Genomic DNA, 56554 nt, shown 5'->3' on the forward strand with positions numbered 1-56554 from the left:
GCCGCCAGCACTTCCAGCACCGAAATAAAGGCCGGTTCGGAGAGCGCGTGGGTGTCTTTCCCGACATAGCAGGGTCCGGTGATCCCGTTCTTCGCGCGGTCTTCCGCAATCGCCTGCGCAATCGCCAGAATATGCGACTCATTGAAGTTGTGACGCCCGGCGCTGCCGCGATGGCCAGAGGTGCCAAACTTCACCGCATGTTCGGCGTTGCCCGCTTCCGGCTTCAGTACATAGTACTGCGCGGTCAGCTGAGCGACGTTAATCAAATCACTCTGTTGTGCAGGCTGACCCGCACGCTTATCGATTGCCATTGCCTGATCCTTCTGATGCAAGGTGAATAAAACTAAATCGTGCCGCAGACCTTCTCAATTAATTCCGCAGGGAACTGCATCGACTGCATGATGTGCTCAATCATGCTGCATTTACGGCCGGTATTGGTATTGGTGATGACCCACCACGGCGTACCAGGAACCTGTTTAGGCTTGGTCTGATTGCCGCTTTTCAGCAGGACTCGCGAATCTTCAGCAAAGTAGACACGGGTACGCCCGTGCAGAGACTCGGTGGCCTCAGCAAAGGCTTTGCCATCTAAGGAGTAGAGCGTAGTCAATACCAGCATAAAGCGGTTTACCGCGCGTTTTTGTTCGGCGTATTCATCAGATAACAGCAGCTCGCGCATCGCGCGGACTTTATCTTTCGCCGGATTCGCGGGCTTCACCTCTACGGCAGGCGTCGCTGCCGGGGCCAGGGCGGATTTCGCCACCGGTGCAGCAGGCTGGGAAACGGCGGAAAATTTCAGCATGCGCCGTAAAATGTCGGATGCACTCTCGCCGATATGCTGGGTGTGGCTGGCAATATAGCGATAGAGATCATCATCAACTTCAATTGTTTTCATCTTAATCCAGTACGATATCTTATTCTGAATACAAGTTGTCAGGATTATAAGGACAAATCCTGACCGCGGATAGCGTCAAACCAGGATGGCGGTAAAACTCAGATAGCTCTGGGTCTTGCAGCCGAATGGCAGAATGTCCAACATAATACCCTAACCCGACGGAGCGAAAAAAAGAACTTTGCCATGAAATTAAATAGCCGAGCGCAATCTGCACAAAACCCGCACAATAATTCCCCTGTCGTCCTGGTCCACGGCCTGTTTGGCAGCCTCGACAACCTGGGCATCCTCGCTCGCGACCTGGTCGCCGGCTACGATATTTTGCAGGTCGATATGCGCAACCACGGTCTTTCCCCCCGTTCGCCGGAGATGACCTACCCGGCGATGGCCCAGGATCTGCTCGATACCCTTGACGATCGCCAGATCGAAAAAGCGACCTTTATTGGTCACTCGATGGGCGGTAAAGCGGTGATGGCCCTCAGCGCCCTGGCGCCGGAGCGCATCGCTGGCCTGGTGGCGATTGATATTGCCCCGGTGGACTATCATATACGCCGCCATGATGAAATTTTTACCGCCATTAATGCCGTAACCGCCGCCGGGGCCAGCTCTCGCCAGCAGGCGGCGGCGGTGATGAGAGAGCATCTGCAGGAAGAAGGCGTGATTCAGTTTCTGCTGAAATCCTTCGTGGATGGCCAGTGGCGCTTCAACGTCCCGGTATTGTGGGATCAATACCCGCACATCGTGGGCTGGCAAACCGTGCCCGCCTGGCCCCATCCGGCGCTGTTCATTCCCGGAGGCAACTCCCCCTACGTGACCGATGAATATCGCGCCCCGCTGCTGGCGCAGTTCCCGCAGGCGCGGGCGCACGTCATTGCCGGCGCCGGTCACTGGGTGCATGCGGAGAAACCTGAAGCCGTATTGCGCGCAATTCGCCGCTATCTCGGCTCTTTAGCGGCGTAACTGGCTAAAAACTGCCCGACCGCGCGGCAGAATGCCCGTGGTCGTTGGCGCAGCGGTTCGCCTGATGTATTATGGCGCGCTATCTGTGTCGGCTATAGCCCGGCAACTTGTTTCCCCGAAGTCACTCTGAATCATGGCAAAAGAACAAACGGACCGTACGACATTAGATTTGTTCGCAACCGAGCGTCGCCCGGGTAGACCAAAGACCAATCCGCTTTCGCGCGATGAACAGCTGCGCATAAACAAACGCAATCAGCTCAAACGCGACAAGGTTCGCGGCCTGAAGCGCGTGGAGTTAAAACTTAACGCCGAGGCCGTTGATGCGCTCAATGAGCTGGCGGAAGCCCGCAATATGAACCGCAGCGATTTGATCGAAGAGATGCTGATGCGCCAGCTGGCGACCCTGCACAGCCAGGATAAAGTCTAAAAATCCTCAAAAACACGCTTTCATGTAGCAGAGTGTGCAGTCGGGCGTGATTGCTGTTTCCGCGCCCTCCCCTGTTCTGCTATGATTGCCGTTATCTGCGGGCATTACGCCACTACCACATCATTAAGTTTCAAGAGGTTATTTTACTCATGGCAATCATCGGCATCTTTTTTGGCAGCGACACTGGCAACACCGAAAATATTGCAAAAATGATTCAAAAACAGCTTGGTAAAGATGTTGCTGATGTTCACGACATTGCCAAGAGCAGCAAAGAAGATCTACAAGCCTACGACATTCTGCTGCTCGGTATCCCAACCTGGTACTACGGTGAAGCCCAGTGCGACTGGGATGATTTCTTCCCGACGCTGGAAGAGGTCGATTTCAACGGTAAGCTGGCGGCGCTGTTTGGCTGTGGCGATCAGGAAGATTATGCCGAATACTTCTGTGATGCGCTGGGTACCATTCGCGATATCATCGAACCGCGCGGCGCGACCATCGTTGGCCACTGGCCGACTGCTGGCTACCACTTCGAAGCCTCTAAGGGCCTGGCGGATGACGATCACTTCGTCGGTCTGGCTATCGATGAAGACCGCCAGCCGGAGCTGACCAACGAACGCGTCAGCCAATGGGTTAAACAGATTTCTGACGAGCTGCACCTCGAAGAAATCAAAAACGCCTGATAATTAAGCGGCGTTACCGTTAAGTTTCGCCGTATTAATAGATAGAAGCAATCAAACTAATAGCTACAAGTTTTTAACTTTTAATCACATATCTGTACAATGTCCTCTGATTTAACGAGGTCAGGTGACACAGTTTGTAGCTGATACCTCGTTTTTGACAGCATACAAGGCCCAATACTTGCAGTTTTCATTTAACGATGGCAGTTCTATAATGAGACGCATTGCATCGGGTGATTCTCTGTATTACTTCCGCTGATGGAAGTAGATCGTTTAGCAACAGGACAGATTCCGCATGACTGACAACAATACCGCATTAAAGAAGGCTGGCCTGAAAGTCACACTTCCACGATTAAAAATCCTGGAAGTCCTGCAGGAACCGGATAACCATCACGTCAGTGCGGAAGATTTATACAAGCGCCTGATCGACATGGGTGAAGAAATTGGTCTCGCTACTGTTTATCGCGTACTGAACCAGTTTGATGATGCCGGCATTGTTACCCGCCACAACTTCGAAGGCGGCAAATCTGTCTTCGAACTGACCCAACAGCATCATCACGATCACCTTATCTGCCTCGATTGTGGCAAAGTGATCGAATTCAGCGATGAGTCTATCGAAGCGCGTCAGCGTGAAATTGCCCACCGCCACGGCATCCGTCTGACCAACCACAGTCTGTACCTGTACGGCCACTGTGCAGAAGGCGACTGCCGCGAAGATGAACACGCGCACGACGCGGTGGAAAAATAATTTCCCGTAGTGCAAACAGCAAAAAGCCAACCGGCAGGTTGGCTTTTTTTATGCCCGGAGGCCTACCCTTTTCTTCGTGCGGTATGCTCATCCAGGGCGTGGGCAAACTGTTCCTCATCCCAGTTATTGTCAAGCGCTTCGAGCACCAATGTCTGCTGAGTTTTCGGCACCATTCCCCCTAACGGCGGATCGGTATCAAGATTCGTCGGGAATGAGTAACCCCGGGCAGCCACGGCAATCAGCGCCTGAAAATCTCCCGCGCGATATTGTCCGTGCTGAAGCTGCGGATAGATTTTTTTCAGCACCCGTTCATGGTTCACATCTTCCATCGGCACGCCGAACGCCGAGGAGACCTGCAAAAGATTAGCGGTACGAATCCAGTCAGCGGTCGTGTTGTTCCCGGCGGCATGAAACAGCGCCGGGTTAAAAAACAGCCCGTCGCCTTTTTGCAACGGCAGCTGCACGTAATGCTGGTTAAAGTAGTCGACGAACGCCGGCTGACGGTAGGCCATATAGCCGAGCTCATACTGATGCGAAAACGGCAGCAGGCGCGTCGGCCCCGACGCCAGCGGCATATCGCTATGCGCAACCGCCCCTTGTAGGGTCAAATACTGCGACAGGATCTGCACCGAAATGGGAAACTCTGCAACAAACTCGCTCTGCTGAAAGCCGAGATGATAATCGCGATGGGGCTGCTGCGCCTCTCCGCCAGGACGAACCTGATTAACCTGGGAGGTCATGCTCCACGCGGGCCCCAGCCACGCCTGACAAATTAACCCCAGCATTTCGTTGGCATAGTAGTCACAGAAGGTCCGCGGGCTACGCTCCGCCAGCTTTTGTAACGCATTCCAGATCCGGCCATTATTACCGGCGCGTGAAAAATGATCGGCCTGAACCCGGGTGCGAGACTCATCGGCCATGATGGTCTCGAACACCTCAGAGGCGCGGTCGATGACATCCATATCCTGATAAAGCCCGCGCACCACCAGCACTCCGGGACCGTAAGACAGCCCCTGATGCAGCTCACTTAATACCGCATGCTTATTGGCCGCCGCGGCCTGCGCTAATACATCATGGTCGTAAATCAGGATTTCTTCTGCGACTTCGCTGACCAGCGGATAGTCTTGCCTGTTAACCTGCTGCTGGCAGAAGGTGTTGAAATCCTCAACTGAGGCCCGTTCGGGTCGGATAAAATATTGCGATGTCATGAGCAGCTCCACGGGATAATGGGGACAGAGGGATATTATTTTTTTGTTCAACGTCTCGAAAACGAACGTTGTTAAGAAATAACTTAGCAGCTAGACTCCACATCAAGAACCTCAAAAACACCTCATAAAAACCTCATGTGATCGATGCCAAAATTTACCCAAAAGCAGATAGCCGCTCAGTCAGGACTGAGTCTCGCCACGATCGATCGGGCGCTACATAATCGGGGGCAGGTACACCCGCAAACGCTGCATCGTATTCAGCAGGCGCTGGCCGATCTGGAACTGCTGCAAAAGTCCGGGCTCGCCCAGGGGAGAACGCTCTATTTCGACGTCATCATGCATACCCCGGAACGCTTCAGCGAGCTGGTCAGGGAGGCGCTCAGCAGCCAGTTAGCCAGCTTCAACCCCTTTCGCATTCAACTTCGCTTCCACTGTTACGAAGACATCAGCGAGCGAGAGATGAACGCGCTGCTGAAAAAAAGCGCGCTCAGCAGCCACGGCGTGATTTTAAAGGCCATGAACTCTCCCTCTCTGGTCCCCACCATCGATGCATTGCTCAAACGCCGCGTTCCGGTTGTCACCATCGTGACCGATATTCCGTCCAGCGCCCGTCTGCGCTACATCGGTATGGATAATGTTGATGCGGGCCAAGCCGCGGCATTTTTGATGTCAAAATGGCTGGGCGCCGACAGTACCCAAATTGCAGCCGTCACCGGCAGCAACGACTTCATCGGTGAGCGGGAGCGTATTGCCGGATTTATCTCCGGAATTGAACAGTTTGCCCCGCGCAACAGCGTCAATGTCGTCGCCGGCGGATTGGGAATTGACCATCAGATGTACGCATGTCTGTGCCAGTACCTTGATGCTCATCCGCATACCGAAGCGGTCTATACCGTCGGCGGCGGCAACGCGGGAATTATCCGCGCCTTCGCGGAGCGAAACAGACGCATAAAGACCTTTATCGGCCATGATTTTGACCGGGAAAACCGGGCTCTGATGCAGGCGGGGAAAATCGATGCGCTGATAGAACACAATCTGCAGCTGGATGCGCAAACCGCATTCCGCTCCCTGCTGGCCTTCCATGGTTTTATCTCTGAGGCCGACTCGCTCAAACCCTATTCGCGGATCAACATCATCACCCGGTTCAATATGTATACCTGAAGGAAGATGCGCACTCGGTGAAGAATGCGCATCCACGTCGCCTCAGCGGTATGCTGGCGTGACCCACACCGATCCCTGCTCATGGCTGTCGACAACCGCATCGACAAACGCCACGCCTTTAAGCCCATCATATACCTGCGGTACGGCGGCCCCCGTCACGCTGAGCGCCTGCTGCGCCTCACGGCTATGCAAGGCTGCGGCGAAGCCGCTGTAGAGGTTGCTGAACGCCTCGATATAGCCTTCAGGATGGCCCGGCGGCGTGCGGGTACGCGCTTGCGTTAGCGCATCCAGATCCGCGCGCCCGCGCTTAATGATTTGCGTCACCCCTTCTAACGGAGTGAAAACCAGTTCGTTGGGTTGCTCCTGGAACCAGATCAAACTGCCTTTTTCGCCAAAAACCCGCAGACGCAGCGCGTTGGCGCAGCCGATAGCCACCTGCGAAGACCACAACATCCCACGCGCGCCGCCTTCATAGCGGATCAGCACATGCGCATTATCATCCAGAGCGCGGCCTTCAACAAAAGTGGCTAAATCCGCCAGCACGCTCTGCGCCTTCAGCCCCGTGACGTACCCGGCCAGATGGTAGGCGTGCGTGCCAATATCGCCAATCGACCCGCCGCGGCCGTTTTTCAGCGGGTCGACCCGCCAGGCCGCCTGCTGGTTATTCTTCAGCTCCACGCCGGTGGCCATCCACTCCAGTGGATATTCCACCTGCACGGTGCGTACCTTACCCAGCAGCCCTGCCGCGATCCGCGCACGCGCCTCCACAACCATCGGGTAACCCGAGTAGGTGTAGGTCACGCCGAGGAAACGCCCGGTTCGCGCCACGATCTCCTGCAGCGCCTCCGCCTCCGCCAGGGTGGTGGTGAGCGGCTTTTCGCAAATGACATCAATCCCCGCTTCAAGGCAGGCGCGGGCTATCGGGAAATGGGTAAAATTCGGCGTACAGATAGCGATGATATCAACGCCGTCCTCGCGGGCCGCTTCGGCGGCAATCATGCTCTGATAATCGCTATAGGCGCGATCTTCGGCGATCAAATTGTCGAGAGCAAACGCCCGTCCCCTTTCCGCATCGACGTCAAATGCGCCGGCCACCAGCGCGTAACGGTCGTCAAGCCGTGCGGCAAAGCGATGAATTCCGCCGATATAAGCCCCCTCTCCGCCGCCCACCATTCCTAAGCGAATACGCCGTCCCTGCAAAGTTTGTCTGCTCATTTTGCCCTCTTAAAGTCCGAGAATGCTTCGGTTTACCGAACGATCGGCATAGGATTTACAGAAATCATCAAAGGATTGATCGGTCACCTTTATGATGTGTTCCGCGATAAACTGCGCCCCCTCCCGGGCTCCGTCTTCCGGATTCTTAAAACAGCATTCCCATTCAAGAACCGCCCAGCCGTCAAAGTCATAGCCGGTCAGTTTTGAAAAGATCGCCCCGAAGTCGATCTGCCCGTCTCCCGGCGAACGAAAGCGCCCCGCCCGGCGACTCCACGGCTGATAGCCGCCATAGGCGCCGGTTTTGCCGTCCGGGCGAAACTCGGCATCCTTAACGTGAAATGCTTTAATGCGTTCGTGGTAATGGTCGATGTAGGTCAGGTAATCCATGCCCTGTAAGATCAAGTGGCTCGGGTCATACATGATGTTGCAGCGCCGGTGATTACCCGTTTTTTCCAGGAAACGCTCAAAGGTCAGTCCATCATGAAGATCTTCAGTGGGATGGATTTCGTAACACAGATCGACGCCTTGTTCATCAAAGGCGTTGAGGATCGGCGTCCAGCGGCGGGCCAGCTCGGTAAACCCCTCTTCAATCAACCCTTCCGGCCACTGCGGATAGGGGTAGAGATAGGGCCACAGCAGGGTACCGGAAAAGGTGACATGCTTCGTCAATCCCAGCCGCCGCGAAGCCTTTGCCGCCAGCAGCAGCTGCTCGCTTGCCCACTGCTGGCGCTCCCGTGGATTATTGCGCAGCGCCGGCGGGGCAAAGCTATCGGCAGGCAGATCGAAAGCCGGATGCAGCGCCACCAGCTGTCCCTGCAGATGGCTGGCGAGGTCGGTCAATGCCAGCCCGTGTTCATCGAGGACGCCCAGCACTTCATCGGCATAGATCTGGCTCTCCGCCGCGCGCCCGAGGTTAATCAGGCGCGAATCCCAGCTGGGAATTTCCACCCCTTTAAACCCTTTTGCTGCCGCCCAGCCGGCAATCGCGTTCAGCGAATGAAAAGGCGCTTCATCCCGGGCAAACTGCGCAAGAAAAACGCCAGGACCTTTCATCGTAAGCATAAAAACTCCGTAATAAAACGTGCACTAATAAACCTCATCAGTGCACTTATTGTGCGTTGACTGTCCCGTGATTAATGGGTCATAAATTTCTGATAATTTTCCGGGGTAATAAGCTGGAAGGGGATAAATTCAATATCTTTAACCTTTTCTCCTTTCGATATTTTCTCAGCCATATCGACGGCGCCGAAGGCCTGGGCTTTGGCATCCTGAAATACGGTAACAGTCATCATGCCGGTTTTCATGGCCTGCAGACCATTATTTCCGCCATCGGTCCCGCCCACCAGAATATCTTTACCAACCTTCATACCGTTGCTTTTAATCGCCATCGCCGCGCCGATAGCCATTTCATCCGCGTTGGCCGAAAGAATATCGATTTTTTGGCCGGTTAAGATCCAGTTATTCATCAGATTCATGCCATCTTCGCGCATCCATTTGGCGGTGTCCTCGAGCACCACGTGCATATTTGGGTGTTTGGCAATCACCTCTTTGGCCCCCTGGGTTCTGAAGCGGGTAGCGTCATTATTTAACAGCCCTTTCATAATCGCGACGTTGACGCTTTTGCGATCCTTTACCATGTCAGCGAGATACTGCATCTGCAGACGCCCGGCTTCGATTTCGTCGCTGCCGATATAGCTCACGCCGTCGCCCATTTTCGAATCAGAGGGCATACGGTTGAGATAGATTAGCGGGATCTTCGCCGCCCGGGCCGCCTCGGTAATATTTTTTGTCCCCTGAGTATCGACCGGGTTAACGATAATGACGTCGACCCTGGCATTAATAAAACTTTGCACCTGGCCAAGGGATTTATCGACCGCCCCCTGAGCATCTTCAAATTGCACTTTCATATCGGGATAGGTTTTTTCCCGTTCGGCAATATAACCGCGCAGCCGTGAAAGGAAAACATCATCCATTTGCGCCATCGTTACACCAACCTGAAGAGCCATGGCGGCAGGGCTGGCTAATAATGAGGCAAGGCACAGTAAGGTTATTTTTTTCATGTTCATCTTCCAGATAAATGATTAGCTTTAAATTTGCACCGAAAAATATAAATAAAATTTCCCGGTTCGTTACGTTGAATGGCTATATTCAGCAAAGCGTTCACCGTCCCACCATAGGGAAATAGCCAGCGGCATCAACTCATCCAGATATATTTTGTAGAAAACTGTTAATTCAATCTTACGACCTGCTGGGTATCCGCCGATAATTGTGCGGCGTCTGCCAGGGCTAATGCCGCACAGCCATCGTGAATATTCACCGGTACATCTCCCCCTTGTTTTACCGCACTGATAAACGCCGCCATCTCCAGACGATAGGCGTCGGTATAGCGTTGCATAAAGAAATTAAGCAGTGGGCCACGGACTTCCGTCTCTTGGGCGCCGTAGCGGCGTACGCTGGTCTCACGCTGATTGTCGTTAAGCAGCATGCCGCCCGCGCCAAAGGCTTCGATCCTCTGGTCGTAGCCATACACCGCCTGTCGGCTGCAGTTAATCTGACACTGCTTGCCGGAAGCGGTACGCAGCTGCACCATCACGGTATCGTAGTCGCCCAGCGTCTCCAGTTCAGGTGCAAACAGCCGGCTACCGCTGGCAAAGACTTCCACCGGCTCCTCGCCGAGGATCCAGCGCGCAAGATCGAAATCATGGATCGCCATATCGCGGAATATGCCACCGGAATGTTTGAGGTAGTTCATCGGGGCCAGGCCAGGATCGCGGCTGGTAATCAGCAGCTGATGCAGCTCGCCAATCTCTCCCGCCCGCAGACGCTGGTGAATTTCGCTAAAACCCGGGTCAAAACGGCGGTTAAACCCCAACATGACCCGGGAGGCATTTTCCCCCAGCGCCCGCTGGGCTGCGCGCGCTTTTTGAATATCCAGATCGACCGGCTTTTCACATAATACCGCCTTCCCAGCCTGCGCCGCAGCCAGCATCAGGCTCACGTGGGTATCCGTCGGCGTTCCGATCACCACCGCATCAATAGTCGGGTCGGCGATAGCCTCCAGCGGATCGCCTATCGCTCGTCCGCCATATGCCGCCGTCAGTTTCTGCGCACTTTCAATAAAGGGATCGGCAACCGCCGCCAGCACGGCATCGGGATGGCCTGCTACGTTAGCCGCATGAACATGGCCGATGCGCCCGGCGCCAAGGACAGCAACTTTTATCATGGTATTCTCCACAGGGTCTTCAGGCTTCAAGGTAATGGGTTCATCACCGCATTGATCGCCAGCACTTCAGGGTTGACGACCAGCGACGGTTCCAGACGTTCGTTGAAATAATCGATAATATTCTGCGCCGCCGATACCGACATGCGCATCGCCGCTTCGCCGGTCAACCCGGCGCTGTGTGGCGTCAGGATCAGGCGGTCTTTGTGTTCCAGCAGCACGGAGGCCAGATCCGCCGGTTCGCATTCCAGAACATCCAGCGCCGCCCCGCCGAGACGATTGGCGGCCAATGCGTCGGCCAACCCCTGCTCATCAATGATGCCCCCTCTGGCGGTATTAATGAGCAACGCTCCGGGTTTGAGCTGCGCCAGTTCCGTCCGGCCGATCAGCGGCCGATCGCCTACCCGCGGCAGATGTACAGTGACGGCATCCGCTTCCTGCAGCCCGGCGTCAATATCCCGAACCCGGGCAACACCGAGATCGGCAAACGCGCTATCGGCCACATAAGGATCCCAGGCCACCACCTTCATGCGAAAAGCCTGCGCGAGTCGGGCGACCTCCCTGCCAATACGGCCGAATCCGAGGATAAACAGCGTTCTTTCCGCCAGTTCGACGGCAGAAAAGGTGTTCCGACTGTTCCAGTCTCCTGCACGAATCGCCTGGTCGAAGTAACAGACCCGCTTCGCCAACGCGAGCAGCAGCGCGAGGGTATGCTCCGCCACCGAACGCGAATTCACATCGCCCACCACGGCCAGCGGAATGTGCCGGGCGCTCAGCGCTGCGATATCGACCGAGTCATAACCTACGCCGTGACGTGAGACGATCTTCAACTGCCGGGCATTCGCAATCTCTACGGCAGTCAGCGGCTGGGTACGAATCAATAAGGCATCGGCCTGCGGCAAAAACGGCGCATAGCTGTCAACGCTCACCGGCGAAATCAGTTCGACGGTAAATCCCGGGGCACGACGCAACAGCTCAATTCCTGCGGGATGAATTTTCCCGGCCACCAGAACATGCGGCATCAGTAACCCCCCTTCGGCGAAACGCTCCCGGCCGGCGAGGTATTCCCCTGCAGCTGGTGAAAGCGTTGAACGCTGGCGGCGGCGGCGGAACGCAGCAGCTGTACATCATTAGAGACGGTGACCAGATCGAATCCCCAGCTGACGGCCTTCGCCGCATATTCTGGCGTGCCGTTATGCAAACCGGCTCGCTTCCCGGCGCGGTGGGCCGCCGCGACAATTTGCTGGATTGCCGCGACGATCTCCGGCTCTTGCCGATCGAAGCCGGTGCGGTATTGACGTCCGGTCAGACCGAGGGTTAAATCCGCCGGGCCGATGTAAACGCCATCCAGACCGGGGGTATCGAGAATCGCGTCAAGATTGCGTACGGCTTCTGCGGTCTCAATCATGGCGAAGCAGACGACCTGCTCATCGGCATGCTGGCCGTAATCCTGGCCGGCGGAGAACGTCACGCGCGTTGGGCCAAAGCTGCGGCTGCCGGCAGGCGGATAGCGCACGCAGGAGACCAGCTCGCGCGCCTGCTCCGCGGTGTTAATCATCGGGCAGATAATCCCCCAGGCGCCGGCGTCCAGCGCCTTCATAATCATCCCCGGTTCCAGCCACGGGACGCGTACCATCGGCGCCACGCCGCTGGCGCGCATCGCCTGCAGCATCGGCCTGGCATCGTCATACCCGATAAAACCGTGCTGCAGGTCGATCGTCAGCGCATCGTAACCCTGCTCCGCCATGATTTCGGCACTGAAAGCACTGGCGATACTCAGCCACCCGTTCAGCACCGGTATCCCCGCCGCCCAGCAGGCTTTGATGTTATTCGTTTTCATCGCTGCTCCTTACACCACAATTTGTGCCAGCTTGACATTCATATAGTCGAGGAGACCTTCGCTTCCCCCTTCCCGCCCCATGCCACTGGCTTTAATGCCGCCAAACGGCGCTTCTGCCGCCGCCAGCGCATAGCTGTTGATCCCCACCATGCCGGATTCGAAACGCGCGACGGTTTCACGCATTCTGGCCGGATCACGAGTGAAGGCGTAGGCGGAAAGCGCAAAACCGCTATTGTTGACCCGCGCCCACAGGTCATCGTCATCGCCAAAAGAGGTGATGGCGGCAATCGGGCCAAAGTTTTCTTCGGCCAGCGCCCGCGCTTCATCCGGCAGGTCGGCAATAACCGTCGGTTCGAAGAAATAGCCGCCATTGCGCTCGATACGCCGTCCACCGGTCACCACCCGGCCGCCTTTACGCCTGGCATCCTCGACGATGCTTGCCATCTCCTCCAGACGGCGGGGATGAATCAGCGGCCCCATTTGCGTATCCGGCTCCAGCCCGTAGCCGACCTTCAGTCTGCTGGCGCGCGCGGCAAAGCCGTCGACAAATGCGGCATAGCAGCTCTCATGAACATAGAAACGATCGCAGGTCACACACACCTGACCGCTGTTGGCAAATTTGGTGGCTACCGAGAGATCCAGCGCCTTATCGATGTCGGCATCCGGCCAGACGATCACCGGTGCGTTCCCCCCCAGCTCCATGCTCAGGCGTTTGATTGTGGCAGCGGAGTCGCGGATCATCTGCTGCCCCAGCCGGGTCGACCCGGTGAGCGAGATCTTCTTCACCAGCGGCGAACTGACCAGCGGCTCGTAGGTGGCAGAGGTCGGCCCGATCACCAGATTCGCCACGCCGGCGGGCAGACCCGCCCGACGTAAGCATTCAAAAATCATCATCGCCGAACCGGGGACTTCACTGGAGGGACGTAGCACCACGGCACAGCCGGCCGCCAGGGCAGGAGCCAGTTTGCGTGCCACCAGCACCACGGGGAAATTCCAGGCGGTAAATGCGGCGACGATCCCCACCGGTTCATGGTGTACCTCCAGACGCCCGCCCGGCACGCGGCTTTCGATAATGCGGCCGTAGATACGCCGCGCCTCTTCGGCGTACCAGACAAACTGATCGACCGACAGCTCCCATTCACGTTTCGCCTGGGCCAACGGTTTACCGCTTTCCCGGGAGATCGTCAGCGCCGCCTCCGGCGCCATCGCCACCATTTCTCGCGCCACGGCCTGCAGGATATCGGCACGTTGCCAGGCAAGAGTTTCCCGCCAAAGCGCCAGCCCCTGCCCGGCACTACGCAGCGCATCCTGAGTATCGCTTTCTGCCGCCGCCGTAATCTGGCCGATAATCTGCCCATTACCCGGATCGCATACCTCGATCGATTCCGGACCGCTCCCCCGACGCCACTCTCCCGCAATAAACTGCCCATAATCGTCGTACATTGTTGTCATTCCTCCGCCTGCTTCACTGCCTTAAAATCACCATTAATTGCAAACATAGATTATAAGCAATGAAAATTGCAATGATGAATTTCATAGTCAGAACAAGGAAGAAAAAGTGCTTTTAGTCAATAAAAATCAGTAAGATAAAAAACGTTTTCGCAACATTTATTTCAAAATAAACAAAAATGAAAATTTATTTTTACGATAGATATCACAAATTTCACCCAAGTTTTTTCCCTGTTGCCGAACGATCGGATAGAAATAATTGCAGATGAGCTTTTACTCACAATTTTTATTGCAGTAAGGTGCAGGCACAACGGTGTACTGTTCAGGAAGGCGAACGAAATGAGTGAAAAGAAACACAACCCGGTGCCGGATAACACGATCCCTCATCGCAATTATGAGCAGGTCGTGAATGAAATCACCCGGCGCTATCCGCAGCTGTCGGAGCGCTTTCAGCAGGCCGCGCGTTACATTACGCAAAATCCAAATACCGTGGCGCTGGAGTCGATTAACGCCATTGCCGCGAAATGCGGCATGCACCCTTCCGTGCTGGTCCGTTTTGCTCAGGCGTTTGGCTATAGCGGATTTAAACAGATGCAAAGCGTCTTCCAGACCCGGCTGGCCACGGCGGCACCGGGATATAATGAGCGGATTACCGCTCTGGAAAACGATCTGAAAAAAAACCAGCAACAGGGCAATCTGGGCTTTTTGCAAAGCCTGGTGATCCGTGACATCGCAACCCTGCAGGAGCTATTAAGCAATGTCAGCGAGCAGGACCTGGATGTTACCGCCAAATTGTTAAAAGAGGCGGATACGATTTTTATCGCCGGCCAGTTACGTTCAGAACCGGTAGCGCAGCTGCTGCGTTATCTGCTCACCATGCTGAATCGCCGGGTTTGCCTGCTGGACTCCTCCGGGGGCCTGGCCCAACAGATAGCCAGCAATATGCGTGAAGGCGACGTACTGCTTGCCATCTCTTTTCGCCATTACGCCAAAGAGGTGATTGCCATCGCCGATGAAGCGGCCACCCGGCAGATCCCTGTCATCGCCATGACCGATAGCCAGCTTTCGCCGTTAGCCAAAAATGCCCGCGTTCTGTTTACCATCCCGGAAGAAGAGTACAGCTTCTCGCGTTCGCTGGCGGCCCCGGTGTGCCTGGCACAAAGCATTGCGATGGCATTGGCCTCGGCGCTTTCGCCGGAGGAAGCAGAACCACGGATTGAAACGCTGACTGAACAAGCTCAGCACGCAAGCATGGGGCGTAAACGCCAGCGCGACTGAGGATTAATATTTACCCTCTCTCCCGGCCTGCCGGGAAGGGGTGGCCACAGCCTTTTTTTACAACTTTTATTGCTTAGACAAAATAAAAAGCAATGATTGTTGTCACCCGTAACCAGGATGTCCTTAAACGGCATCCCCTTTTAGAGTGAGTAAAAACATGGCTACTGTTCGTTGTACGGCGGCTCAGGCAATAGTGCGTTATCTGAGCAATCAGTTTACTGAAGTGGACGGGAAACAGGTTCCTCTCTTTCCGGGGGTCTATGGCATTTTTGGTCATGGTAACGTCACCTGTTTAGGGGAAGCCCTGGAGGCCGCACAGGAAACCCTCCCGACCTGGCGTGGACAGAACGAACAGTCCATGGCATTTGCCGCCGTAGGTTTTGCTAAGGCGATGGTTCGGCGACAGATTATGGTGGTAACCGCCTCGATCGGCCCTGGTACGACTAACCTGCTGACGGCGGCAGGTGTCGCCCATACCAGCCGCTTACCCCTGCTGATGATCTGTGGCGATAGCTTCGCCCGCCGTCGTCCGGACCCGGTGATGCAGCAGGTGGAACACTTTAACGACCCCACCCAAACGGTTAACGACGCTTTCAAAGCCGTCAGCCGCTACTGGGATCGCATTACCTACCCGGAGCAGCTCCTCTCCTCTCTGCCGCAGGCGGTCGCCACGATGCTCGATCCCGGCGACTGTGGTCCGGCGTTTATCGGTATCTGCCAGGATGTTCAGGAGATGGCGTCTGACTATCCGGAAGCCTTCTTTCAGCCGCGGGGGCATCATGCGGCGCGCCCACGGGCCGATCGGGTACAGCTGGCCCTCGCCGCAGAACGGCTGCAGCGGGCGGAACGGCCGTTAATCATCGCCGGCGGCGGAGTGCGTTATTCGCAGGCGGAAATCGCCCTCGAGAATTTCGCCAGAGAACATAGGATCCCGATGGTGGAGACCATTGCCGGCAAAGGCACCTTCACTCATCACCATCCGCTGCACATGGGCCCGATTGGCATTCTCGGTTCCACTTCCGCCAATGAGCTGGCGGCGAATGCCGATGTGATCCTCGCTATCGGCACCCGGCTGATGGATTTTGTTACCGGCTCGTGGACCGTATTCAGCCATGACGCGCAGTTTATTACCCTCAACGCCGCGCGTTTCGACGCGCATAAGCACCAGTCGCTGCCGCTGGTGTGCGACGCTCGTGAAGGACTCAATGACCTACACGCGGCGCTGGGCAGCTGGCGAGCGGACGCGGCATGGCTGGAGAGGGGGCGTCAGGCTTTCGTGAAGTGGAATGCGCTGATCGCCGAAAAACAGGAACCGACTCCGGCAGAAGGTGACCCGACCTACGCCCAGGTCGTGGGTATCGTCAACGCGCAGGCGGCGCCGGAGGACTACATCATCAGCGCCGCCGGCGGGCTACCGGGCGAGCTGGTTAAAGGCTGGCGGGTGAAAAACCCCGGTACTTTCGACTGTGAATTCGGCTTCTCCTGCATGGGTTACGAGCTTTCCGCGGGCTGGGGCGCCGCAATGGCGGGCCTCGATCGCGATGTCTTCGTGATGATCGGCGACGGCACCTACATGATGATGAACTCGGATATCTACTCCAGCGTCCTCTCCGGGCATAAATTTATCCTGATCGTCTGCGATAACGGGGGATATGCGGTGATCAACCGCCTGCAAAACGCCAAGGGCGGCGCATCGTTTAATAACCTGCTGAAAGATTGCCGGGTGCAGGAGCCTTTTCATGTCGATTTTGTCGCGCACGCGCAGTCAATGGGCGCCTGCGCCCGCAAGGTCAATACGCTGGCAGAGCTGGAAACGGCCATTCAGTGGGCGAAAGGAAACGACCGCACGACCGTCATCTCTATCGCCACTCATCCCTATAGCTGGACGCCGGGCGATGCCTGGTGGGATGTCGGGGTGCCCGAAGTCAGCGCCCGTGAATCCGTGAATCAGGCCTACACCGAACATCTTACCGGACGCCAACAGCAACGTGTCGGCTTCTGACAACAATACAACATGCAGAAAAGGTGAACGATCATGAACAATTTCGCAGGCAAAGTCGCCGTTGTCACCGGTGGTACCCAGGGTGTGGGTGCCGCTATCGCTCGTCAGCTGGCCGAGAATGGCGCCAGCGGCATCATTATCTGTGGCCGAAACCAGGATAAAGGGCGTGCCGTCGCCGACGAGATTATGAGTCGTACGACAACCCAGGTGACGTTCGTACGTGCCGATCTCTCTTCGGTAGAAGATTGTCGGGCGGTGATCGCCAAAGCAGACGAGCTATTCAAGCGGGTGGATGTGCTGGTCAATGCCGGCGGGATGACCGACCGGGGATCGATTCTCGATACCACGCCAGAGCGTTTTGACAGCATTTTCGCCACCAACGTACGTGGCCCGTTCTTTCTGATGCAGGAGGCCATCAAAGTCATGCGCCGGGAAAACATTGCCGGTAGCATCGTCAATATCTGCTCTATGTCGTCCCTGGCAGGTCAACCGTTTATTGCCGCCTACTGCTCTTCAAAAGGCGCGCTGGCGACCTTAACCCGCAACACCGCCTACGCGCTATTGCGCAACCGGATCCGCGTGAACGGATTGAATATTGGCTGGATGGCCTCGGAAGGTGAGGACCGTATCATGAAGACCTACCACGGAGCACAGGATGACTGGCTGGAAAAAGCCGCCGCCGCACAGCCCTTTGGTCGTTTGATTCAGCCGGAAGAGGTCGCGCGCGCGGTCGCCTTCCTCGCCAGCGATGAGTCCGGGTTAATGACCGGATCGGTGATTGAATTCGATCAGTCCATCTGGGGCGGTTACGATCAGTCCCCTGCTCCGGCCGCGCCGCTGTAAACCGGATTGCGTGCCATGAAAAACGCCCGATGGTCAACATCAGGCGTTTTTACCGACAGGGTCTGGCGCCCGCGATCAGGGCCTGGTATTGTTGCTGCGGATCTCTTTCCAGATGCGATCGCAACGCGCTTTCACCGCCTGATCATTGCCGGTGCGGGTCGCCTGAATACATTGCTGGTAATCCAGTACCCGCACGCTTTCCTGGTTTGCAAACTGCTGATGCTGCTTTTCTTGTCTCAGCACGTCCAGCACGCTCTGGCAGGCCTCAACTTTGTCCGGGTTCCCTTCCGCCGTATTGATACAGGCGCTGTAGGCATCTTTTAACTTCGTATCTTCTTGCGGTGCGGGGGACTGCGTACAGGCCACCAGACCCGATGCCATCACGGCGATGAGCAATAGCTTCTTCATATTCGACCTCTCAGGCTTGCGGCAGATTTATACCTGCCGCAACGGCATCAGAAAATAGTGAACGGGGCAATAACCATGAACTTAACGTCACGCTCGTCCTGGAAGATGTTGCCGTAACCGCCGCTCCAGCTTGGGATATCGGAGTGGTTGTCGTATTGGGTGAAGTGCAGTTTGAACAACGTCCCTTTCGCGCGGCCGTCCTGGACGGTGTACATGGCATCGAGGCTATAGGCGGACTCTTCCAGGCGTTTGTCCGGGTTGTAGTAAGCGTCCGGCGTGGACATTTTGCCCGGTTTAGCATCCCACGCGTAAACGTATGACGCGCCGAACGCCCAGCCCGGCATATTCCAGTTTTTCATGTCATACATCGCGCCGAAGAACACCGCCTTTTCACCGTTGGCGTTAAAGTCGGAGCGGTTATCCCACCAGATATCAAGACGACCGTTGGAGGAGGCATAGGTTGGGGTCATACGCTGCAGGAAGTAACCCTGCTGGCCGTCCGCTTTGACCCAGGTGCCTTCCAGACGCAGATCGAGGACATCGGCAACCTTGTAGCCAAAGGTCAGCGCCTGCAGCCAGGCGGTGCCGTCGTAAATATCGTTCGCGCCGCCGTTGCTGACTTTGTCGCGGGTGCCGTAGAACTGGTAGCTGGTATTTAACGGCGTTCCGGCAATATCAAATTTATAGCTGGCTTTGGCAAAGTACTGATCGATATAGCCCTGCGCCTGGCCAAATGCCGCTTCCAGCACAAGGTCATTTTTAAAATCGTATTTGGCGCCTAAAGAGTGCAGATAATCGACTTTGGTTTTCTTGTCATTTTGATAGAAATCATCCATCTCAATGTGCCACGGCGCTTTATATTCGTTCGTCCACATATAGGAGAAACTCAGCGCACCGGCGTCACCGTAATCAAAATTGGCCCCGGCTTCCGCCCCCTGATAGGTCCCCGGCATAAAGCTCCAGTGCGGAGCCAGCAAAGTTTGCCCGGTCGGCTGAATATAGCCGGCACGCGCCCACGCAGGGCCGAATTTAAATTTGGCCGCCGCCTTATACAGGCTGATCCCGCTCTTATCGCCGGAGTAATCTTCGTCGTAGCCTTTATTGATAGAAGAGAAGGCAATTTCGTTCGGGTGACCGCTTTCACTACTTTCCGCCATTTCAATTGCGGTAAAGGCAGCCACATCAATACCAAACATATCAGCGGCATAGCCGGACTGGAAATCCAGATTGGCGTTCCAGGTCGAATGGGAAAGGTTGGTTTTGTACTTGTCGCCGTCGGTCACATCTTTCCGGTCACGCTCACGCTGCCAGTAATAGATACCGCCGGTTAATGTGGAATCATCGATAAAACCTGCTGCGCTGGCCTGCGGAACAACGATCCAGCCCGACATCGCGGTGACGGCGGCAATAGCCAACGCCAGCGTACTACGTTTGCCACTAAACGTACGCATGTGCATATCCTCTTTGACGTTTTAAAAACGCGGAGCCAAAGGCAAACCGCGAAAAAATAAATAAGACAGCTAAAAAGTGGTGCGGTAAAAAGCCACATAACCACTATTGATAGACTATTTTTCGTGACGCGAATTATCAATCTCTTTCGCCGATCAAAGCTTAAGATTATGACAAAGCGCACATATTCTATTTCTTTTTGTTACATTCTTAGATGTCATGCGTTTTGCGTGGAAGGGCTTGCTAAATCAAGGAAAAAAGAGGAAATGAAAGCGCTTACAGCTGTTTTAGCGTGCCAGCGTAGATAATAAATTCGTGCAGAAATGACAAGCTGCAAACGGGATTAATTCGCATCGCGAAAATAACCCGACTTAATTTCCTGATTCTGAACTAAAAAAAACGCCGCTGGGTGCGGCGTTTTTTACACTGATAGTACAGCGATAGGACGACAGGAAATTTACTCGCCGACTTTCGCCCAGGTATCACGCAGACCGACGGTGCGGTTAAACACCAGATTGGTTGCGGTTGCATAGCGGCTGTCGAGGCAGAAGTAACCTTCACGCTCGAACTGGTAGGCCATGCTGGCTGGCGCCTGCGCCAGGCTCGGTTCAGCGAAACCGTGCTTAATCACCAGCGACTCAGGGTTCATCACCGCCAGGAAATCGTCCTCGGCGCCCGGGTTAGGCACGCTGAACAGACGATCGTAGAGACGGATTTCCACCGGCAACGCGTGAGCGGCGCTCACCCAATGGATAACGCCCTTCACCTTGCGGCCATCAGCTGGATCTTTACTCAACGTTTCGGCGTCATAGGTACAGAAGATGGTGGTAATCTTGCCTTCCGCATCCTTCTCCACGCGCTCGGCTTTGATCACGTAGGCATTGCGCAGACGGACTTCTTTACCCAGCACCAGACGCTTGTACTGCTTATTCGCTTCTTCACGGAAGTCGGCACGGTCGATCCAGATCTCCGCGCTGAACGGGACTTCACGGCTGCCCATCTCCGGCTTGTTCGGATGATTTGGCATCGTCACCATTTCACTCTCGCCCTGCGGATAATTTTCGATGACCAGTTTGACCGGATCGATGACCGCCATCGCGCGCGGCGCGTTTTCGTTGAGATCTTCACGAATGCAGGACTCCAGCGACGCCATCTCGATGGTATTATCCTGTTTGGTCACGCCAATGCGTTTGCAGAACTCACGGATGGACCCGGCGGTATAGCCGCGACGACGCAGACCGGAAATGGTCGGCATACGCGGGTCATCCCAGCCTTCCACGTGCTTCTCCGTCACCAGCTGATTCAGCTTACGCTTGGACATCACGGTGTATTCGAGATTCAGACGCGAGAATTCGTACTGACGCGGGTGAACCGGAATGCTGATGTTATCCAGCACCCAATCATACAGACGGCGGTTGTCCTGGAACTCGAGGGTACACAGGGAGTGGGTAATGCCTTCCAGCGCATCGCTGATGCAGTGCGTGAAGTCGTACATCGGGTAGATGCACCACTTGCTGCCGGTCTGATGGTGATCGGCAAATTTAATGCGATACAGCACCGGATCACGCATCACGATAAACGGCGAAGCCATATCGATTTTCGCGCGCAGGCAGGCTTTACCCTCTTCAAAACCCCCGGCACGCATTTTTTCAAACAGCGCCAGGTTCTCTTCTACGCTGCGATCGCGGTACGGGCTGTTTTTGCCCGGCGCTTTCAGCGAACCGCGGTACTCGCGAATTTCATCCGCGGACAGTTCGTCTACGTATGCCAGACCTTTGTTAATCAGTTCAATGGCATACTGGTGCAGTTGATCGAAATAATCAGACGAGTAGCAAACTTCCCCGGACCAGTGGAAACCTAACCACTGCACGTCGTTTTTAATCGACTCAACGTATTCGATATCTTCTTTCACCGGGTTGGTGTCATCGAAACGCAGGTTGCATTGGCCCTGATAGTCCTGAGCAATACCAAAGTTCAGGCAAATAGACTTCGCGTGGCCAATGTGCAGATAACCGTTCGGCTCCGGCGGGAAACGAGTATGAACGGTGGTGTGCTTACCAGTAGCCAGATCTTCATCGATAATCTGGCGAATAAAGTTAGTCGGGCGGGCTTCTGCCTCACTCATCGTGGGTTCCTCAAAGCGTAAACAACATATAACGGCACATGATCTTACAAGCAGGACGTTGAGACAACTATTAGTTACGGAAAATACCTATCTGAAGAAGATTATGGGGTCATTTGCGGTAAAAAAAAGCGGCGGAGGTTTCCCCCCGCCGCTCAGGCATAAACGCTACTCAGGAGCCTTACTTGCCTTTAATCTCATACAGCGGCGTCTGGCCAGCGACAACCTGACCGCTTGCCTGAATCACCAGCGCACTGTAATCATCGCTGTTGCTGCAGACGACCGGGCTAATCATCGAACGGGCGTTGGCGTTGAGGAACGCCAGATCCATTTCCAGAATCGGCTGGCCTGCGGTGACGGTTGCCCCCTCTTCGACCAGGCGTTTGAAGCCCTGGCCGTTCAGCGCAACGGTATCGATACCCATATGGACCACGATTTCCGCCCCGTTTTCCGTTTCCAGACAGAACGCGTGGTTGGTATTGAAAATCTTCACCACGGTCCCGGCGGCCGGAGCCACAACGGTTTTGTCGGTCGGTTTCACCGCCACGCCGTCGCCTACCGCTTTGCTGGCGAATGCTTCATCCGGCACCTGCTCCAGCGCAACGATGTCGCCGGTAATCGGTGACACCAGCGCGGCGATGGTTTTGACATTTGCGACCGCCTGCGGCTTAGCCGTCGCAGCGGCCGCGGCCGGTGCAGCGTTGGCTTCTGCCGCCGCCACGGGTCCCGTCGTTTTCATCGCGTTAGCGATTTTTTCCGCCACGAAGCCGACAATAATCTGTACGCTGGTTTTATTCAGGCGAATGACGCCAGACGCGCCCAGACGTTTCGCCAGCGCTTCGTTGACCAGAGAGGAGTCCTTAACGTTCAGACGCAAACGGGTGATACACGCATCGATACCGGTCAGGTTGTCAGACCCGCCGACGGCTGCGATGTACTGACGCGCCAGCCCCGAGACATCCTGCTCTTTATCACCGCTGACATTCACGTCCTGACCATCCGCTTCGCTACCGGCAACGGCCAGCTCGCGACCCGGGGTCATCAGGTTGAATTTGGTGATGGTGAAGCGGAAGACCACGTAGTAGATAACGAAGAATACCAGGCCCTGCGGGATCAGCATCCACCAGTGGATCGCCAGCGGGTTACGGGACGACAGCACCATATCCACCAGACCGGCGCTGAAGCCGAAACCGGCAATCCAGTGCATGCTGGCAGCGATGAACACGGAGATACCGGTCAGCACCGCGTGAATCACATACAGCACCGGAGCAACGAACATGAAGGAGAATTCCAGCGGTTCGGTGATACCGGTAAAGAAGGCAGCAAACGCGCCCGCCATCATGATACCCAGCACTTTCGCCTTGTTCTCAGGACGCGCGCAGTGATAGATGGCCAGCGCCGCGCCAGGTAAACCAAACATCATGATCGGGAAGAAGCCAGCCTGATAGCGACCGGTGATCCCGACAACCGCTTTACCTGCTTCGATGGACTGAGCGCCGCCGAGGAAGTTAGGGATATCGTTAATACCGGCAACGTCAAACCAGAACACGGAGTTCAGCGCATGGTGCAGACCGACCGGAATGAGCAGACGGTTGAAGAACGCATACACGCCCGCACCGACGGAACCCAGCTTCTGGATATGTTCACCGAAGTTCACCAGACCGTCGAAGATCACCGGCCAGATGTACATCATGATGAACGCGACAACGATCATCACAAAAGAGGTGAGGATCGGCACCAGCCGGCGGCCGCTGAAGAAGGAGAGTGCTTTCGGCAGTTCAACGCTGCTGAAGCGGTTATACAGCTCCGCAGAAATGATCCCCACGAGGATCCCCACGAACTGGTTGCTGATCTTCCCGAATGCCGCTGGAACCTGATCCGCCGGAATCTTCTGGATCATGGAAACCGCAGCCGGAGAGCAGAGCGTGGTCAACACGAGGAAGCCCACAAAACCGGTTAGCGCCGCCGCGCCGTCTTTATCTTTGGACATACCATAAGCCACACCAATGGCAAATAGTACGGACATGTTGTCGATGATCGCGGAACCGGATTTAATGAAGAACGCCGCCAGCGCGTTGTCTCCACCCCAGCCTACCGGGTCAATCCAGTAACCGACGCCCATTAATATCGCTGCCGCCGGCAGCGTGGCGACCGGCACCATAAGCGCGCGGCCAACCTTTTGTAGATAACCTAGAATACTCACTTTATTCCCCCTATGAGACCCCGATAAGGCTCATTCAAAGCCACTTTTTTATTGTGTAACCAGGTTGGTTTTTTAACTTACTTGCAAAGTGTGTGGAAAATTAATTCGTATCGCAAATTAAATGCGTATTTTTTGTGACTATAATCACCAAATATCGTATTAACCCCTCCCTTCGACTGGCTAACATCGAAAACTTATTTTATCATTCAAAAAATCAACACGGATTGACCCCGGTTGGCGTAGTGACTGCGATACTCTTAATAGTATGCTGGCGCCAATCCGCCAGGTTCTAATTTAACTATAGAGGTGAAGAATGAGACTGATCCCCCTGATAACAGCTGAACAAGTCGGTAAATGGGCTGCTCGCCACATCGTAAACCGCATCAACGCCTTCAAACCGACTGCCGATCGCCCGTTTGTTCTGGGTCTGCCTACCGGCGGTACGCCTCTGACCGCTTACAAAGCGTTGGTTGAGATGCACAAATCGGGCCAGGTCAGTTTTAAGCATGTTGTGACGTTCAACATGGACGAGTACGTTGGCCTGCCGAAAGAGCACCCGGAAAGCTATCATAGCTTCATGCACCGTAATTTCTTTGATCATGTTGATATTCCTGCGGAAAACATTAACCTGCTGAACGGCAATGCGCCAGACATCGATGCAGAATGTCGTCGTTATGAAGAAAAAATCCGCTCTTACGGTAAGATTAACCTGTTTATGGGCGGCGTCGGCAACGACGGTCATATCGCCTTCAACGAACCGGCCTCTTCTCTGGCCTCTCGTACCCGGATTAAAACCCTGACTCATGACACCCGCGTGGCAAACTCCCGCTTCTTCGACGGCGACGTCGATCTGGTGCCGAAATATGCGCTGACCGTCGGCGTGGGTACCCTGCTGGATGCCGAAGAAGTGATGATTCTGGTGCTGGGTCATCAGAAAGCGCTGGCGCTGCAGGCGGCGGTGGAAGGCAACGTCAACCATATGTGGACCATCACCTGTCTGCAGCTGCACCCGAAAGCGGTGGTGGTGTGCGACGAGCCGTCTACCATGGAACTGAAAGTGAAGACGCTGAAATACTTCAATGAATTAGAAGCTGAAAGCGTCAAAGGGCTGTAAGGTAGTCTCGTCCTGCGGCCCATCCGCGGGACATTTCATTTTTCTGATACACACGCGCCATTGAGCGCCAGCACGGTCAATAGCTTATAGACGAGTGTGTGTAAACCGGGGGTCGTAATGTATGCATTAACCGAAGGTCGGATTTATACCGGCCATGAAATTCTGGATGACCATGCGATTATCGTCGCTGATGGCCTTATCGAACGTATCTGTTCACTGGCTGATTTACCGTCTGAAATTGAGCAACGCTCGGTTAACGGCGCCATTCTGGCCCCCGGTTTTATCGACGTCCAGCTGAACGGCTGTGGCGGCGTGCAGTTTAACGACAGCCCGGATGCGGTCACCGTCGAAACGCTGGAAATTATGCAGAAGGCCAACGAGCGCTCCGGCTGTACCAGCTATCTGCCGACGCTTATCACCTCCAGCGACGAGCTGATGAAACAGGGCGTGCGCGTGATGCGCGAGTACCTGCAAAAATATCCTAACCAGGCGCTGGGTCTGCACCTCGAAGGTCCATGGCTGAACGTGGTGAAAAAAGGCACGCACAACCCGGACTACGTACGTAAACCGGATCCGGCGTTGGTCGATTTTCTGTGTGAAAACGCCGATGTGATCACCAAAGTCACCCTTGCCCCTGAGCGCGTCGGCACCGAGGTGATTCGCCAACTGGCGGACGCCGGGCTCGTGGTTTCCGCGGGCCACTCTAACGCCACGCTGAAAGAGGCCAAAATCGGCTTCCGTGCGGGCATCACTTTCGCCACCCATCTGTATAACGCGATGCCGTACATCACCGGTCGTGAGCCGGGCCTCGCGGGCGCTATTTTCGACGAGCCGGACGTTTACTGCGGTATTATCGTCGACGGTCTGCACGTCGATTATGCTAACGTGCGTAACGCGAAACGCCTGAAAGGCGACAAGCTGTGCCTCGTGACCGATGCCACCGCGCCGGCGGGGGCGGATATTGACCAGTTCATTTTTGCTGGTAAAACAATATACTACCGCAATGGACTGTGTGTAGATGAAAACGGTACCCTCAGCGGGTCTGCTCTGACCATGATTGAAGGCGTCCGTAATCTCGTCGAACATTGCGGTATCGCGCTGGACGAAGTGTTGCGTATGGCAACCCTCTACCCCGCGCGCGCGATTGGCGTGGAAAAGCAGCTCGGCAGCATTGCGCCGGGCATGGTCGCTAACCTGACCGCCTTTACCCGCGATTATAAAATCATCAAGACCATCGTTAATGGTAACGAGGTCGTCACTGAGTAAGTAAAGTATGACAGCAGGCGGACATGCTCAAATTGGTAACGTTGATCTCGTAAAACAGCTGAACAGCGCGGCCGTGTACCGGCTAATTGACCAGCACGGCCCCATCTCGCGCATTCAGATCGCGGAACAAAGCCAGCTTGCCCCTGCCAGCGTGACGAAAATCACGCGTCAACTGATAGAACGCGGGCTGATCAAAGAAGTCGATCAGCAGGCCTCCACCGGGGGCCGCCGCGCTATCTCTATTATTGCGGAAACCCGCAACTTCCACGCCATCGGCGTGCGCCTGGGGCGCTACGACGCCACCCTGACCCTGTATGATTTAAGCAGCAAGACGCTGGAAGAAGAACACTTCCCGCTGCCGGAACGCACCCAGGAAACCCTGGAACATGCGCTGCTGAATATCATTGCGGCCTTTATTGAGCGCTGCCAGCGTAAAATCCGCGAGCTTATCGCCATCTCGGTCATTCTTCCCGGGCTTGTCGACCCGGAAAGCGGCGTAATTCGCTACATGCCGCACATTCAGGTGGAAAACTGGGGGCTGGTCGGGGCGCTGGAAAAACGCTTTAAAGTCACCTGTTTTGTCGGCCACGATATCCGTAGCCTTGCGCTCGCGGAGCACTATTTCGGTGCAAGCCAGGACTGCGAAGATTCTATTCTGGTGCGCGTCCACCGCGGTACCGGCGCGGGAATTATCTCCAACGGGCGCATTTTTATCGGCCGTAACGGCAACGTCGGTGAGATTGGCCATATTCAGGTCGACCCGCTCGGCGAACGCTGTCACTGCGGCAACTTTGGCTGTCTGGAGACCGTCGCGGCGAACGCCGCCATCGAACAACGCGTGCGTCATCTGCTTGAGCAGGGCTACCCGAGTAAGTTGACCAGCGATGATTGCACGATTAAAACCATCTGCAAAGCCGCCAATAAAGGCGACGCGCTGGCCTGTGAAGTCATCGAATACGTTGGCCGCCATCTGGGCAAAACCATCGCGATTGCCATTAACCTGTTTAACCCACAGAAAGTGGTGATCGCCGGTGAGATCGTCGAAGCGGAGAAAGTGCTGTTACCGGCGATTGAAGGCTGTATTAACGCCCAGGCGTTGAAGGCGTTTCGCAAAAATCTGCCGGTGGTACGCTCCACGCTGGATCACCGTTCGGCAATTGGCGCCTTTGCGCTGGTGAAACGCGCCATGCTCAACGGTATTCTGCTCCAGCGTTTGCTGGAAAGCTAAGGTGGCTATATAGTTTCGCCTTTCTTCAACGATGTCGGACAGTCCATGACCATTCAAAACGTAATCTGTGATATTGACGGCGTGCTGATGCACGACAATGTGGCCGTGCCGGGCGCTGCTGAATTTATCAAACGTATTCTTGCAAAAGATATGCCGCTGGTGATGTTGACCAACTACCCTTCCCAGACCGGGCAGGACCTGGCAAACCGCTTCGCGACCGCCGGTATCGAGGTACCGGATAGCGCCTTTTATACCTCTGCCATGGCCACCGCTGACTTCCTGCGCCGCCAGGAAGGCAAAAAGGCCTACGTGGTCGGCGAAGGTGCGCTGATTCACGAGCTTTATAAAGCCGGCTTCACTATTACCGACGTCAATCCTGACTTTGTTATCGTCGGCGAAACCCGCTCATTTAACTGGGATATGATGCATAAAGCGGCCTTCTTCGTCGCCAACGGCGCGCGTTTTATTGCCACCAACCCGGATACCCATGGCCGCGGTTACTACCCGGCCTGCGGCGCACTGTGCGCCGGAATCGAGAAGATCTCCGGGCGCAAACCGTTTTACGTTGGCAAACCCAGCCCATGGATTATCCGGTCGGCGCTGAATAAAATGCAGGCGCACTCTGAGCAGACGGTTATCGTCGGCGATAATCTGCGTACTGATATTCTGGCCGGCTTCCAGGCTGGCCTGGAAACTATTCTGGTTCTCTCCGGCGTCTCAACGCTTGATGATATCGACAGCCTGCCGTTCCGGCCATCGTGGATCTACCCGTCCGTGGCGGAAATTGATGTTTTCTGAATAAAACCACGTCTCAGGACGTGGTTTTTCATTTACCCCCTTACTGAAAACAACTTCATTTAATAAAAACGGCCTGATACTGAATATTCATCAATAAAGACGCTCAAAACATGCTCTTTTTTTAATATTCAACAATCGTCATTGCGTTTTTTCTTACACAGGCCGTAAATCCCTTGCGCCTCACTCTCCTTTACGGCATTTTCTTACCCATGCACTGAGACTTCGTAATAAGACGAGGTCTACGCAACATCACAACACGATAGGGTAATGGAGAAGGTTATGTGTTCAATTTTCGGCGTACTGGATATTAAAACTGACGCGGTCGAACTGCGTAAAAAGGCTCTGGAGCTTTCCCGCCTGATGCGCCATCGCGGGCCAGACTGGTCCGGCGTCTATGCCAGCGATAAAGCGATTCTGGTTCATGAACGTCTGTCTATCGTCGACGTTAACGCCGGTGCCCAGCCGCTGTACAACGAACAAAAAACCCATGCGCTGGCGGTCAACGGTGAAATCTACAACCACCAGGCGCTGCGCGCCGAATACGGCGATCGCTATACCTTCCAGACCGGTTCCGACTGTGAAGTCATCCTCGCTCTGTACCAGGAAAAGGGCGTGGAATTTCTTGACGATTTGCAGGGGATGTTTGCCTTCGCCCTGTACGACAGCGAGCAGGACGCGTATCTGATCGGCCGCGACCATATCGGGATTATTCCTCTGTATATGGGCCATGACGAGCACGGCAACTTCTACGTCGCCTCGGAAATGAAGGCCCTGGTTCCGGTGTGCCGCACCATTAAAGAGTTCCCGGCCGGCAGCTACCTGTGGAGCAAAGACGGTGAAATCCGTCAGTACTATCAGCGCGACTGGTTTGACTATGACGCGGTTAAAGACAACGTCACGGATAAAAACGAGCTGCGCCAGGCGCTGGAAGAGTCGGTCAAAAGCCACCTGATGTCCGACGTGCCTTACGGCGTGCTGCTTTCCGGCGGCCTTGACTCGTCGATTATCTCTGCCATCACCAAAAAATTCGCCGCTCGCCGCGTTGAAGATCAGGAGCGCAGCGAAGCCTGGTGGCCGCAGCTGCACTCGTTCGCCGTCGGTCTGCAGGGCTCGCCGGATCTGAAGGCGGCGCAGGAAGTGGCAAACCATCTGGGTACCGTGCACCACGAGATCCACTTCACCGTGCAGGAAGGCCTCGATGCCATCCGTGACGTTATCTATCACATTGAAACTTACGACGTGACCACCATCCGCGCCTCCACGCCGATGTATTTGATGTCACGTAAAATCAAAGCGATGGGCATCAAGATGGTGCTGTCAGGCGAAGGGTCTGATGAAGTGTTCGGCGGTTATCTCTATTTCCACAAAGCGCCGAACGCCAAAGAGCTGCATGAAGAGACCGTGCGTAAACTACAGGCGCTGCACATGTTTGACTGCGCCCGCGCCAACAAAGCGATGTCGGCCTGGGGCGTGGAAGCGCGCGTACCGTTCCTCGATAAGCAGTTCCTCGACGTCGCGATGCGCATTAACCCGCAGGACAAGATGTGCGGCAACGGCAAAATGGAAAAACATATTCTGCGCGAATGTTTTGAATCCTACCTGCCGGCCAGCGTCGCATGGCGCCAGAAAGAGCAGTTCTCTGATGGGGTGGGCTACAGCTGGATTGATACCCTCAAAGAGGTGGCGGCAAAACAGGTCTCCGACCAGCAGTTGGAAACCGCCAGCTTCCGTTTCCCGTACAACACGCCGTCTTCTAAAGAAGCGTATCTGTACCGCGAAATCTTTGAAGAACTGTTCCCGCTTCCGAGCGCGGCGGAGTGTGTGCCAGGCGGCCCGTCCGTTGCCTGTTCTTCCGCCAAAGCGATTGAATGGGATGAAACGTTCAAAACCATGAACGATCCGTCAGGACGCGCCGTTGGCGTACACCAGTCCGCTTATAAATAAATGTTTTGCACCATCAACGGGCCCTGCGGGGCCCGTTTTTTTATTGCTTTATTTGCCGCTGAAAAGCGATAAATAACCAATAATTGCCGATTATTGCATCACGCTGTTCGCAACCTAACCAAACAGTCACATTCCAGCGATTTTCCTTGAAAAAGGGGTTGACGCTCGCAGGCCCAATACGCATAATGCGCCCCGCAACGCCGATAAGGTAACGCGAAAAAAAGATGGCTACGTAGCTCAGCTGGTTAGAGCACATCACTCATAATGATGGGGTCACAGGTTCAAATCCCGTCGTAGCCACCATCTTTTTTTGCGGGAGTGGCGAAATTGGTAGACGCACCAGATTTAGGTTCTGGCGCCGCAAGGTGTGCGAGTTCAAGTCTCGCCTCCCGCACCATTCACCCAAAGCGTTGCGCGGATGGGGTATATCCAGGCTGTAAGATGGTCATCAAGGCTGCCGTAATAAGTTTGTAGATAACCTCTTCTGAAAGTAAAAGATTTTTTTGTTGGGGTATCGCCAAGCGGTAAGGCACCGGTTTTTGATACCGGCATTCCCTGGTTCGAATCCAGGTACCCCAGCCATTTTCTTCGATGTTTGCGGTTCACCGCGACGGTTATTGGGGTATCGCCAAGCGGTAAGGCACCGGTTTTTGATACCGGCATTCCCTGGTTCGAATCCAGGTACCCCAGCCATCGAAGAATATGATAAAATTGGCTACGTAGCTCAGCTGGTTAGAGCACATCACTCATAATGATGGGGTCACAGGTTCGAATCCCGTCGTAGCCACCATATAAAGGGCTTATTGATTCATTTCGATAAATCCAGAAAGAATTGTTGGGGTATCGCCAAGCGGTAAGGCACCGGATTCTGATTCCGGCATTCCGAGGTTCGAATCCTCGTACCCCAGCCAATTTAAAAAAGTCGTTCACACTGTGGACGCACCCGTTGGGGTATCGCCAAGCGGTAAGGCTCTGGTTTCTGATACCAGCATTCCGAGGTTCGAATCCTCGTACCCCAGCCATTTAATAGCAAAAAAGCTCGCTTCGGCGAGCTTTTTTGTTTTCTACGGGCGAGCGTATCGTCCCGGTTGCGCTCCCGGCTAAGCCAGCCGGGAAGCGCGGATTACAATCCTAACGCGTACTTCAGGGCCTGACGCTTTAAAACGCCGGCATGAGCCGCCGCCATTAAGCCGATATTGCGCAGCACGCGCACCGGCGCCAGATCGTTACTGAACCCGGCATAAAACAGATCCATTCCCGACTGCATTATAAAATTGTCCGCTCTGCGGCGCGCCTGATAGCGTTTGAGCACCGCCAGGCTGGCCCAGGTTTCGCCATGACTTTTCGCCTCAGCCAGAATATCCAACAGCGCATCAACGTCACGATAGCCAAGGTTAACCCCCTGCCCCGCCAGCGGATGAATGGTATGCGCGGCATCGCCCACCAGCGCCAGCCCCGGTTGCACATACTGCAACGCATGGCGACGGGTCAGCGGAAACGCGCCGGCGCTGAGCGGCGTAACCTTACCCAGACGGGAGGGGAAATGATGGGCGATCTCGCGCTCCAGCTGCGGCATGCTCATCCCCTGCAGCTGACGAATACGGGCCGGCGTGTCGTACCACACCAGCGAAGCCCAGTTGTCGAACAGCGGCAGAAACGCGCGCGGTCCTGAGGGCGTGAACTGCTGCCAGGTACTCTCGCCGGGAGAGCCCGCGCACTGCACGCCGATCAACATGCAGGATTGCTGATACTGCCAGGCATGAACGCCAATGCCGGCCAGCTGGCGCACCTGCGAGTTTGCGCCATCGGCGCCGATAACCAGCCGGGCGCAGCACTCACCGCCGTCGCTCAGGCGCAGCGTGGAGTGCGTCGGCTCCCGACACATCGTTTGTAACGAGGCGCCAACCTGCAGCGTGACGGCCTCATGCGCCGCCAGCGCCTGCCATAGCGCCAGCTGCAGGACATGGTTTTCTACCATGTAACCCAGTTCCGGCAGCTTCAGCTCAGCGGCGTCAAAGGTCACATGCGCATCCTCCCACTCCCAGGTCTCCAGCCGACGGTAGGGATGCGCGCGCATCGCCCGTACCGCCTCCCAGACGCCGAGGCTCTGCAGCAGCGCCACCGAAGAGGCGCTGATTGCCGAAATCCGCACGTCCGGCGGCGCCGACGCATCAAATGCCGGCGGTGCCGATGGTTCAATAACCGTCACCGTAAAACCGTGTTGCGCCAGCCCCAGCGCCAGGGCTCCGCCAACCATTCCGCCACCTACAATGGCGACATCTGTTGCATGAATTGTCATGGCCGTTATCCTTAAACCCGAATCCGTTAAGTTTACCGGATTTTTCTCCGCCTTGCGGGGATAACGCTCGCACTGGTCAGGGCGCAACCAAAGCATTACAATACGCGCCCTGCAATCCTGGCTTTATACCCGTCGACCTTCACATTGCAGATTCATTCCCGGTGAAGAAAATGACTTTGGGTATATATACTTAAGCATGAGCAAGTCGATGACAAAAAAACTCCATATTAAAACCTGGGGCTGTCAGATGAACGAATACGATTCATCAAAGATGGCCGATCTGCTGGATGCCACGCACGGATATCAACTGACCGAAGTGGCTGAGGAAGCGGATGTGCTGCTGCTCAATACCTGCTCAATCCGTGAGAAGGCACAGGAAAAAGTTTTCCATCAGTTAGGCCGTTGGAAGCTACTGAAAGAGAAGAACCCCGATCTGATTATCGGCGTCGGCGGTTGTGTCGCCTCTCAGGAAGGGCACCATATCCGTCAACGCGCCCACTATGTCGATATTATTTTCGGGCCGCAGACGCTGCATCGTCTGCCGGAAATGATCAATTCAGTGCGCGGCAACCGCAGCCCGGTGGTGGATGTCAGCTTCCCGGAAATCGAAAAATTCGACCGTCTGCCGGAACCGCGCGCCGAAGGCCCGACGGCTTTCGTCTCGATTATGGAAGGCTGCAACAAATACTGCACTTACTGCGTGGTGCCCTATACCCGTGGCGAAGAAGTCAGCCGTCCCTGCGACGATATTCTGTTTGAAATTGCTCAGCTGGCGGCCCAGGGCGTACGTGAAGTCAACCTGCTGGGGCAGAACGTGAATGCCTGGCGCGGCGAGAACTACGACGGAACGACCGGCAGTTTCGCCGACCTGCTGCGTCTGGTGGCGGCGATCGACGGTATTGACCGTATTCGCTTTACCACCAGCCACCCGATTGAGTTCACCGACGACATCATTGATGTCTATCGCGACACCCCGGAGCTGGTGAGCTTCCTGCACTTACCGGTGCAGAGCGGTTCCGACCGGGTGCTGAACCTGATGGGGCGTACCCACACGGCGCTGGAATACAAAGCGATTATCCGCAAGCTGTATGAAGCGCGCCCGAATATCCAGATTAGCTCCGATTTTATCGTCGGCTTCCCTGGTGAAACCAACGAAGATTTCGAAAAGACCATGAAGCTGATTGCCGATGTCAATCTCGACATGAGCTACAGCTTTATCTTCTCCGCGCGTCCCGGCACCCCGGCGGCGGATATGGTCGATGACGTCCCGGAAAAGGACAAGAAGCAACGCCTGTATATTTTGCAGGAGCGCATCAACCAGCAGGCTATGGCCTGGAGCCGCCGCATGCTCGGCACCACCCAGCGCATTCTGGTCGAGGGCACCTCGCGCAAAAACATCATGGAGCTTTCCGGGCGCACCGAGAACAACCGGGTAGTCAACTTCGAAGGCACCCCGGATATGGTCGGTAAGTTTGTCGATGTCGAAATCGTTGACGTCTACACCAACTCGCTGCGCGGTAAAATTGTGCGCACCGAAGAGGAGATGGGGCTGCGTATCGCGGAATCTCCGGAATCGGTCATCGCGCGCACCCGCAAAGAAAACGACCTCGGCGTAGGGACTTATCAGCCGTGATCCACTCTGGCCTGCCGACCCCGGCAGGCCTTGTATTTCCCCTCCCTGGCCCAATATTCATAGCAATGCTTGCGCCATATTCCGATGACGTGAATAATTTCCTTACTGGCCGGAGACGTTTGCTGTCCGGCAAAACGCGTAAAGAGGAACAGCTTGAACATAGAAACCCGTGAAATTACCCTGGAGCCAGCGGATAACGCACGCCTGCTGGGGCTGTGTGGCCCGTTTGACGACAACATCAAACAGCTGGAGCGCCGATTGGGCATCGAAATCAATCGCCGTGACAATCACTTTAAACTGACCGGGCGCATGATATGCGTGAACGCGGCGGCAGATATTCTGCGCAGCCTGTACGTCGATACCGCGCCAATGCGCGGACAGATTCAGGACATTGAGCCGGAACAGATCCATCTGGCTATCAAAGAAGCTCGCGTGCTGGAACAGAGCGCCGAGAGCGTGCCGGAGTACGGCAAAGCCGTCAATATCAAGACCCGACGCGGCGTCATCAAGCCCCGTACGCCAAACCAGGCGCAGTACATCGCCAATATCCTCGACCATGATATTACCTTCGGCGTCGGCCCGGCCGGGACCGGGAAAACCTATCTGGCGGTTGCCGCGGCGGTAGACGCGCTCGAACGCCAGGACGTACGTCGTATTCTGCTGACCCGCCCCGCCGTTGAAGCCGGGGAAAAACTGGGCTTCCTGCCCGGCGATCTGAGTCAGAAAGTCGATCCGTACCTGCGCCCGCTGTACGATGCGCTGTTCGAAATGCTCGGCTTCGAGAAGGTCGAAAAACTGATTGAGCGCAACGTTATCGAAGTCGCGCCGCTGGCCTATATGCGCGGCCGTACGCTGAACGATGCCTTTATTATTCTTGATGAGAGCCAGAACACCACCATCGAACAGATGAAAATGTTCCTGACCCGTATCGGCTTTAATTCGAAGGCGGTGATCACCGGCGACGTTACCCAGATTGACCTGCCGCGCAGCACCAAATCCGGCCTGCGCCATGCCATTGAGGTGCTGGCAGAGGTCGATGAAATCAGCTTCAATTTCTTCCATAGCGAAGACGTGGTGCGTCACCCGGTGGTGGCCCGTATCGTTAATGCGTATGAAGCATGGGAAGAGGCTGACCAAAAACGTAAAGCAGACCTGGCCGCCGAGCGCAAACGCGAAGCCCAGGAACAGGAGCAGAAATGAGTCAGGTTATTCTCGATTTACAGCTGGCTTGCGAAGATAACGGCGGTTTGCCGGATGAAGCTCAGTTTCAACGCTGGGTCGATGCCGTCATTCCCCAGTTCCAGGAGGAGTCGGAAGTGACCGTCCGCCTGGTCGACGAAGCCGAAAGCCACGAGCTGAATCTGACCTATCGCGGCAAGGATAAGCCGACCAACGTGCTGTCATTCCCCTTCGAAGCGCCGCCGGGGATCGAGCTGCCGCTGCTTGGCGATCTGATTATCTGCCGTCAGGTCGTTGAGCAGGAGGCCGCAGAGCAGGGTAAACCGCTGGAAGCGCACTGGGCGCATATGGTGATTCACGGCAGTCTGCACCTGCTGGGCTACGACCATATCATTGATGAAGAAGCGGAAGAGATGGAAGGCATCGAAACAGAGATAATGCTTGCTCTGGGCTATGAGGATCCGTACATTGCCGAGAAGGAATAGCCTGCCGCCGGTTTAACCGGCGGCGCGCGCCCATGCCGTCCGGCGCTGAACATACGCGCGACGAGCGACAAATTAACTGACATGAGAACCCACACGACGCCATGAGCGACGACAATTCACACAGTAGTGACACAGTAAACAGCAAAAAGGGATTCTTCTCCCTGTTACTCAGCCAGCTTTTTCACGGAGAACCGAAAAACCGCGATGAACTGCTGGCGCTGATCCGTGATTCCGGGCAAAACGACCTTATCGACGAAGATACCCGCGATATGCTCGAAGGGGTCATGGATATCGCTGACCAGCGCGTCCGCGATATTATGATCCCCCGCTCGCAGATGATTACCCTGAAACGCAACCAGACGCTGGACGAGTGCCTCGATGTGATCATCGAATCCGCCCACTCGCGTTTCCCGGTCATCAGCGAAGATAAAGATCACATTGAAGGGATTCTGATGGCCAAAGATTTGCTGCCGTTTATGCGCAGCGACTCCGACGCTTTCAGCATGGAAAAAGTGTTACGCCCGGCGGTTGTCGTGCCTGAAAGCAAGCGGGTGGACCGCATGCTGAAAGAGTTCCGCTCCCAGCGTTATCATATGGCTATCGTGATTGATGAGTTCGGCGGCGTCTCTGGTCTGGTGACCATTGAAGACATCCTCGAACTTATCGTCGGCGAGATCGAAGACGAATACGATGAAGAAGAAGATATCGATTTTCGTCAGCTGAGCCGCCATACCTGGACGGTACGCGCCCTGGCCTCCATTGAAGACTTCAACGAAGCCTTTGGCACCCACTTCAGCGATGAAGAAGTGGATACCATTGGCGGGCTGGTGATGCAGGCCTTTGGCCATCTGCCGGCGCGCGGGGAGTCGATCGACATCGATGGTTACCAATTCAAGGTCGCCATGGCGGATAGCCGACGTATCATCCAGGTTCATGTCAAACTTCCTGACGACGCACCGCAGCCGAAGCTGGAAGATTAATTACACGGGACGATTAGCCTAAATGGTATTTGCCTCACTTATCGAACGCCAGCGCGTACGCCTGCTGCTGGCGCTATTATTCGGAGCCAGCGGAACGCTGGCTTTTTCTCCTTATGATATCTGGCCGGCGGCGATTATTTCGTTAATCGGCCTGCAGGGATTAACCCTTAATCGTCGTCCGTTGTCAGGCGCCTGGATTGGCTTTTTCTGGGGGATGGGGCTATTCGGTTCCGGCGTCAACTGGGTCTACGTCAGTATCGCGCAGTTTGGCGGCATGCCGGGCCCGGTCAACGTGTTCCTCGTGGTGCTGCTGGCGGCGTATATGTCGCTGTATACCGGGCTGTTCGCCGGCCTGCTTTCGCGTTTATGGCCGCAAACCAGCTGGGTTCGCGTCGCTATCGCCGCCCCGGTCGTCTGGCAGATAACCGAGTTCCTGCGCGGTTGGATCCTGACCGGCTTCCCGTGGCTGCAGTTTGGCTACAGCCAGATTGACGGCCCGCTGAAAGGGCTCGCGCCGGTAATGGGGGTTGAAGCCATTAACTTCCTGTTGATGATGGTCAGCGGCCTGCTGGTGCTGGCCCTCGTGCAACGTCGCTGGAAACCGCTGATCGCCGCCGCGGTGCTGTTCACCCTGCCCTTCCCGCTGCGCGACATCCAGTGGTATCAGCTGCAGCCGCAACGTGCGACCCAGGTATCGCTGGTACAGGGAGATATTCCCCAGGCGCTGAAATGGGATGAAAATCAGCTGGTCAATACGCTGAAGACCTATCTGGAGCTGACTCAGCCGCATATGGGAACATCCCAGCTGATCGTCTGGCCGGAATCGGCGATCCCGGATCTGGAAATCAACCAACAGCATTTCCTGAGCATGATGGACGATCTGCTGCGGGCGAAAAACAGTTCGCTGATTACCGGCATCGTCGACGCCCGCCTTAACCAGAAGAACCGTTACGACACCTACAACACCATCATCACCCTCGGTAAAGACAATCCTTATAGCTACGACTCCAAAGATCGCTACAACAAGAATCATCTGGTGCCGTTCGGTGAATTCGTGCCGCTGGAGTCCATTCTGCGCCCGCTGGCGCCGTTCTTCGACTTACCGATGTCCTCCTTCAGCCGCGGTCCGTACGTGCAGCCGCAGCTGATGGCGCATAATATGAAGCTGACGGCGGCGATCTGCTACGAAATTATTCTCGGCGAGCAGGTGCGGGATAACTTCCGTCCGGATACCGACTACCTGCTGACCATCTCAAACGATGCCTGGTTTGGTAAGTCGATCGGTCCGTGGCAGCACTTCCAGATGGCGCGGATGCGAGCGCTGGAACTGGCCCGGCCGCTGCTGCGCAGCACCAATAACGGTATTACCGCCGTCATCGGCCCACGCGGCGAAATTCAGGACATGATCCCGCAGTTCACCCGCGCGGTGCTGACCACCAAAGTCACCCCGACCACCGGCCTGACGCCGTACGCGCGTACCGGTAACTGGCCGCTGTGGGCGTTGACCGCGCTGTTTGCTTTTGGCGCACTGGTGATGAGCCTGCGTCAGCGCCGCCGCTAAGCCTTTTCTTTCTGCGGATTGACCTCCGCTCTGCCCCGGCGGACGCCTGTCGCCGGGGTCACCTCCCCCCGTTCACCCCAAACTGGCACGACCATTGCTTAATATACTCAGGTAGCGATGCCATCCCGTCCGGGTATAACCCGGTTGCACCGACACGGAACGGGTGACGCTCCACTTTGGTGCAATGAACGATTTTTGCCTTTAAATGGTGCGGAGTAGTTCGCAAAAATAAACAATATAACAGCAAAATCTTTACATTAAGCCAAACTAAATGCTAACAAACACATACAAATGCTGCACGTATATATGGCAGCCATAATAACGCACACACACATTCACAATGGGTATCAATAGCGTCAGTGACGCTGCGGATAAGGAGTTGGATATGCAATTACGTAAACTGGCTACAGCAATGCTGGTTATGGGTATGACCGCCGGTCTGGCGCATGCGGAAGATGCCGCCCCGGCAGCAGGCAGCACCCTGGACAAAATCGCCAAAAACGGCGTGATCGTCGTGGGTCACCGCGAATCCTCCGTACCGTTCTCTTACTACGACAATCAGCAAAAAGTGGTCGGTTACTCCCAGGACTACTCCAACGCTATCGTTGATGCCATCAAGAAGAAGCTGAATAAACCTGACCTGCAGGTCAAACTGGTTCCGGTCACTTCGCAAAACCGTATTCCGCTGCTGCAAAACGGTACCTATGACTTTGAGTGCGGCTCCACCACCAATAACCTCGAGCGTCAGCAGCAAGCGGCTTTCTCCGATACTATTTTCATCGTCGGTACCCGCCTGCTGGCGAAGAAAGGCGGTGCGATTAAAGACTTCCCGGATCTGAAAGATAAAGCGGTGGTCGTCACTTCCGGCACCACCTCGGAAATTCTGCTGCATAAGCTGAACGACGAGAAGAAAATGAACATGCGTATTATCAGCGCGAAAGACCACGGCGACTCCTTCCGTACTCTGGAGAGCGGCCGCGCGGTGGCCTTTATGATGGATGATGCGCTGCTGGCCGGCGAACGCGCGAAAGCGAAGAAACCGGATAACTGGGAAATCATCGGTACGCCGCAGTCGAAAGAGGCCTACGGCTGTATGCTGCGTAAAGATGACCCGCAGTTTAAAGCCCTGGTAGATGAGACCGTCGCCCAGGCCCAGACCTCCGGCGAAGCCGCGAAATGGTTCGATAAGTGGTTCAAAAACCCGATTCCGCCGAAAAACCTGAATATGAACTTCGAACTCTCTGACGACATGAAGGCGCTGTTCAAATCACCTAACGACAAAGCTCTTAACTAATTAAAAAAACAAGGGGCGGGAAATCCTGCCCTCCCGATCGTTGTGATAGCACGGACAGACTATACGGTGGCTGGTCGTTCCCCAGCCGCCGCGAATACCGAAACAGGCTGAACAATGATCTTCGAGGGTAGCGCTGCTACCCTTTTTTTTCCAGGAGTCATTTATGTCAATAGACTGGAACTGGGGTATTTTCCTGCAACAGGCCCCGTTCGGCAACACTACCTATCTGGGCTGGCTATGGAGCGGCTTTCAGGTCACCGTCGCCCTGTCGGTCACCGCCTGGATTATCGCTTTCTTCGTTGGTTCACTGTTTGGCATTTTGCGTACCGCCCCCAATCGCTGGCTATCGGGCATCGGTACCTGCTACGTCGAACTGTTCCGTAACGTCCCGCTGATCGTTCAGTTCTTTACCTGGTATCTGGTGGTGCCGGAACTTCTGCCGGAAAACCTCGGCATGTGGTTCAAGTCCGAGCTGGATCCCAATATTCAGTTCTTTCTCTCTTCGATGATGTGTCTGGGCCTGTTTACCGCGGCGCGCGTATGCGAACAGGTTCGCGCCGCCATTCAGTCGCTGCCGCGCGGACAGAAAAACGCCGGGCTGGCGATGGGCCTGACGCTGCCGCAGACCTATCGTTACGTGCTGCTGCCCAACGCCTATCGCGTGATTGTGCCGCCGATGACTTCCGAAATGATGAACCTGGTGAAAAACTCGGCCATCGCATCGACCATCGGGCTGGCCGATATGGCGGCGCAGGCGGGCAAGCTGCTGGATTACTCGGCCCACGCCTGGGAATCCTTTACGGCGATTACCCTTGCCTACGTGTTTATTAATGCGGTGATTATGCTGGTGATGTATGTGGTTGAACGCAAGGTCCGCCTGCCGGGCAATATGGGGGGCAAATAATCATGTACGATTTTGACTGGAGTTCCATCGTTCCTTCCATGCCCTACCTGCTGGCCGGGCTGGTTATCACCCTGAAAATCACCGTGACCGCCATTATTATCGGTATCGTCTGGGGGACGCTGCTGGCGGTTATGCGCCTGTCGAGCTTCCTGCCGCTGGCGTGGTTTGCCAGGACTTACGTCAACGTGTTCCGCTCCATCCCGCTGGTTATGGTGCTGCTGTGGTTTTATCTGATTGTCCCCGGCTTTCTGCAGAACGTGCTGGGCCTGTCGCCAAAGAGCGATATCCGGCTGATTTCAGCCATGGTGGCCTTCTCGATGTTTGAAGCGGCCTACTATTCGGAAATTATCCGCGCCGGTATTCAGAGTATTTCCCGCGGCCAGTCCAGCGCCGCGCTGGCGCTGGGGATGACCCACTGGCAATCCATGAAGCTGATTATTTTGCCGCAGGCGTTTCGCGCCATGGTCCCGCTACTGCTCACTCAGGGCATCGTACTGTTTCAGGATACCTCGCTGGTCTACGTCCTGAGCCTGGCCGACTTCTTCCGTACCGCCTCCACCATCGGCGAGCGTGACGGAACCCAGGTCGAGATGATCCTGTTCGCAGGCGCCGTTTATTTTGTTATTAGTCTCAGCGCATCGCTGTTGGTCAGCTGGTTGAAGAAAAGGACTGTGTAATGATTACCCTGAAAAACGTTTCAAAATGGTATGGTCACTTTCAGGTGCTGACCGACTGCTCCACGGAAGTGAAAAAAGGTGAAGTGGTGGTGGTTTGCGGGCCTTCTGGCTCCGGGAAATCGACTCTGATTAAAACCGTTAACGGGCTGGAGCCGATCCAACAGGGCGAGATCACCGTTGACGGCACCCAGGTGAACGATAAAAAAACCAACCTCGCCAAACTGCGCTCCCGCGTGGGGATGGTGTTCCAGCACTTTGAACTGTTTCCACACCTGTCGATTATCGACAACCTGACGCTGGCGCAGGTGAAAGTGCTCAACCGCGATAAAGCCGCTTCCCGTGCCAAGGGCCTGAAGCTGCTGGAGCGCGTGGGCCTCTCCGCCCATGCAGAAAAATACCCGGCGCAGCTCTCCGGCGGCCAGCAGCAGCGTGTGGCCATCGCCCGGGCGCTATGTATGGATCCGATTGCCATGTTGTTTGACGAACCGACGTCAGCGCTGGATCCGGAGATGATCAACGAAGTGCTGGATGTCATGGTCGAGCTGGCGAATGAAGGGATGACGATGATGGTGGTCACCCACGAGATGGGCTTTGCCCGTAAGGTGGCCAACCGGGTAATCTTTATGGATGAGGGGAAGATTGTCGAAGACGCCGACAAGGAAGCGTTCTTCGCCAACCCGCAATCCGAACGCGCAAAAGATTTCCTCGCCAAAATCCTGCATTAATCCTGCGGCGCGCGCCGTTCGGTGCGCGCCCGCTCCCCTTCCCCGCGGCGATCGACCTCGCTCATCAGGGTTCAAAAGGACGACGCTGGAACTGATCGTGGCCGCATTTCGGGCAGCGCGGCAGCACGTCCGGGGTATAGACCGCCAGATGAAAATGACAGTGCTCGCATACCAGATTCCCCAGCCCCACCACTTCCCCACTGTGGTACACCCCGTGATGGTTAAGATCCTGGAACACCTCGCGCCATTCCAGCTGGGTTTTATCGGTAATATCCGCCAGCTCCTGCCACAGACTTTCCTTTATCACGCGCATAAATACGCTGTCCGACAGCTCATCCTGACTCTCTTCATAGCTGCGCGCGAACTCTTCGAGATCGCGTCTGACCGCGGTGGTCAGCGACTCCACTTCGCGCTGCGTTAACTCACCGGAGTGGCTCATTTTCACCCGCGCCTGCTCCACCAGAGTGTCAATATCGCGCTCTCCATTGCGTAGCCGTTCACTGAGCGTCGACACCAGTTCACGGTAGAATTGAGCAACCTTGTTCATCATTTCGCCTCCGCTGTGGTTAACTTCTTCTAATAATAGACGTTATTTGCCATCTGCTTTGCCAGTTGGCCCACAGAGTCGCTAAATATTCTCCGCCGCTTTTGCCGATGTTAATGTGCGAAAGGCTGTTTTGACGTGGGCGTTTGGGCTATGCTATGCCGATCTGATAACACATCCATTGGCTACATTTGTAGCTGTATTGAAAACAGGACCACTGGCTGCCATGCAAGAGCAATACCGCCCGGAAGAGATAGAATCGAAAGTCCAGCTTCACTGGGACGATAATCGTACATTTGAAGTCACTGAAGACGAGAGCAAAGAGAAGTATTACTGCCTGTCGATGCTTCCTTATCCTTCTGGCCGACTACACATGGGCCACGTGCGTAACTACACCATCGGCGACGTCATCGCCCGCTACCAGCGTATGCTGGGCAAAAACGTTCTGCAGCCCATCGGCTGGGATGCGTTTGGCCTGCCTGCAGAAGGCGCGGCGGTAAAAAACAACACCGCCCCGGCCCCGTGGACCTACGACAACATCGCCTACATGAAAAACCAGCTGAAAAAGCTGGGCTTCGGCTATGACTGGAGCCGTGAAGTGGCGACCTGCACCCCGGAATATTACCGCTGGGAGCAAAAATTCTTCACCGAGCTGTATAAAAAAGGGCTGGTGTACAAGAAGACCTCGGCGGTGAACTGGTGCCCGAACGACCAGACCGTACTCGCCAACGAACAGGTTATCGACGGCTGCTGCTGGCGTTGTGATACCAAAGTGGAGCGTAAAGAGATCCCGCAGTGGTTTATCAAAATCACCGCCTACGCCGACGAGCTGCTGAACGATCTGGATAAGCTGGATCACTGGCCGGATACCGTGAAGACCATGCAGCGCAACTGGATTGGTCGCTCTGAAGGGGTAGAAATCTCCTTCAACGTTAACGAGTACGCCGACAAGCTGACCGTCTACACCACCCGTCCGGATACCTTCATGGGCTGTACCTACCTGGCCGTTGCCGCGGGTCACCCGCTGGCGCAGCAGGCGGCGGCGACCAACCCGGAGCTGGCTGCGTTTATCGACGAATGCCGCAACACCAAAGTCGCAGAAGCCGAAATGGCGACGATGGAGAAAAAAGGCGTCGATACCGGCTTTAAAGCGATTCACCCGCTGACCGGCGAAGAAATTCCGGTCTGGGCGGCAAACTTCGTGCTGATGGAATACGGCACCGGCGCCGTCATGGCCGTTCCGGGTCACGATCAGCGCGACTACGAATTTGCCAGCAAATACGGCCTGAACATTAAGCCGGTTATCCTGGCGGCGGACGGTTCGGAACCGGATCTGTCCGCGCAGGCGCTGACCGAAAAAGGCGTGCTGTTCAACTCCGGCGAATTCAACGGCCTGAGCCATGAAGCCGGTTTCAACGCCATCGCCGATAAACTGGCGGCCATGGGCGTTGGCGAGCGTAAAGTTAACTATCGTCTGCGCGACTGGGGCGTTTCCCGTCAGCGTTACTGGGGCGCACCGATCCCGATGGTGACGCTGGAAGACGGCACCGTAATGCCAACCCCGGACGACCAACTGCCGGTTATCCTGCCGGAAGACGTGGTCATGGATGGCATCACCAGCCCGATCAAGGCCGACCCCGAGTGGGCAAAAACCACCGTAAACGGTCAGCCGGCGCTGCGCGAAACCGACACCTTCGATACCTTTATGGAATCTTCCTGGTACTACGCGCGCTACACCTGCCCGCAGTACGACGACGGCATGCTGGATCCGAAAGCGGCCAACTACTGGCTGCCGGTCGATATTTATATCGGCGGGATCGAGCATGCGATCATGCACCTGCTGTACTTCCGTTTCTTCCACAAACTGATGCGCGACGCGGGCATGGTGAACTCCGACGAGCCGGCGAAACAGCTGCTGTGCCAGGGGATGGTGTTGGCTGACGCCTTCTACTACGTGGGTGAAAACGGCGAGCGTAACTGGGTCTCCCCGGTGGATGCCAGCGTTGAGCGTGATGAGAAAGGCCGTATCGTCAAAGCCTATGATCCGCAAGGTCGTGAGCTGGTCTATACCGGCATGAGCAAAATGTCCAAGTCGAAGAACAACGGCATCGACCCGCAGGTGATGGTTGAGCGCTACGGCGCGGATACCGTGCGCCTGTTTATGATGTTCGCCTCTCCGGCAGATATGACCCTCGAATGGCAGGAATCCGGCGTAGAAGGGGCTAACCGCTTCCTGAAACGCGTCTGGAAACTGGTTTACGAGCACGCGACCCAGGGCGCGGTTGCCGCACTGGACGTTGCCAGCCTGAGCGAAGATCAGCAGGCGCTGCGTCGCGATGTGCACAAAACCATCGCCAAAGTCACCGATGATATCGGCCGTCGTCAGACCTTCAACACCGCGATCGCCGCGATCATGGAGCTGATGAACAAACTGGCGAAAGCGCCGCAGGAAAACGAGCAGGATCGCGCGCTGATGCGTGAGGCTCTGCTGGCGGTGGTGCGCATGCTCAACCCGTTCACCCCGCACGCTTGCTTCACCCTGTGGCGGGAGCTGGGCGGTGAAGGCGATATCGATAACGCACCGTGGCCGGTCGCCGACGAAAGCGCGATGGTTGAAAATACCACCCTGGTGGTTGTCCAGGTTAATGGTAAAGTTCGTGGTAAAATTACCGTTCCGGTCGATGCCACCGAAGATCAGGTGCGTGAACGTGCTGGTCAGGAACATCTGGTCGCGAAGTATCTCGACGGTGTAACCGTACGTAAAGTGATCTACGTTCCGGGTAAACTGCTCAATCTGGTCGTTGGCTAAGCGCAGGAGGAAGCGTGCGATATCTGGCAACATTGTTGTTATCTCTGGCGGTGTTAATCACCGCCGGATGCGGCTGGCATCTGCGGAGCACCACCCAGGTGCCCACCGCGATGAAAACCATGATCTTTCAGTCGAGCGATCCGAATGGTCCGTTGAGTCGTTCACTCCGCAATCAGCTGCGCCTGAATGGGGTCGAACTGATCGATGCCAGCACGCTGCGTAAGGATGTCCCTTCTCTGCGTCTGGATTCATCGTCGATTCAGAAAGACACGGCCTCCATTTTCCAGGACGGCCGTACGGCTGAATACCAGATGGTGATGACGGTTCAGGCCAGCGTACTGATCCCGGGTCATGATATTTATCCGATCAACACCAAGGTCTACCGTTCGTTCTTCGATAACCCGCAGGCGGCGTTAGCGAAAGATGCCGAGCAGGATATGATCATCCAGGAGATGTACGACAAAGCCGCAGAACAGCTGATTCGTAAGCTGCCAAGCGTCCATGTTGCCGATGTCGAAGCCACGAAAGAGGAAGAGAAGACGGTCGCCCCGACTGCCGCCTCCGCGACCTCTGGCAACCGCGTCTCCACCACGCTGGGTAACTGATGATTCGGTTGTACCCTGAACAACTCCGCGCGCAGCTCACCGAAGGGCTGCGCGCGGCCTATTTACTCCTCGGGAGCGACCCTCTGCTGCTGCAGGAAAGTCAGGACGCGATTCGCGAAGCGGCTACGCCTCAGGGCTTTACCGAACACCATACCGCGACCATCGACGCCAGTACCGACTGGCCCGCCCTCTTCTCGCTTAGCCAGGCAATGAGCCTGTTCGCCAGCCGTCAGACGCTACTCCTCGTCCTGCCGGAAAACGGCCCCAACGCGGCGATTAACGAACAGCTCGCCACCCTGGTTGGCATGCTACACGATGATTTGCTGCTGATTGTTCGCGGCAATAAGCTGACTAAAGCGCAGGAAAACGCCGCCTGGGTCACCGCCCTGGCCAGCCGCGCGGTGCAGGTCAGCTGTCAGACGCCGGAACATGCGCAGCTGCCGCGCTGGCTGGCGGCACGGGCAAAACAGCATCATTTGCAGCTTGATGACGCCGCCAGCCAGCTGCTGTGCTATTGCTACGAAGGCAACCTGCTGGCGCTGGCGCAAGCGCTGGAACGACTCTCCCTGCTGTGGCCGGATGGCAAGCTCACGCTGCCGCGCGTCGAGCAGGCGGTGAACGACGCCGCCCACTTTACGCCCTACCACTGGGTGGATGCGCTGCTGGCCGGCAAAAGCAAACGGGTGCTGCATATCCTGCAACAGCTGCGTCTGGAAGGGAGCGAGCCGGCGATTCTGCTGCGTACGCTTCAGCGCGAGCTGCTGCTGCTGGTTAACCTGAAGCGCCAGTCGGCCCAGACGCCGCTGCGCGCTTTGTTTGATAAGCATCGGGTGTGGCAGAATCGTCGTCAGCTGCTCAGCGACGCGCTGGCGCGCCTCAGCAATGACCAGCTGCGCCAGGCCGTAACCCTGCTGACCCGCGCGGAAATCACCTTTAAGCAGGATTACGGCAGCGCCATCTGGCCGGAATTAGAAAGTCTCTCTTTATTGCTCTGCCATAAAGCGTTGGCGGACGTGTTTATTGATGGTTGATATGACTCAGTTGCAGGCAATGTACGGCGGCACCTTCGATCCGGTGCATTATGGTCACCTCAAACCGGTCGAGATTCTGGCAAACCAGATAGGCCTGAGGAAAGTGATTATTGTGCCGAATAATGTGCCGCCACATCGCCCGCAGCCTGAGGCGACCGGCGCCCAGCGTAAACATATGCTGGAACTGGCCATCGCCGATAAGCCCCTGTTCGTGCTTGATGAGCGCGAGCTGCAGCGGCAGACGCCCTCCTGGACCGCGCAAACCCTTGAAGAGTGGCGACAGGAGCAAGGCCCGGAGCGGCCGCTGGCGTTTATTATTGGCCAGGACTCGCTGCTGACCTTCCCGACCTGGCACAATTACGCCACGATTCTCGATAATGCGCATCTGATCGTCTGCCGACGCCCGGGGTATCCGCTGGTCATGAAGCGTGATGAAGATCAGCAGTGGCTGGATGCGCATTTAACTCACGACGTTGAACTGCTGCACAGCCGCCCAGCCGGCGCGATCTACCTGGCGGAGACGCCATGGTTTGATATTTCAGCCACCCTGATTCGTCAGCGCCTGGAGCAGGGTGAATCCTGCGCCGATATGCTGCCCGCCGCGGTGCTGGAGTATATCCACCAGCAAAAGCTCTATTGCTAACCCTTCGCTAAGGCAGCCCCGGCCGCGGATCTGCCAGCGCCGTGTCGTTTGGCTTATACTCAGCATCATTCACGTTGCCAGAAGGCCTTACGATAGTGAGATTATGGTTAGTTCGTCATGGCGAAACCCAGGCCAATGCAGCCGGCCTCTATAGCGGACACGCCCCTACCCCGTTGACCGAGCGCGGCGTCATGCAGGCGCAAACCCTCGGCCAACGCTTGCAGGCGGTGCCGTTCGACCTCGTGTTGTGCAGCGAGCTGGAACGGACCCAACGTACCGCCAGCCTGCTCCTCGGCGGCCGCGAAATTCCCCGCCAGATTGTCCCTGAACTCAATGAGATGTTTTTCGGTGATTGGGAAATGCGCCACCATCGGGATTTACAGCGTGAAGATGCGGAAAACTATGCCGCCTGGTGCGCGGACTGGCAGCATAGCGCGCCCACTAACGGCGAGGACTTTCAGACTTTCGCCCGCCGCGTCGACACCGTTGTGGATAAGCTGCCGCAGTACCAGCACCTTGACCATCTGCTGATCGTCGGCCATCAGGGGGTTCTGAGCCTGCTAATCGCGCGGTTGCTACAGCTGCCGGCGGCGGCGATGTGGCATTTCCCTATCGCGCATGGCGCATGGAGCGCATTCGATCTGCGCCATGATTTCGTCACGCTGCGGGTACTAAATAGCCAGGCCGTCTGGCAGAGGGAAGAAGAATTCCGCGCAGACCATTGACAGGTCAGAGCAGGCTGTTATTCTCCGCAGCCTGAACGCATCCGCCAATCCATGCAGGCAGAAATTGTTTTACAAAAATGGCGATGCAATCGCGGGCGATGGATGGGATGATAGCCGCCTTCAACGCCTGTCGGCCGACATTTATCCCGACTTTTACACCAGTTCAGGTATACTGTCAGGCTGTTTATTATTATCAAACTTCACTCACCCAGGGGGAACTCTTGCAGGGTAAAGCACTCCAGGATTTTGTTATCGACAAAATTGATGACCTGAAAGGTCAGGACATCGTTGCCATTGACGTTCAAGGCAAATCCAGCATTACAGATTGCATGATTATTTGCACCGGCACCTCCACGCGCCACGTCATGTCCATCGCCGACCACGTGGTGCAGGAGTCTCGCGCCGCCGGTATGCTGCCGCTGGGCGTTGAAGGTGAAAGCGCCGCCGACTGGATTGTTGTCGATCTCGGCGATGTCATGGTTCACGTCATGCAGGAAGAGAGCCGTCGTCTGTACGAGCTGGAAAAACTCTGGAGTTAATGCGTGAAGCTGCAACTGGTGGCCGTTGGCACCAAAATGCCGGACTGGGTGCAGACCGGCTTTAGTGAATACGTGCGCCGTTTTCCAAAAGATATGCCGTTCGAGCTGCTGGAAATTCCCGCCGGTAAACGCGGTAAAAATGCGGACATCAAGCGGATCCTCGAAAAAGAGGGCGAAATGATGCTGGCGGCCGCGGGCAAAAACCGCATCGTGACCCTGGATATTCCGGGGAAACCGTGGGATACGCCGCAGCTGGCGCGTGAACTGGAACGCTGGAAACAGGATGGCCGCGATGTCAGCCTGCTCATTGGAGGCCCGGAGGGCCTCTCTCCGGCGTGTAAAGCAGCAGCGGAACAGAGTTGGTCGCTCTCCACGCTCACCTTGCCTCATCCGCTGGTACGCGTACTGGTCGCTGAGAGCCTGTATCGGGCGTGGAGCATTACCACCAACCACCCTTACCACCGTGAATAATGATGACCAGGGTAGACTAAGCAGCGAATGAAATTACAGAATTCTTTCCGCGACTATTCGGCTGAATCCTCGCTGTTCGTGCGCCGGGCGCTGGTCGCTTTTTTGGGGATTTTGCTGCTTACCGGCATACTGGTTGCCAATCTTTATAACGTGCAGATCGTTCGCTACACCGACTATCAGACGCGTTCCAATGAAAACCGCATCAAGCTGGTTCCCATTCCGCCAAGCCGCGGCATTATCTATGACCGTAACGGCACGCCGCTGGCGCTGAACCGCACCATCTACCAGCTGGAGATGATGCCGGAAAAAGTGGATAACGTGCAGCAAACGCTGGATGCCTTGCGCGATGTGATCGATCTGACCGACGATGATATTGCCGGCTTCAAAAAAGAGCGCGCGCGTTCCCATCGCTTCACCTCGATTCCCGTCAAGGTGAACCTCAGCGAAGTACAGGTCGCCCGCTTCGCGGTTAACCAGTACCGCTTTCCCGGCGTCGAAGTCAAAGGCTATAAACGCCGCTACTACCCCTATAACTCCGCCCTTACCCACGTTATCGGCTACGTCTCAAAAATTAACGATAAAGACGTCGAGCGCCTGGATAAAGAAGGCAAGCTGGCGAACTACGCCTCAACGCACGATATCGGCAAGCTCGGTATCGAACGCTACTATGAAGATGTCCTGCACGGACAGACCGGTTATGAAGAGGTTGAAGTCAACAACCGCGGCCGCGTCATTCGTCAGCTCAAAGAGGTGCCGCCGCAGGCCGGGCGCGATATCTATTTAACCCTCGATCTTAAGCTGCAGCAGTATATCGAGACGCTGCTGGCCGGCAGCCGCGCCGCGGTGGTGGTTACCGACCCGCGCAGCGGCAGCATCCTCGCGCTGGTTTCCACCCCAAGCTACGACCCGAACCTGTTCGTTGACGGGATCTCCAGCAAAGATTACTCCGGCCTGCTGAACGACCCGAATACCCCGCTGGTCAACCGCGCGACGCAGGGGGTCTATCCGCCGGCGTCGACGGTGAAGCCCTATGTCGCGGTATCGGCGCTGAGCGCGAATGTCATCACCCGCAATACCAGCCTGTTCGATCCCGGCTGGTGGCAGCTGCCCGGCTCGGATAAACGCTATCGCGACTGGAAAAAATGGGGCCACGGACACCTGAACGTCACCAAAGCGCTGGAAGAGTCGGCGGATACCTATTTCTACCAGGTTGCCTATGATATGGGGATCGACCGCCTCTCCGAATGGATGAGTAAATTCGGCTACGGTCACTATACCGGCATCGACCTGTCGGAAGAGCGATCCGGGAATATGCCCACCCGTGAATGGAAGCTGAAGCGCTTTAAGAAACCCTGGTATCAGGGCGACACCATTCCGGTTGGCATCGGCCAGGGCTACTGGACCGCAACGCCGATTCAGATGAACAAAGCGTTGATGATCCTGATTAACGACGGCGTGGTAAAAGTGCCGCACCTGCTGCAAAGCACCGTTGAAGATGGCAAACAGGTGCCGTGGGTGCAGCCGCACGAGCCGCCGGTCGGCGATATTCACTCCGGCTTCTGGGAAATCGCCAAGGATGGGATGTTTGGCGTGGCTAACCGCGGCAACGGTACCGCGCATAAATACTTCGCCAGCGCGCCTTATAAAATTGCGGCGAAATCCGGTACGGCGCAGGTCTTTGGCCTGAAGGCCAATGAAACGTATAACGCACACAGAATCGCCGAACGTCTGCGTGACCATAAACTGATGACGGCGTTTGCCCCTTATAACAACCCCCAGGTTGCTGTCGCTATCATTCTTGAGAACGGCGGTGCCGGCCCGGCGGTCGGTACCATTATGCGCCAGATTCTCGACCACATTATGCTGGGTGATAACAACACCAATCTGCCGAGTGAAAACCCGGCGGTAACGGCGGGGGAGGATCAATAATGACTGATAATCCGAATAAAAAATCGCTATGGGATAAAATCCATCTCGACCCGACGATGGTGCTGATTTTGCTGGCGCTGTTGACCTACAGCGCGCTGGTTATCTGGAGCGCCAGCGGCCAGGATATCGGGATGATGGAGCGCAAAATTGGCCAGATCGCCATGGGCGTGGTGATCATGATCGTCATGGCGCAAATTCCGCCGCGGGTGTATGAAGGCTGGGCGCCCTATCTCTACATCTTCTGTATTATCCTGCTGGTGGCGGTCGATGCCTTCGGCGCCATTTCCAAAGGCGCGCAGCGCTGGCTCGATCTCGGCGTCGTTCGCTTTCAGCCGTCGGAAATTGCCAAAATCGCCGTGCCGCTGATGGTGGCGCGCTTCATCAACCGCGATGTCTGTCCGCCTTCGCTGAAGAATACCGCCATTGCGCTGGTGCTGATTTTCCTGCCCACCCTGCTGGTCGCCGCGCAGCCCGACCTCGGCACCTCTATTTTGATCGCCCTGTCAGGCCTCTTCGTGCTGTTCCTCTCCGGATTAAGCTGGCGTCTGATCGGCGTGGCGGTCGTGCTGGTGGCCGCCTTTATCCCGATTTTATGGTTCTTCCTGATGCATGATTATCAGCGGCAGCGCGTGATGATGCTGCTTGACCCGGAGACCGACCCGCTGGGTGCCGGCTATCACATTATCCAGTCGAAAATCGCCATTGGTTCCGGCGGCCTACGCGGCAAAGGCTGGTTGCACGGTACCCAGTCGCAGCTGGAATTCCTGCCGGAGCGCCATACCGACTTTATCTTCGCGGTGCTCGCCGAAGAGCTTGGCCTGATTGGGGTTCTGGTGCTGCTGGCGCTGTATATCCTGCTTATTATGCGCGGGCTGTGGATCGCCGCCCAGGCGCAAACCACCTTCGGCCGGGTCATGGCCGGTGGTTTAATGTTGATTTTATTCGTTTATGTCTTCGTAAATATTGGTATGGTGAGTGGTATTTTACCAGTGGTGGGGGTACCGTTGCCGCTGGTCAGCTATGGGGGCTCAGCCCTGATCGTATTGATGGCCGGGTTTGGTATCGTGATGTCGATCCATACCCACAGAAAAATGTTGTCGAAAAGCGTTTAAGGGGTTCGCGATGCGTAAGCAATGGCTGGGGATCTGCATAGCAGCGGGGCTGCTGGCGGCATGTTCGGGTGAAGACGTTCAACAGAAAACGGTCAGCACTCCGCAGCCGGCAGTGTGTAATGGCCCGAGCGTGGAAATCAGCGGCGCCGATCCGCATTATGAGACGCCGAATGCGACGGCGAATCAGGATTATGAGCGCGATGGCAAGCGCTATAAAATCGTCCAGGATCCATCTAACTTTACCCAGACCGGTCTGGCCGCCATTTATGACGCGGAACCCAACAGCAACCTGACCGCCTCCGGCGAAGCCTTCGACCCGACGCAGCTGACCGCCGCGCACCCTACGCTGCCGATTCCCAGCTATGTGCGGGTGACTAACGTGGCGAACGGTCGGATGATCGTGGTGCGGATTAACGATCGCGGGCCGTATGGCAACGATCGCGTCATTTCGCTCTCACGCGCCTCCGCCGATCGTCTGAACACCTCGAATAACACCAAAGTGCGCATCGATCCGATCATCGTCGCGCCGGACGGCTCGCTCTCAGGCCCGGGAATGGCCTGTACCACCGTCGCGAAACAAACCTATGCCTTACCGGCGCGTCCGGATCTTGACGGCGGCACCAGCGTCTCGCCCGATCAGCCGACGCAAGCCGACGTTCGCCCGATCAGCAATTCGACGCTGAAGCCGGAAGATAGCGTCGGCGCACCGGTAAACAGCAGCGGCTTCCTCGGCGCGCCGACGCCGCTGAATAACGGCGTGCTGGAAAGCAGCGAACCCGTCGTTCAGGCGGCCCCGGTCACCGCTCCCGGCTCTATTCAAGGCAGCGTAACCCCTGCAGCACCTGCGGCGGCTGCCGCAACGACCGCGGTCGCCGCCTCCGCGGCCTCCGCCAGCGGCGACTTTGTCGTGCAGGTCGGTGCCGTCAGCGATCGGGGCCGCGCGCAGCAATATCAGCAGCGCCTCAGCCAGCAGTTTTCCGTGCCTGGCCGTGTTGTGCAGAACGGCGCGGTGTGGCGCATTCAGCTAGGTCCGTTCGGCAGTAAAGCGCAGGCCAGCACCGTACAGCAGCGCCTGCAAAGCGAAGCGCAGCTGCAATCATTTATTACTCACGCCAACTAAACACGCGGGACCGTTGTCCGCGGGACTATGCGCATGACAAAGTCATTAACAAAGTCATGCGCAATGTCGGATGCCGGTCCACAGAGCATTTGTTATAGTAGGGCACTTTTTTAACTTCATCACGGATGCCGTTGTTCACACCATGAAGACCTCTTTCACCGCACGTTTACTCGTTACGGCCCTCTCCGTTGCAGCACTCTCTTCCGCTGCCCACGCCGATGACCTGAATCTCAAAACCATGATCCCAGGCGCCCCGCAGATTGATGCCGAATCATGGATCCTTATCGATTACAATTCGGGCAAAGTGCTGGCGGAGAATAACGCCGATGCCCGTCGCGACCCGGCAAGTCTGACCAAAATGATGACCAGCTACGTTATCGGCCAGGCCATGAAAGCGGGTAAGTTTAAAGAATCCGATCTGGTCACGGTGGGTAACGATGCGTGGGCGACCGGCAACCCGGTATTCAAAGGCTCTTCATTGATGTTCCTTAAGCCTGGTATGCAGGTCCCGGTTTCTCAGCTGATCCGCGGGATCAATCTGCAGTCCGGGAACGACGCCTGCGTGGCGATGGCCGACTATGTCGCCGGTAGCCAGGATGCATTCGTCAGCCTGATGAACAGCTATGTCAACGCGCTGGGCCTGAAGAACAGCCACTTCCAGACCGTTCACGGCCTGGATGCCGAAGGTCAGTACAGCTCCGCGCGCGATATGGCGCTGATTGGCCAGGCGCTGATCCGCGACGTGCCGAACGAATACACCATCTATAAAGAAAAAGAGTTTACCTTCAACGGCATTCGCCAGCTGAACCGTAACGGTCTGCTGTGGGATAACAGCCTGAACGTCGACGGAATTAAAACCGGCCACACCGACAAAGCGGGTTATAACCTTGTGGCCTCCGCCACCGAAGGCCAGATGCGCCTGATCTCCGCCGTGATGGGCGGTCGTACTTATAAAGGCCGTGAATCTGAAAGCAAAAAGCTGCTGACCTGGGGCTTCCGCTTCTTCGAAACCGTTAACCCGCTGAAAGCCGGCAAAGAGTTCTCTTCTGAACCGGCCTGGTTTGGCGATAGCGATCGCGCCTCGCTGGGGGTCGACAAAGACGTTTATCTGACCATCCCGCGCGGCCGGATGAAAGACCTGAAGGCCAGCTACGTCCTGAACAATACCGAACTGCACGCGCCGCTGCAGAAAAATCAGGTGGTCGGTACCATTAACTTCCAGCTGGATGGCAAGACGATCGATCAGCGCCCGCTGGTGGTCCTGCAAGAAATTCCTGAAGGTAATTTCTTCGGCAAAATGATTGATTACATTAAGTTAATGTTCCACCACTGGTTTGGTTAAAAATCGAACGCTTGAAAGTGTGATTTACATCCCCATATACTTACTATCTAAGTAACCTGATAACTCCCACCCCTGTGGGAGTTATTATTTTTTGTCGTAACACCGGAGCTGACATGAAAACCAAACTTAACGAACTGCTTGAATTCCCTACTCCATTTACTTACAAAGTAATGGGGCAGGCGTTGCCTGAGCTGGTTGATCAGGTGGTGGAAGTGGTACAGCGCCATGCGCCTGGTGATTACTCCCCGCAGGTAAAGCCGAGCAGCAAAGGTAACTACCACTCGGTCTCCATCACCATCAACGCGACCCATATCGAACAGGTTGAAACCCTGTACGAAGAGCTGGGCAATATCGACATTGTCCGGATGGTGCTGTAACCCATTCCGCGACCCGGCCCCGTGCCGGGTCATCTCTCTCCCCCCGCTTTGCTGTGATATACTCGCCCCCCTAAGTCACTTCTCTCTCTGCGGAGACGTTGTTTTGCAGCATAACAAAATCCTTATCCGGCAACTTGGCCTGCAACCTTACGAACCAGTCTCGCAGGCGATGCACCAATTTACCGACGCCCGCGATGACGCGACGCCGGATGAAATCTGGCTGGTCGAACATCATCCGGTCTTTACTCAGGGCCAGGCGGGCAAAGCCGAACATGTGCTGGTTCCGGGCGATATTCCGGTGATTCAAAGCGATCGCGGCGGCCAGGTGACCTATCACGGCCCGGGGCAACAGGTAATGTACGTGCTCCTGAATCTCAAGCGCCGCAAGCTGGGCGTGCGCGAACTGGTGACGCTGTTAGAGCAGACCGTGGTCAATACGCTGGCGGAGTATGGGATTGAATCCCACCCGCGCGCCGATGCGCCCGGCGTGTATGTCGGCGAGCAAAAAATCTGCTCCCTCGGTTTGCGCATCCGTAAAGGGTGTTCCTTCCACGGCCTGGCGCTGAATATCGCCATGGACCTGTCGCCGTTTCTGCGCATCAACCCCTGCGGCTACGCCGGAATGGAGATGGCGCAAATGCGTCAGTGGCGGCCGGATGTTCAGCCGCTGGAGGTAGCTCCACATCTGGTCGCTAACCTGCTGACCCTGCTGGGCAACCCGCCGCACGAATTTATTGCCGCAGCATAATGCTCGCCCGCCTTGCCGGGGTGCGACAGTTTACCCGTCGCGCGCAGGAGCCGTTGCCTGACAAGAAGCTCGACGCGGCTCTACCGGCATTTAAACAATAAAGCACGTGAGGATAAGCATAAAACAACAACTATTTTACAATTTGCCGAACAGGTAGGCTGCTTTCTGTCCCATTTCAATGGTATACTGCCTGTCCTTAATTCAAAAATAGTTGATAAATACAACATTTCCTTGAATTGATTCGCTTTCCTTCGTGACTCGCAACTGGAACACGCACGCTATGAGTAAACCCATTGTGATGGAACGCGGTGTTAAGTACCGCGACGCCGATAAAATGGCCCTTATCCCGGTGAAAAACGTGCAACTGAGCGTG

At 55.9% G+C, this 56554-nt stretch carries 51 protein-coding genes, 7 tRNA genes and 2 pseudogenes; 44 read left to right on the top strand and 16 right to left on the bottom strand.

The features are described from left to right. A pseudogene (locus tag ACI2JR_RS08875) lies at window positions 1–311 on the bottom strand (phosphoglucomutase, alpha-D-glucose phosphate-specific); the annotation flags it as partial. A 32-nt stretch (window positions 312–343) separates the two neighbouring features. Next, window positions 344–892: a replication initiation negative regulator SeqA gene (gene seqA, locus ACI2JR_RS08880; RefSeq protein WP_132728982.1), complete on the bottom strand. Its 549-nt coding sequence runs from the start codon at window positions 890–892 to the stop codon at window positions 344–346. A 183-nt stretch (window positions 893–1075) separates the two neighbouring features. Between seqA and ybfF the strand changes: the two genes are divergently transcribed. From ybfF to fur, 4 genes are all read left to right on the top strand, one after another. Beyond that, the gene (ybfF, locus tag ACI2JR_RS08885) at window positions 1076–1849 is read left to right on the top strand and encodes an esterase (protein WP_462478358.1); all 774 of its coding nucleotides are present in this window, start codon (window positions 1076–1078) and stop codon (window positions 1847–1849) included. Between the two features lie 133 nt (window positions 1850–1982). Further along, the gene (gene ybfE / locus ACI2JR_RS08890) at window positions 1983–2276 is read left to right on the top strand and encodes a LexA regulated protein (RefSeq protein ID WP_132728976.1); all 294 of its coding nucleotides are present in this window, start codon (window positions 1983–1985) and stop codon (window positions 2274–2276) included. Window positions 2277–2425: 149 nt separating this feature from the next. Then, window positions 2426–2956 (top strand): flavodoxin FldA, encoded by a 531-nt coding sequence (gene fldA, locus ACI2JR_RS08895; protein ID WP_207896629.1) that lies wholly within the window; start codon window positions 2426–2428, stop codon window positions 2954–2956. Between the two features lie 292 nt (window positions 2957–3248). Beyond that, window positions 3249–3701, top strand: a complete 453-nt coding sequence (gene fur, locus ACI2JR_RS08900; protein WP_004859602.1) for a ferric iron uptake transcriptional regulator — start codon at window positions 3249–3251, stop codon at window positions 3699–3701. A 62-nt stretch (window positions 3702–3763) separates the two neighbouring features. Here fur and ACI2JR_RS08905 read toward each other — a convergent pair whose 3' ends face one another. Beyond that, on the bottom strand, window positions 3764–4909 hold the full coding sequence (locus tag ACI2JR_RS08905; protein WP_462478359.1) for a phytanoyl-CoA dioxygenase family protein: 1146 nt from the start codon (window positions 4907–4909) through the stop codon (window positions 3764–3766). A 144-nt stretch (window positions 4910–5053) separates the two neighbouring features. Between ACI2JR_RS08905 and ACI2JR_RS08910 the strand changes: the two genes are divergently transcribed. Then, window positions 5054–6070, top strand: coding sequence for a substrate-binding domain-containing protein (locus tag ACI2JR_RS08910; RefSeq protein ID WP_462478360.1), 1017 nt, complete (start codon window positions 5054–5056; stop codon window positions 6068–6070). A gap of 42 nt (window positions 6071–6112) precedes the next feature. Here the strand turns inward: ACI2JR_RS08910 and ACI2JR_RS08915 are convergent, their stop codons facing one another. The 7 genes from ACI2JR_RS08915 to ACI2JR_RS08945 all read right to left on the bottom strand — a co-directional run bounded on the left by ACI2JR_RS08915 (window position 6113) and on the right by ACI2JR_RS08945 (window position 13788). Beyond that, window positions 6113–7285 (bottom strand): Gfo/Idh/MocA family protein, encoded by a 1173-nt coding sequence (locus ACI2JR_RS08915; RefSeq protein ID WP_207896627.1) that lies wholly within the window; start codon window positions 7283–7285, stop codon window positions 6113–6115. Between the two features lie 9 nt (window positions 7286–7294). Beyond that, window positions 7295–8347 carry a sugar phosphate isomerase/epimerase family protein gene (locus tag ACI2JR_RS08920; RefSeq protein WP_462478361.1) on the bottom strand — a complete coding sequence of 351 codons (1053 nt, stop codon included), beginning with the start codon at window positions 8345–8347 and terminating at the stop codon, window positions 7295–7297. A 71-nt stretch (window positions 8348–8418) separates the two neighbouring features. Continuing rightward, entirely contained in the window at window positions 8419–9345 is a 927-nt protein-coding gene (locus ACI2JR_RS08925; protein WP_462478362.1) for a substrate-binding domain-containing protein, read from the bottom strand. Window positions 9346–9512: 167 nt separating this feature from the next. Further along, on the bottom strand, window positions 9513–10508 hold the full coding sequence (gene iolG / locus ACI2JR_RS08930) for an inositol 2-dehydrogenase (protein ID WP_462478363.1): 996 nt from the start codon (window positions 10506–10508) through the stop codon (window positions 9513–9515). Window positions 10509–10534: 26 nt separating this feature from the next. Continuing rightward, window positions 10535–11527: a hydroxyacid dehydrogenase gene (locus ACI2JR_RS08935; protein WP_462478364.1), complete on the bottom strand. Its 993-nt coding sequence runs from the start codon at window positions 11525–11527 to the stop codon at window positions 10535–10537. Further along, window positions 11527–12345: an HpcH/HpaI aldolase family protein gene (locus ACI2JR_RS08940; RefSeq protein ID WP_132728960.1), complete on the bottom strand. Its 819-nt coding sequence runs from the start codon at window positions 12343–12345 to the stop codon at window positions 11527–11529. The genes ACI2JR_RS08935 and ACI2JR_RS08940 overlap by 1 nt, the downstream gene beginning before the upstream one ends. Window positions 12346–12354: 9 nt before the next feature. Next, the gene (locus ACI2JR_RS08945; protein WP_132728958.1) at window positions 12355–13788 is read right to left on the bottom strand and encodes an NAD-dependent succinate-semialdehyde dehydrogenase; all 1434 of its coding nucleotides are present in this window, start codon (window positions 13786–13788) and stop codon (window positions 12355–12357) included. A 345-nt stretch (window positions 13789–14133) separates the two neighbouring features. On the opposite strand from ACI2JR_RS08945, the gene ACI2JR_RS08950 reads away from it, so the two are divergent. The 3 genes from ACI2JR_RS08950 to ACI2JR_RS08960 all read left to right on the top strand — a co-directional run bounded on the left by ACI2JR_RS08950 (window position 14134) and on the right by ACI2JR_RS08960 (window position 17917). Beyond that, window positions 14134–15072, top strand: a complete 939-nt coding sequence (locus tag ACI2JR_RS08950; RefSeq protein WP_462478365.1) for a MurR/RpiR family transcriptional regulator — start codon at window positions 14134–14136, stop codon at window positions 15070–15072. A 157-nt stretch (window positions 15073–15229) separates the two neighbouring features. Beyond that, on the top strand, window positions 15230–17074 hold the full coding sequence (gene iolD, locus ACI2JR_RS08955; RefSeq protein WP_462478366.1) for a 3D-(3,5/4)-trihydroxycyclohexane-1,2-dione acylhydrolase (decyclizing): 1845 nt from the start codon (window positions 15230–15232) through the stop codon (window positions 17072–17074). Window positions 17075–17107: 33 nt separating this feature from the next. Continuing rightward, window positions 17108–17917: an SDR family oxidoreductase gene (locus ACI2JR_RS08960; protein ID WP_462478367.1), complete on the top strand. Its 810-nt coding sequence runs from the start codon at window positions 17108–17110 to the stop codon at window positions 17915–17917. 75 nt (window positions 17918–17992) lie between these two features. On the opposite strand, the gene chiQ is transcribed toward ACI2JR_RS08960, so the two are convergent. Together chiQ and chiP are read right to left on the bottom strand one after the other, a co-directional pair. Beyond that, window positions 17993–18325, bottom strand: coding sequence for a ChiQ/YbfN family lipoprotein (chiQ, locus tag ACI2JR_RS08965; protein ID WP_462478368.1), 333 nt, complete (start codon window positions 18323–18325; stop codon window positions 17993–17995). A 47-nt stretch (window positions 18326–18372) separates the two neighbouring features. Beyond that, on the bottom strand, window positions 18373–19776 hold the full coding sequence (gene chiP, locus ACI2JR_RS08970) for a chitoporin (RefSeq protein WP_462478369.1): 1404 nt from the start codon (window positions 19774–19776) through the stop codon (window positions 18373–18375). A 60-nt stretch (window positions 19777–19836) separates the two neighbouring features. Here chiP and ACI2JR_RS08975 point away from each other — a divergent pair. Beyond that, window positions 19837–20031 (top strand): annotated as a pseudogene (locus tag ACI2JR_RS08975) (methionine synthase); the annotation flags it as partial. Window positions 20032–20231: 200 nt separating this feature from the next. On the opposite strand, the gene glnS reads toward ACI2JR_RS08975, so the two are convergent. Together glnS and nagE are read right to left on the bottom strand one after the other, a co-directional pair. After that, window positions 20232–21899, bottom strand: a complete 1668-nt coding sequence (glnS, locus tag ACI2JR_RS08980) for a glutamine--tRNA ligase (RefSeq protein ID WP_462478370.1) — start codon at window positions 21897–21899, stop codon at window positions 20232–20234. Between the two features lie 178 nt (window positions 21900–22077). Further along, window positions 22078–24099 carry an N-acetylglucosamine-specific PTS transporter subunit IIBC gene (nagE, locus tag ACI2JR_RS08985; protein ID WP_462478371.1) on the bottom strand — a complete coding sequence of 674 codons (2022 nt, stop codon included), beginning with the start codon at window positions 24097–24099 and terminating at the stop codon, window positions 22078–22080. A gap of 313 nt (window positions 24100–24412) precedes the next feature. On the opposite strand from nagE, the gene nagB reads away from it, so the two are divergent. From nagB to ACI2JR_RS09045, 12 genes are all read left to right on the top strand, one after another. After that, window positions 24413–25213, top strand: a complete 801-nt coding sequence (nagB, locus tag ACI2JR_RS08990; protein ID WP_132728942.1) for a glucosamine-6-phosphate deaminase — start codon at window positions 24413–24415, stop codon at window positions 25211–25213. A gap of 117 nt (window positions 25214–25330) precedes the next feature. Next, a complete protein-coding gene (gene nagA, locus ACI2JR_RS08995; RefSeq protein WP_462478372.1) occupies window positions 25331–26479 on the top strand; it encodes an N-acetylglucosamine-6-phosphate deacetylase in 1149 nt (382 codons plus the stop codon). Window positions 26480–26486: 7 nt separating this feature from the next. Then, complete coding sequence (locus ACI2JR_RS09000; RefSeq protein ID WP_132728938.1) at window positions 26487–27707, top strand: DNA-binding transcriptional regulator NagC; 1221 nt, start codon at window positions 26487–26489, stop codon at window positions 27705–27707. A 45-nt stretch (window positions 27708–27752) separates the two neighbouring features. Next, entirely contained in the window at window positions 27753–28505 is a 753-nt protein-coding gene (locus tag ACI2JR_RS09005) for an HAD-IIA family hydrolase (RefSeq protein ID WP_132728936.1), read from the top strand. A gap of 279 nt (window positions 28506–28784) precedes the next feature. After that, the gene (asnB, locus tag ACI2JR_RS09010) at window positions 28785–30449 is read left to right on the top strand and encodes an asparagine synthase B (RefSeq protein WP_132728934.1); all 1665 of its coding nucleotides are present in this window, start codon (window positions 28785–28787) and stop codon (window positions 30447–30449) included. Window positions 30450–30675: 226 nt separating this feature from the next. Continuing rightward, window positions 30676–30752 (top strand) — tRNA-Met (locus ACI2JR_RS09015). A 9-nt stretch (window positions 30753–30761) separates the two neighbouring features. Next, window positions 30762–30846 (top strand) — tRNA-Leu (locus ACI2JR_RS09020). A 110-nt stretch (window positions 30847–30956) separates the two neighbouring features. Beyond that, window positions 30957–31031: transfer RNA gene (locus ACI2JR_RS09025), tRNA-Gln, on the top strand. Between the two features lie 36 nt (window positions 31032–31067). Then, a tRNA-Gln gene (locus tag ACI2JR_RS09030) sits at window positions 31068–31142 on the top strand. A 20-nt stretch (window positions 31143–31162) separates the two neighbouring features. After that, window positions 31163–31239 (top strand) — tRNA-Met (locus tag ACI2JR_RS09035). A gap of 46 nt (window positions 31240–31285) precedes the next feature. Then, a tRNA-Gln gene (locus tag ACI2JR_RS09040) sits at window positions 31286–31360 on the top strand. A gap of 36 nt (window positions 31361–31396) precedes the next feature. Next, window positions 31397–31471: transfer RNA gene (locus tag ACI2JR_RS09045), tRNA-Gln, on the top strand. Between the two features lie 101 nt (window positions 31472–31572). On the opposite strand, the gene ubiF is transcribed toward ACI2JR_RS09045, so the two are convergent. After that, window positions 31573–32748, bottom strand: a complete 1176-nt coding sequence (gene ubiF, locus ACI2JR_RS09050) for a 3-demethoxyubiquinol 3-hydroxylase (protein ID WP_462478373.1) — start codon at window positions 32746–32748, stop codon at window positions 31573–31575. A gap of 208 nt (window positions 32749–32956) precedes the next feature. On the opposite strand from ubiF, the gene miaB reads away from it, so the two are divergent. The 9 genes from miaB (at window position 32957) to ACI2JR_RS09095 (ending at window position 42186) form a co-directional block, all read left to right on the top strand. Further along, complete coding sequence (gene miaB, locus ACI2JR_RS09055) at window positions 32957–34381, top strand: tRNA (N6-isopentenyl adenosine(37)-C2)-methylthiotransferase MiaB (protein WP_132728930.1); 1425 nt, start codon at window positions 32957–32959, stop codon at window positions 34379–34381. A gap of 153 nt (window positions 34382–34534) precedes the next feature. Further along, window positions 34535–35581, top strand: a complete 1047-nt coding sequence (locus tag ACI2JR_RS09060; RefSeq protein WP_462478374.1) for a PhoH family protein — start codon at window positions 34535–34537, stop codon at window positions 35579–35581. Beyond that, entirely contained in the window at window positions 35578–36045 is a 468-nt protein-coding gene (ybeY, locus tag ACI2JR_RS09065) for an rRNA maturation RNase YbeY (protein WP_132728926.1), read from the top strand. The genes ACI2JR_RS09060 and ybeY overlap by 4 nt, the downstream gene beginning before the upstream one ends. 101 nt (window positions 36046–36146) lie before the next feature. Then, window positions 36147–37025 (top strand): CNNM family magnesium/cobalt transport protein CorC, encoded by an 879-nt coding sequence (gene corC / locus ACI2JR_RS09070; protein ID WP_132728924.1) that lies wholly within the window; start codon window positions 36147–36149, stop codon window positions 37023–37025. Between the two features lie 22 nt (window positions 37026–37047). Next, the gene (lnt, locus tag ACI2JR_RS09075) at window positions 37048–38586 is read left to right on the top strand and encodes an apolipoprotein N-acyltransferase (RefSeq protein WP_132728922.1); all 1539 of its coding nucleotides are present in this window, start codon (window positions 37048–37050) and stop codon (window positions 38584–38586) included. Window positions 38587–38971: 385 nt separating this feature from the next. Beyond that, window positions 38972–39880, top strand: coding sequence for an amino acid ABC transporter substrate-binding protein (locus tag ACI2JR_RS09080; protein ID WP_132728918.1), 909 nt, complete (start codon window positions 38972–38974; stop codon window positions 39878–39880). Between the two features lie 163 nt (window positions 39881–40043). Beyond that, a complete protein-coding gene (locus ACI2JR_RS09085) occupies window positions 40044–40784 on the top strand; it encodes an amino acid ABC transporter permease (RefSeq protein ID WP_132728916.1) in 741 nt (246 codons plus the stop codon). A 2-nt stretch (window positions 40785–40786) separates the two neighbouring features. Continuing rightward, window positions 40787–41461, top strand: a complete 675-nt coding sequence (gene gltK, locus ACI2JR_RS09090) for a glutamate/aspartate ABC transporter permease GltK (RefSeq protein ID WP_132728914.1) — start codon at window positions 40787–40789, stop codon at window positions 41459–41461. Continuing rightward, window positions 41461–42186, top strand: coding sequence for an amino acid ABC transporter ATP-binding protein (locus tag ACI2JR_RS09095; protein ID WP_045854468.1), 726 nt, complete (start codon window positions 41461–41463; stop codon window positions 42184–42186). The genes gltK and ACI2JR_RS09095 overlap by 1 nt, the downstream gene beginning before the upstream one ends. Window positions 42187–42250: 64 nt before the next feature. On the opposite strand, the gene ACI2JR_RS09100 is transcribed toward ACI2JR_RS09095, so the two are convergent. After that, the gene (locus ACI2JR_RS09100; RefSeq protein ID WP_132729037.1) at window positions 42251–42733 is read right to left on the bottom strand and encodes a zinc ribbon-containing protein; all 483 of its coding nucleotides are present in this window, start codon (window positions 42731–42733) and stop codon (window positions 42251–42253) included. 223 nt (window positions 42734–42956) lie between these two features. Here ACI2JR_RS09100 and leuS point away from each other — a divergent pair, with 223 nt between their 5' ends. The 14 genes from leuS to ACI2JR_RS09170 all read left to right on the top strand — a co-directional run. Next, on the top strand, window positions 42957–45539 hold the full coding sequence (gene leuS / locus ACI2JR_RS09105) for a leucine--tRNA ligase (RefSeq protein WP_132728912.1): 2583 nt from the start codon (window positions 42957–42959) through the stop codon (window positions 45537–45539). Between the two features lie 14 nt (window positions 45540–45553). Further along, on the top strand, window positions 45554–46144 hold the full coding sequence (gene lptE, locus ACI2JR_RS09110; RefSeq protein ID WP_132728910.1) for an LPS assembly lipoprotein LptE: 591 nt from the start codon (window positions 45554–45556) through the stop codon (window positions 46142–46144). Next, window positions 46144–47175, top strand: a complete 1032-nt coding sequence (holA, locus tag ACI2JR_RS09115; RefSeq protein ID WP_132728909.1) for a DNA polymerase III subunit delta — start codon at window positions 46144–46146, stop codon at window positions 47173–47175. Before lptE ends, holA begins: the two co-directional genes overlap by 1 nt. After that, entirely contained in the window at window positions 47168–47818 is a 651-nt protein-coding gene (gene nadD / locus ACI2JR_RS09120; protein WP_462478375.1) for a nicotinate-nucleotide adenylyltransferase, read from the top strand. The genes holA and nadD overlap by 8 nt, the downstream gene beginning before the upstream one ends. A gap of 95 nt (window positions 47819–47913) precedes the next feature. Further along, window positions 47914–48543, top strand: a complete 630-nt coding sequence (locus tag ACI2JR_RS09125) for an adenosylcobalamin/alpha-ribazole phosphatase (protein ID WP_132728907.1) — start codon at window positions 47914–47916, stop codon at window positions 48541–48543. Window positions 48544–48764: 221 nt separating this feature from the next. Continuing rightward, the gene (rsfS, locus tag ACI2JR_RS09130) at window positions 48765–49082 is read left to right on the top strand and encodes a ribosome silencing factor (protein WP_132728905.1); all 318 of its coding nucleotides are present in this window, start codon (window positions 48765–48767) and stop codon (window positions 49080–49082) included. A gap of 3 nt (window positions 49083–49085) precedes the next feature. Next, window positions 49086–49553, top strand: a complete 468-nt coding sequence (rlmH, locus tag ACI2JR_RS09135; RefSeq protein ID WP_132728904.1) for a 23S rRNA (pseudouridine(1915)-N(3))-methyltransferase RlmH — start codon at window positions 49086–49088, stop codon at window positions 49551–49553. Window positions 49554–49580: 27 nt separating this feature from the next. Beyond that, window positions 49581–51482 carry a peptidoglycan DD-transpeptidase MrdA gene (mrdA, locus tag ACI2JR_RS09140; RefSeq protein ID WP_132728902.1) on the top strand — a complete coding sequence of 634 codons (1902 nt, stop codon included), beginning with the start codon at window positions 49581–49583 and terminating at the stop codon, window positions 51480–51482. Next, complete coding sequence (mrdB, locus tag ACI2JR_RS09145; protein ID WP_132728901.1) at window positions 51482–52594, top strand: peptidoglycan glycosyltransferase MrdB; 1113 nt, start codon at window positions 51482–51484, stop codon at window positions 52592–52594. The genes mrdA and mrdB overlap by 1 nt, the downstream gene beginning before the upstream one ends. A gap of 10 nt (window positions 52595–52604) precedes the next feature. Further along, entirely contained in the window at window positions 52605–53714 is a 1110-nt protein-coding gene (rlpA, locus tag ACI2JR_RS09150; protein ID WP_132728899.1) for an endolytic peptidoglycan transglycosylase RlpA, read from the top strand. A gap of 142 nt (window positions 53715–53856) precedes the next feature. Then, window positions 53857–55056 (top strand): D-alanyl-D-alanine carboxypeptidase DacA, encoded by a 1200-nt coding sequence (dacA, locus tag ACI2JR_RS09155; RefSeq protein ID WP_132728897.1) that lies wholly within the window; start codon window positions 53857–53859, stop codon window positions 55054–55056. Between the two features lie 113 nt (window positions 55057–55169). After that, window positions 55170–55433: a DUF493 family protein YbeD gene (gene ybeD / locus ACI2JR_RS09160; protein ID WP_004859527.1), complete on the top strand. Its 264-nt coding sequence runs from the start codon at window positions 55170–55172 to the stop codon at window positions 55431–55433. 103 nt (window positions 55434–55536) lie between these two features. Next, entirely contained in the window at window positions 55537–56181 is a 645-nt protein-coding gene (gene lipB, locus ACI2JR_RS09165; protein WP_462478376.1) for a lipoyl(octanoyl) transferase LipB, read from the top strand. Between the two features lie 280 nt (window positions 56182–56461). After that, window positions 56462–56554 (top strand): hypothetical protein (locus tag ACI2JR_RS09170; protein ID WP_462478401.1); only part of this gene is annotated, 93 nt, incomplete at its 3' end.

Source organism: Klebsiella sp. NPDC088457, assembly GCF_044900465.1.
Classification (GTDB): Bacteria; Pseudomonadota; Gammaproteobacteria; order Enterobacterales; family Enterobacteriaceae; genus Klebsiella.

Bases quoted from the DNA above. Each gene is read 5' to 3' on its own strand.
- iolD (WP_462478366.1), top strand. From the start codon at position 15,230: ATGGCTACTGTTCGTTGTACGGCGGCTCAGGCAATAGTGCGTTATCTG.
- nagA (WP_462478372.1), top strand. From the start codon at position 25,331: ATGTATGCATTAACCGAAGGTCGGATTTATACCGGCCATGAAATTCTG.
- corC (WP_132728924.1), top strand. From the start codon at position 36,147: ATGAGCGACGACAATTCACACAGTAGTGACACAGTAAACAGCAAAAAG.
- ACI2JR_RS09100 (WP_132729037.1), bottom strand. From the start codon at position 42,733: ATGAACAAGGTTGCTCAATTCTACCGTGAACTGGTGTCGACGCTCAGT.
- ybfF (WP_462478358.1), top strand. From the start codon at position 1,076: ATGAAATTAAATAGCCGAGCGCAATCTGCACAAAACCCGCACAATAAT.
- mrdB (WP_132728901.1), top strand. From the start codon at position 51,482: ATGACTGATAATCCGAATAAAAAATCGCTATGGGATAAAATCCATCTC.
- nadD (WP_462478375.1), top strand. From the start codon at position 47,168: ATGGTTGATATGACTCAGTTGCAGGCAATGTACGGCGGCACCTTCGAT.
- holA (WP_132728909.1), top strand. From the start codon at position 46,144: ATGATTCGGTTGTACCCTGAACAACTCCGCGCGCAGCTCACCGAAGGG.
- asnB (WP_132728934.1), top strand. From the start codon at position 28,785: ATGTGTTCAATTTTCGGCGTACTGGATATTAAAACTGACGCGGTCGAA.
- ACI2JR_RS08945 (WP_132728958.1), bottom strand. From the start codon at position 13,788: ATGTACGACGATTATGGGCAGTTTATTGCGGGAGAGTGGCGTCGGGGG.
- mrdA (WP_132728902.1), top strand. From the start codon at position 49,581: ATGAAATTACAGAATTCTTTCCGCGACTATTCGGCTGAATCCTCGCTG.
- ACI2JR_RS08915 (WP_207896627.1), bottom strand. From the start codon at position 7,285: ATGAGCAGACAAACTTTGCAGGGACGGCGTATTCGCTTAGGAATGGTG.
- iolG (WP_462478363.1), bottom strand. From the start codon at position 10,508: ATGATAAAAGTTGCTGTCCTTGGCGCCGGGCGCATCGGCCATGTTCAT.
- ACI2JR_RS09005 (WP_132728936.1), top strand. From the start codon at position 27,753: ATGACCATTCAAAACGTAATCTGTGATATTGACGGCGTGCTGATGCAC.
- ACI2JR_RS09080 (WP_132728918.1), top strand. From the start codon at position 38,972: ATGCAATTACGTAAACTGGCTACAGCAATGCTGGTTATGGGTATGACC.
- ACI2JR_RS09000 (WP_132728938.1), top strand. From the start codon at position 26,487: ATGACAGCAGGCGGACATGCTCAAATTGGTAACGTTGATCTCGTAAAA.
- gltK (WP_132728914.1), top strand. From the start codon at position 40,787: ATGTACGATTTTGACTGGAGTTCCATCGTTCCTTCCATGCCCTACCTG.
- ybfE (WP_132728976.1), top strand. From the start codon at position 1,983: ATGGCAAAAGAACAAACGGACCGTACGACATTAGATTTGTTCGCAACC.
- chiP (WP_462478369.1), bottom strand. From the start codon at position 19,776: ATGCGTACGTTTAGTGGCAAACGTAGTACGCTGGCGTTGGCTATTGCC.
- seqA (WP_132728982.1), bottom strand. From the start codon at position 892: ATGAAAACAATTGAAGTTGATGATGATCTCTATCGCTATATTGCCAGC.
- ACI2JR_RS08905 (WP_462478359.1), bottom strand. From the start codon at position 4,909: ATGACATCGCAATATTTTATCCGACCCGAACGGGCCTCAGTTGAGGAT.
- rlpA (WP_132728899.1), top strand. From the start codon at position 52,605: ATGCGTAAGCAATGGCTGGGGATCTGCATAGCAGCGGGGCTGCTGGCG.
- ACI2JR_RS08950 (WP_462478365.1), top strand. From the start codon at position 14,134: ATGAGTGAAAAGAAACACAACCCGGTGCCGGATAACACGATCCCTCAT.
- ACI2JR_RS08935 (WP_462478364.1), bottom strand. From the start codon at position 11,527: ATGCCGCATGTTCTGGTGGCCGGGAAAATTCATCCCGCAGGAATTGAG.
- ACI2JR_RS08925 (WP_462478362.1), bottom strand. From the start codon at position 9,345: ATGAAAAAAATAACCTTACTGTGCCTTGCCTCATTATTAGCCAGCCCT.
- chiQ (WP_462478368.1), bottom strand. From the start codon at position 18,325: ATGAAGAAGCTATTGCTCATCGCCGTGATGGCATCGGGTCTGGTGGCC.
- nagB (WP_132728942.1), top strand. From the start codon at position 24,413: ATGAGACTGATCCCCCTGATAACAGCTGAACAAGTCGGTAAATGGGCT.
- dacA (WP_132728897.1), top strand. From the start codon at position 53,857: ATGAAGACCTCTTTCACCGCACGTTTACTCGTTACGGCCCTCTCCGTT.
- ybeD (WP_004859527.1), top strand. From the start codon at position 55,170: ATGAAAACCAAACTTAACGAACTGCTTGAATTCCCTACTCCATTTACT.
- ACI2JR_RS08960 (WP_462478367.1), top strand. From the start codon at position 17,108: ATGAACAATTTCGCAGGCAAAGTCGCCGTTGTCACCGGTGGTACCCAG.
- leuS (WP_132728912.1), top strand. From the start codon at position 42,957: ATGCAAGAGCAATACCGCCCGGAAGAGATAGAATCGAAAGTCCAGCTT.
- ACI2JR_RS09095 (WP_045854468.1), top strand. From the start codon at position 41,461: ATGATTACCCTGAAAAACGTTTCAAAATGGTATGGTCACTTTCAGGTG.
- ACI2JR_RS09085 (WP_132728916.1), top strand. From the start codon at position 40,044: ATGTCAATAGACTGGAACTGGGGTATTTTCCTGCAACAGGCCCCGTTC.
- ACI2JR_RS08940 (WP_132728960.1), bottom strand. From the start codon at position 12,345: ATGAAAACGAATAACATCAAAGCCTGCTGGGCGGCGGGGATACCGGTG.
- ubiF (WP_462478373.1), bottom strand. From the start codon at position 32,748: ATGACAATTCATGCAACAGATGTCGCCATTGTAGGTGGCGGAATGGTT.
- fldA (WP_207896629.1), top strand. From the start codon at position 2,426: ATGGCAATCATCGGCATCTTTTTTGGCAGCGACACTGGCAACACCGAA.
- glnS (WP_462478370.1), bottom strand. From the start codon at position 21,899: ATGAGTGAGGCAGAAGCCCGCCCGACTAACTTTATTCGCCAGATTATC.
- miaB (WP_132728930.1), top strand. From the start codon at position 32,957: ATGACAAAAAAACTCCATATTAAAACCTGGGGCTGTCAGATGAACGAA.
- ACI2JR_RS08920 (WP_462478361.1), bottom strand. From the start codon at position 8,347: ATGCTTACGATGAAAGGTCCTGGCGTTTTTCTTGCGCAGTTTGCCCGG.
- fur (WP_004859602.1), top strand. From the start codon at position 3,249: ATGACTGACAACAATACCGCATTAAAGAAGGCTGGCCTGAAAGTCACA.
- lnt (WP_132728922.1), top strand. From the start codon at position 37,048: ATGGTATTTGCCTCACTTATCGAACGCCAGCGCGTACGCCTGCTGCTG.
- ybeY (WP_132728926.1), top strand. From the start codon at position 35,578: ATGAGTCAGGTTATTCTCGATTTACAGCTGGCTTGCGAAGATAACGGC.
- ACI2JR_RS08910 (WP_462478360.1), top strand. From the start codon at position 5,054: ATGCCAAAATTTACCCAAAAGCAGATAGCCGCTCAGTCAGGACTGAGT.